Below are 55828 nucleotides of genomic sequence, written 5' to 3'. Positions count from 1 at the left end.
AGATGAATATACTCAGTATTTTTACAAACCCATATTTGTGGGCATCAACCATTGCGATGTCGGTACCGCTTGCACTTCCAGCAATTGGTGGTACTTTTTCTGAACGATCTGGCGTTGTCAATATTTCTATGGAAGGAATAATGCTAATTTCGGCATTTGTTTCAGTTGCGTTTTCGGCATACTTTCACAATGCATGGCTTGGACTTTTAGCAGGAGTAATCTCAGGTATTTTGGTAGCATATGTATTTGCATGGGCAGCTGCAAAGATGTATGCAAACCAGATAGTCCTTGGTATGGCTTTTAACATATTTGCATCTGGTATTACAGCTTACCTTTTCAATGCTATATATGGCCCGGAAGGGACACCTTTTGACACCCCTAAACTTCCTGATGTTAGGATACCTGTGATAGATAGAATTCCTGTAATTGGACAGATTTTAAGTGGTCAAAATGTAATGGTTTATATAATGTTTGTTTTGATAATGCTTAGCCAGTGGTTTTTATTCTATACAACCATAGGTTTGAGGCTAAGAGCAGTTGGCGAAAATCCAGAAGCTGCTGAGACAGCTGGTATCGATGTTGTTAAGATGAAATACTTGGGTGTTATACTGGGTGGAGCATTTTCTGCTCTTGGTGGTGCTTATCTTTCAATTGGTGTTTTGAACAGTTTTTCCCCAGAGATGTCGTCAGGAAGAGGTTATATAGCTTTAGCTGCCATGATTTTTGGTAAATGGACACCGGTTGGCTCATTCTTAGCATCACTTTTGTTTGGTTTTGCAACAGCACTTAGCTATACATTACAAGAATCTTCAATTTCAAAAAACATTATTATGATGTTACCTTATGTAGTTACAATATTAGCATTAATTGGTATTGGCGGTAAGAGTGTTGCACCTGCTGCCGACGGTATTCCTTACAGGCCCAAAAAATAAGAAGGAAGGGCGGGTGCGAGTTGTGGAAAGTTTTGAATCAGTAGGATATCCCCAAAGGTATGAGCTTGTATTAAGAAAATTAAAGCAACTCATTGAAGAGAAATTTAAAGAGGGGGACAAACTTCCATCCGAATTGGAACTGGCGAAGCTTTTTGGTGTGAGCAGAGCGACGCTCAGAGAAGCTTTAAGAATATTAGAAGAAGAAGGATATGTTGTAAGAAAACATGGTGTTGGGACTTTTGTCTCATCACGACCAATTTTACAATCTGGAATGGAAGAGCTTCAGAGTATAACGAAGTTAATGGAAAAACAGGGATACAAGCCGCACACGAAAGATATTATTGTTACCAAAACCTATCCAAACGCAAAAGAGGCTCATATGCTCAGAATATCATCAACTGAAGAGATTATCAAGATAGAAAGAGTACGACTTGCTGAGAGTATTCCCGTTGTATATTGTGTTGATAGACTTCCTGCAAAGCTCTTTTCATCTGAGTTTAAATTTGTAGGAGAGTCGTTATTTGACTATTTAAATGATAAACTGGGAGTATATATTGCATATGCAATCTCTGATATTATCCCAATGCTTGCTGAAAAAAATAATGTTTATAAAAAGCTTAACCTTGAAAAGAACGATGTTGTTCTTTTGCTTGACCAGGTTCATTTTGACCAAAATGACATTCCAATTTTGTATTCTTCAAATTATTTTTCACCCAAAAAATTCAGATTCTATATTGTAAGAAAGAGGGTATAAAAAATGAAATATTTGGACAGAGTTGATGAACAAACTGCGTATTTTTTGAACTTGGCCAAAGAAGCTCAAGAGAAGGCATATGCACCATATTCACGTTTCAGGGTGGGTGCGGCGATTGTTGGTAGCAGTGGTAAAGTGTACACAGGGTGCAACATAGAAAATGCTTCGTATCCCCTTTCTATGTGTGCAGAAAGGGTTGCACTTTTTAAGGCGATATCAGAAGGAGAAACAAAAATAAAAGCTCTTTATATAATCGGTCCTGAAAATGAGCCTATATCACCGTGTGGTGCGTGCAGACAGGTGGTTTTTGAACTTGCAAAAGATAGCACCATTTATCTTTCAAATTGTGATATAACAAAAGTAATAGAAACTAATATCAAAGAACTTTTGCCATATGGATTTGAATTGTAAGAAAGATGAAATTAAGATTAAGACAGGAGGGCGATTGTTCAAGGTGAAAGCAATATTACTTTCTCTTATCACAGGATTTGTTGTGGGTGCTATATTCAGGCTTTTGAAGCTTCCCATTCCTGCACCGAATGCTCTTGCAGGAATAATGGGTATATTTGGAATATTCTTGGGAGCTATTTTTGTTGAGCAAATTCTCAAGTTATTAACAAAGTAAAGCAAGAAGGTGAAAAGGTGTGCTGGTGACAGAGATTATTAGGAAAAAACGTGACGGAGAGATACTGAGCAAAGAAGAGCTTGAATTTATTGTAAACGGATATGTAAAAGGCGAAATTCCAGACTATCAGATGTCTGCTTTCTTGATGGCTATATATTTTAGAGGGATGTCAAAAGATGAGCTTGTAGAACTTACCATGCTCATGGCAAAATCAGGTAAGATGGTAGACCTGAGCAGTATAGAGGGTATCAAGGTTGATAAACACTCAAGTGGTGGTATTGCTGATACAACAACCCTAGTCTTAATACCACTGGCAGCATCTTGCGGTGTAAAGGTTGCAAAGATGTCAGGACGAGGGCTTTCTCACACAGGTGGGACAATTGACAAGTTGGAGTCAATTCCAGGTTTTAAAACAGAGCTTTCAGAAGATGAGTTTATAAAAGCAGTAAATAAAGTTGGTGCGGCAATTGTTGGGCAGTCAGAAAGCCTTGTTCCTGCAGACAAAAAGATATATGCTTTAAGAGATGTCACAGGTACAGTTGAATCTATACCACTTATAGCATCTTCCATCATGAGCAAAAAGATTGCAGCTGGTAGTGATAAGATAATACTTGATGTCAAGTTTGGCAAAGGTGCTTTCATGAAAGAGTATGAAAAGGCAAAAGAGCTTGCTAATACTATGGTTGAGATTGGAACTTTGGCAGGAAGAGAAACAGTGGCATATGTTACAGATATGAATCAGCCACTTGGTCTTATGATTGGCAACGCTCTTGAGGTTATTGAAGCAATAGAGGTCTTAAAAGGAAGAGGACATGAAGATTTGAAGAATCTTTGTATTGAATTTGCATCTGAGATGATGATTATGGCTGGAGTTGAAAAGGAGAAAAAATTAGCACAAGAAAGAGCAATTGAGAGCATTGAAAAAGGGCATGCTCTCAAAAAATTTAGAGAAATTATAAAAAACCAGGGTGGAAATCCTGAAATAGTTGACAATTATTCATTGCTGCCACAAGCCAAATATATTTATGAACTAAAATGCGACGAAGATATGTATATTAAAGATATTGATGCTCTCAAACTTGGGCTTTGCGCACTAAAACTTGGAGCAGGAAGACAAAGAAAAGAAGACAAGATTGACTACGCAGTTGGAATTCAACTTTTTGGTAAAATAGGCGACAAAATAGCCAAGAATATGCCGTTTGCTAAAATCTATGCAAATGATGAAAAAAGGGTTGAAGAAGCCATCTCAGATGTGAAAACTGCATTTGAGTTTTCAAAAGTACCTGTTCCAAAAAGAAAAGTAATATTTGCAAAGATAACAAAAGATAATGTTTTTGAATTTTAAATTACATGGAGGGGAACATGATGACCAGAGAAGAGATTGCAAAGTTTATTGACCATACACTTTTGAAGTCTTCTGCAACACCTGCAGATATAAAAAAGATTTGCGATGAGGCATTAAAATATTCTTTTGCTTCAGTTTGTGTGAATCCTTATTATGTAAAGTTGTGCAAGGAATATTTGAAAGAGTCAAATGTCAAAGTGGCAACTGTAATAGGTTTTCCACTTGGAGCAAACACTCTTAAAACAAAGGTGTTTGAAGCAAAAGAAACTTTTGAAAATGGTGCTGATGAAATAGACATGGTTATAAATATTGGAGCTATGCTAAGTGGTAACACAGATTATGTTTACGAAGAGATCAAGAGCATTGTTGAAGTTGCAAGAGAGTATTCAAATAAAATAGTAAAGGTAATAATCGAAACATCTGAGCTTGACGATGATAAAAAGATAGAAGCATGCAAAATTGCAGCCGCAGCAGGCGCAGATTTTGTAAAAACTTCCACGGGCTTTTCTAAAAGCGGTGCAAAGTATGAGGATATACTTCTTATGAGAAAAGTTGTAGGAGATAAGTTAAAAATCAAGGCTTCAGGTGGAATTAGAACATTTGAAGATGCTCTTTTGATGATACAAGCAGGTGCAAGCAGGATAGGTACAAGCAGTGGTGTAGCAATTGTGGGTAGAGAATAAAAATAACCTCAAGTATTTGTTTTTGGAGGGAAGATTTTTAAATGAGAGTCATATTAATTGTTCTTGACAGCGTGGGTGTTGGAGCGCTTGACGATGCAAATCTTTACGGGGATGAAGGGAGCAATACTCTTTCAAATACTTCATATGCAGTTGGAGGCATTGAACTTAAGAACTTATACAAGCTTGGAATAGGAAACATAACAAGTATAAAAGGTACACCACCGAATCCCAATCCTATTGGAGTTTTTGGGAAAAGCAAGGAAATGTCAAAGGGCAAGGATACTATAACCGGTCACTGGGAGATAGCTGGTGTTGTGTTAGAAGAGTCTTTCAAGACATTTCCAAATGGTTTTCCTGAAGATTTGATTCAGGAATTTGAAAAAAGGATTGGGAGAAAAGTTCTTGGCAACAAAGTTGCATCTGGTACAGAAATAATAAAAGAGCTTGGAGAAGAACATATTAAAACCGGCTATCCAATTGTTTATACTTCTGCTGACTCTGTATTTCAAATTGCTGCTCACGAAGAAGTAATTCCGCTTGAGGAGCTATATAGGATATGCCAAATAGCAAGGCAGCTTCTTGTTGGGAAATATCTTGTTGCAAGGGTAATTGCAAGGCCATTTGTGGGTAAAGATAGGAACAGTTTTGTAAGAACTTATAACAGAAAAGACTTTGCAGTTGAGCCACCTTATAATACGCTGCTTGACAATATTAAAGAAGCAGGTTTTGAATGTGTGGGAATAGGTAAGATAGAGGATATTTTTGCCAAAAGAGGATTGACAAAGAGTATTCACACAGAAGGGAACATGGACGGGATTGACAAAACTTTGAAGGCAATGGATGAAGTTAACAAAGGACTAATTTTTACAAACCTTGTTGACTATGATATGCTGTATGGTCACAGAAATGACCCTCATGGTTATGCAAAGGCTTTAATAGACTTTGACACAAGGCTTCACGAAATCATGGAAAAGCTTAAAAAAGATGATATTCTAATAATTACTGCAGACCATGGTTGTGACCCTACAACACCTTCTACAGACCATTCGCGTGAACATGTGCCAATACTTGTATATGGCCAAAATATCAAAAAAGGATATGACCTTGGAACAAGAAATAGTTTTTCTGATATTGGTCAGACAATAGCAGAGTATTTGAATGTAAAACCTTTAAGATTTGGAGAGAGTTTTTTAAAAGAAATTGTGATAAAATAACTATTGAGGTGATTTTTATGTCGTATTATGAAAGGGTAAAAGAAGCATCAGAGTTTATAAAAAGTAAGATTCCAAACGTGCCAGAGATTGCTATTATTCTGGGCAGTGGACTTGGCAGTTTTGCGGATACAATGGAAGAAAAAATTGAAATCAAATATTCAGAGATACCTCATTTTCCTGTGTCTACTGTCAAGGGACACAAAGGCAACTTGGTTTTTGGAAAAGTAAAAGGAAGAGAGGTTTTGGCTTTTCAGGGAAGATTTCATCTTTATGAAGGGTATAATGCTCAAGAGGTTGTATTTGGTGTGAGGGCAGCAGGACTTTTGGGAGTGAAAAACCTTATTGTTACAAACGCGGCAGGGGGAATTTCGCCTTTGCTTTCTCCTGGAGATTTGATGGTGATAAAAGACCACATAAATCTATCAGGCGAAAACCCAGCAATTGGGTCAGAAGCAGAGAAATTTGGTGAAAGGTTTTTTGATATGACATATGCATATGACAGGGAGATAATTGAAAAATCAAAAGATGTTTACAAGAAAAACGGGGTTGATTATAAAGAAGGTATATACGCATTTTTAAAAGGTCCTTCATATGAAACACCTTCGGAGATAAGGATGCTGAAAATCCTTGGTGCTGATGCGGTTGGTATGTCAACAGTTTTGGAAGTTATTGCAGCGCGGCAGATGAATATCAAAGTTTTTGGAATTTCATGTATTACAAACATGGCAGCAGGAATTCTTGAAAAGAAACTTTCACATGAAGAGGTCATAGAAGTTTCAAAGATGGTTGAGGAAAAGTTTATAAAAATAATTAGTGATTTGATAGAGATTATTTAAAGTGAGAATATTAAATGCTTATATATCCTACACTGCAAAGTTTCTGGGCAGTGTAGGATTTTTGTTTATTATACAGAGAAAGCGGGTAAAAATAAATTTAGAATATTATTTTTCCTGCGGGGAGGGAAAATTGCTATATGAAAAAGGTATTAATAGTAGATGATGCAGCATTTGTGAGATATTCCTTAAGACAAACATTAGAAAAATATGGGTTTGAAGTTGTTGGGGAAGCATGTGATGGGAAAAGCTGTATAAAACTTTTTCAGCAGCTTCGTCCAGATATTGTAACACTTGATATTACAATGCCAGAGATGAACGGTATAGAGGTTTTGAAAAAGATTATGGAAATTGACAGGAATGCAAAAGTTGTCATGATAACTGCCTTAGGGCAAGAAGAAAAGGTAAAAGAGGCAGTATTAAATGGGGCAAAAGGGTTTATTGTAAAGCCATACAAAGAAGAACATCTGGTTAAGGTCTTGTCCTCTTTATAAAAGGATGAGAAGGTGAGACTGTGAATGAAATGCAAAAAGACCCCATGTTTGAAGTATTTATAAGCGAAGCAAAAGAGATAGTAAGTTCGCTTGAGAGGATCTTTATTGAACTCAAAGAAGGAAACAGAAACTTAGATATAGCAGTGGCAGAAGCTTTAAGATTTTTTCATACATTAAAAGGTTCCTCAGCGATGATGGGGTTTGATGACATATCCAAGATTTGTCATAGAGTGGAAGACATATTTGTTTGTATGAGAGATGAAGGTAAACTACCGACAAATCTTGATAACTTTATTTTAAACATGTTAAAGTTAATAGATTTTTTAACCATTCAGATAAATTGTATAGAAAACTCACAGCAGCCTCAAGATGCAGAAAATATAAAAGAGGTTTTAGAGAAAATTGAGACGAGCTTAGCAGAAAATAATAGGGTACAAGCTGAGAGTGAGAAAAAATATCATATAAGGCTGCTTTTTGAAGAAGGCTGGGAAATGGAGAATTTGAGAGCATTTTTAATTGTTCAAAATTTGAAACAATATGTAAATGTTTTAGAATACTTGCCTTCTGATATTGAAAGTAACATGGCATCTTCAGAAAAAATTAAAAAAGATGGTTTTTTTATTTCAATTAAAACTTTACTCAAAAAAGAAGATGTGGTAAAACTTTTTGAAAACTTTGCATGGGTAAAAGACATCAAGATTGAAGAAGTATCAGAAAAAGCTTCTTTAACCAAGGAGATAAGTTCATATCAGAATGTCACACACTCTATCCATAAGCTAATAAACGTTAATATTGAAAAAGTTGATAGACTAATAGACCTCATTGGAGAAGTGGTAATAACCTTTTCAATGATTGTTCAACACAAAGAAGTAAAAACTGATGAGAATAGTAGTTTCAAAAATTTAACACTTCAGATGTCAAAGCTAATAAGAGAACTTCAAGAAGTGGTAATGTCGATGCGTATGCTACCGCTTTCTTCTACATTTCAAAGGTTGAAAAGAACCATTATTGAGATGTCTGCAAAACTTCAAAAACCAGTTAATGTTCATATTACTGGGGAGGAGACAGAACTTGACAAAGTTCTGATAGAACACTTAACAGACCCACTAATTCATTTAGTTAGAAATGCTGTGGACCATGGAATAGAAGACAAAGAAGAAAGATTAAAAAAAGGTAAAGATATGACTGGTAATGTGTATATCAGTGCTAAAAATAGCGGGTCTGAAGTGGTTATTAGCATTGAGGATGATGGCAGAGGTCTTAATAAAGAGAAAATCTTACAAAAAGCTTTTGAAAGAGGCCTTATAACCTCACCTGATGATATTATCGAAGATGAGATTTTTGAGTTAATATTTCAGCCAGGGTTTTCTACAAAAGAAGAGGCGACAGAATACTCAGGAAGAGGTGTGGGGCTTGACATTGTGAAAAATAGCGTTCAAAAAATTGGCGGAAGAATTTTTGTTGAGTCTGAAAAAGACAGAGGCACAAGATTTACAATTAGAATACCTCTCACTTTGGCAATAATTGATGGAATGTTAATTGATGTTGATGGCAATATCTTTGTTGTACCTTTGAGCTCAATAGTTGAGACATTTAAACTTGAAAAACAGCAGATAGTATTGGAAAACGAAATTCCGTTTGTGTACAGAAGAGGCATATGTTTTGGTGTAATTGATTTGAACAAGATGTTTTATGGAAAGGATATTCTTGACAAAGAGAGACCTTTTTATCTGGGTATACTTGTTACAAATGGTGAGAAGAATGGTGTTTTGCTTGTTGACAATATGATTTCCCAGCAGCAGATAGTTATAAAAACTCTGCCTGCTATTTTAAAGCAGGTAAGAGGTATTTCAGGGTGTACACTCATTGGAAGTGGTAATATAGCATTTATTTTAGATATTGATGCTTTGCTTGAAAGGTAGGTGAGAAAAGTGCAGAAAGAATTGCTACATAGCAAAGTGGATGAATTTGAAGAAGCTATGAAAGATATGTACCTTATATTCAAAGTGGATGACCAATTCTATGGGATAGAAATTAAGTATGTTATAGAGATAATTGGTCTTTTGCCAATAACCTATGTGCCAAATCAAGAAGAATATGTTAAAGGAATAATTAATTTGCGGGGTAAAATCATTCCGGTGATTGATGCAAGAATGAGACTTTCAAAGCCTCAAAAGGAGTACAACGAAAGGACTTGTGTAATTGTCACAAGCATAGATGATTTTTTGGCTGGCATTATTGTTGACCATGTGAGCGAGGTTGCTGTGATAAACAAGGACCAAATTAGTCCTTTGCCACAAACATATGAAAAGGTAGATGAAAGATTTTTTAGAGGTGTTGCAAGCTTAAATGAAAGACTTGTATTAATACTTGATTGTGAAACTTTTATCAAGCCTGATAGGATAACTCTCTAAAAAAATAAATGAAATAAATGAAGGGAGATGGGTAGTTTATGAAGCTATTTAAAAATCTCAAAATTTCTGTTAAGATTTTGGCGGGGTTTGGAATTGTTTTGATTTTGATACTCTTCATGGGTACAATAGCTGTTACAAATATCAACAGAATAAACAATGACTATACAGAGGTTTATCAGAGTAATGTTAAAGCATTTATTGCAATTGGCAATGTGCTTGAAGGTTTTGAAAGACAGCGTATTAACTACAGAAATATTTTACTTGCGAGAAATTCTGCAGAGATGAATTCTTATCTTCAGAAGGTCGATGAGATAAATGATTTTTACAAAACAAACCTTGAAGATTTTTCAAAACTGATAAATGAAGAGGACATAAGACAAGAGTATCAAAAGTTGAATTCTTTATTTGATGAATATGATAAGTTAACAAATCAAATAATTGAACTTGCAAAAAGTGACAAAAAAGCAGCAGTTGATCTTTTGTTCAAACAAAGTTCAGCTCAGCTTGTAAGTGATGTTCAAAACTCAATTAAGACTCTCTATGACCTTGAAAAAAAGTACATCGAAAAGTTAAACATTCAAAATAATGCCCTTGCAAAAAGTACAGTAACGTCTATGGTGATAATAGTTATTTTGTGCATAGCAATATCTCTCTTTATAGGTCTGGTTATTTCTTATGCAATTAGCAGACCTATCTCTAAAATGGTTTTAGCTGCCCAGAAGATTGCAGAAGGAGATTTAACAGTTGATGTAAGTGTTGATTCTAAAGATGAGGTTGGAATTTTGTCAGAAGCTTTTTCTAAGATGATAGAATCGCTATCCCAGCTTATCTATTCAGTAAAGTCATCAGCAGAACAGGTTGCGCTTGGTGCAAAACAGCTCGCAGATGCAAGCCAGAGCCTTGCTCAAGGGGCAACTGACCAAGCAAGTTCTATAGAGGAGCTGAATGCTTCAATAGAAGAGGTGTCTGCACAGACGAAACAAAATAGTAAAAACGTAGAAGAAGCAACTAATTTTGCTAATCAAATAAAAGATGATGCAAAATTAGGTATGCAGCAAATGGAAGAAATGATGAAAGCTATGGAAGAAATCAATGCTGCCTCATCCAATATATCAAAAATAATCAAGACGATAGATGAAATTGCTTTTCAGACAAATATATTAGCGCTTAACGCTGCGGTTGAGGCAGCACGGGCAGGAAGCTATGGAAAAGGGTTTGCTGTTGTAGCCGAAGAGGTAAGGAACTTAGCAACAAGGAGTGCAAATGCTGCAAAAGAGACAAGTAGTCTTATTGAATCTACCATCAAAAAGATTGAAGTGGGAGATAGTATTGCAAAACAGACATACACCTCGTTAGATAGGATTACAAAGAATATCGATAAAATGGCCATGATTATGAATGATATAATGTATTCTTCAAAAGAACAGTCTGAAGCAATAGCACAGATTACAGAGGGGATAAACCAAGTTGCCAATGTAGTACAGAGCAATTCAGCAAACTCTCAAGAGACAGCTGCAGCTTCAGAAGAACTTTTCAGCCAGGCAGATGTTCTTAAAAATCTTGTTGAAAGATTTAAGACAAGAAGCTAATGAAAATAGTGAAAAACTAATCGGGCTGGGGAAACCAGCTCCTTTTATTTTTGTATCGATACAGTTTTGGTTTTAAAGATTTGATTTTTGAATCTTTTTGTGTAGAATTAGGCAAGTAGAAATATTATTGAAGAGGTGATTATATGAAAAACGGTGTAAGGTTTTGGGTATTTTCTGGGGTAATAATTGCTCTTGTGTTTGTTTTAACATTTACAATAAAGATACCGCTTATGGCAGGATATTTTAACATTGGCGATGTTGTGATAATGCTTTCTTCTATTTTGTTTGGTAAAAGTATAGGTTTTATGGGTGGAAGTTTTGGTTCTGCCCTTGCGGATATTGTTTCTGGTTATACCATTTATGCTCCTTTTACTTTTGTCATCAAAGGACTTGAAGGTTTTATCTGTGGACTGATTTTCGAGAAAATAGAAGGAAAGAAAAAGTGGGCATCTTTTATTATTTCGACAATGCTAAGTGGCATTCTTATGGCAGTGGGATATTTTTTGTCAGAAGCTTTTGTGTTAAAATATCTATCATCGGCATTAAATATTAATAGAAACTTACAATTTGGGCTTAAAGTTGCTCTTGCAAATTTGCCTTTTAATTTGCTTCAGGGTGTTTTGTCCGCAATAATTTCCATAATATTAGCTGTACCTCTTTATAATAATAAATTTATCAGGAAGATGAGAATTTGAAATACTTAAAATTTCCATATATACCAGAAAGTAAAGCTACACACATTTTGCTTGACAAAAGAGCGTACGATAAGTTTATCTATACGCTAGAAGATTTAGGTATAAAAATAATAATATGTGAAAACTGTGACGATGTTTATCCTGCGATATCTTCTCACCCTGATATATTTTATTTTCACTATGAAGACAATTTAATCTTTGCCGCTCCCAACTCACCAAGAAAAACCACAGAGGAACTGAAAAAACTTGGATTTAATATAATATTTGGAGAGAAAGCTGTTTTGGGAAAATATCCTGAGGATGTAAAGTACAATATCGCAAAAGTTGGCACAAAAGTCTTTCACAATTTTAAATTTACTGATAGAATAGTAGCAAAAAGAATAGAAGATGATAACCTTCAAAGGATTCATATAAAACAAGGGTATAGTAAATGTTCAATCTTGATTGTAAATTCAAATACAATTATTACCTCTGATAAAGGAATTTACAAAAAAGCCTTAGAAAATGGAATAGATAGCTTACTTATATCGCCAGGCTTTATTAAATTAGAAGGACTTAACTATGGTTTTATTGGCGGCTGTGGGGGGTTAATTAGCAAAAATATTATGGCTTTTAATGGTGATATTTCAATGCATCCAGATTATTTGAGTATAAAAAATTTTCTTAAAAAGTATGATATTGAAATCTTGAATGTGGCGGGTTTACAGCTTTCAGATATAGGTTCTATCATTCCTTTGTGTCAGGAGTAGAAAAAAGAGCATATTGAAAAAGAGTATTTGAGGGTATATTTATTATTGTGCTAAAAAGTTAAAGCTTATATTCAGGGATGTGAAGAAAATGCAAATATTGAGTTTGGGAGTGGCAGACGATCCTGTTTTTGTATATGAGAGTTTAAAAAAACAGCTGGATAGGAATGAAAATGTGAAAGGACTTTTTATTGAGCCAAATCAATGTGGTAGTATCACATTTTATGGTATTTTTTTAAGCGATGATGAAATCAAAAAAAACTTTGATTTGAATGCTTATGAGAGAGTAAAATATTTTGTTGCTGATGCAATAGCAAATGTAATAATTGAGTACACCAGAGAAAAATTTCTTTTTAAACTAATAAAACAAGACTATTATTTTTTAGATGAAATAGAAGCAAAGAAAATATATCAAGAAAGTCAAAAAAGATTAAATGAACTGACAAGTGCACAGAGCTTTTCAAGGGTAAAATTCGAAATAATAAAAAAGGTACTTGACTATTTAGACTCTAACTTTGAATTTAATTTTGAAGGTTTTTTGACCTTCAGATTAAAAGAATATATAAAGACAATTCAAAATATTGTGGAAGATGTTACAAATAAATACCTTCTGGAAAGGGAATACTTTCAGTTTATAAACCTTCTAAGATATTTTACAGACATTCAAGAATCAAAGATAGAACATGTAGATGTTATCCCGACTGCTAAAATGTATTTGCTTCTTGACAGAGAAGGAAATGAAATAAAAGATGAGTTTTATGAGCTTTTATCGAAAAATTTTAAGTTAAATCTTTCAAAAGAAGATATACTTCTGAGTAGACTAATTTCACTCTCCCCTCAAAATATTATTTTTCACAAACACCAGGATACAACTATTCCAGCGGATATACTTGAAATTCTCTCTCTTGTATTTGATAAAAAACTTCAATTTTGCACTTCTTGCAAGATAAAATACGTAGATAGTTTTTCGTCCAAGAGTGAGGAATAGTTCCTCACTTTTGTTTTGTCCTGTTTACTTCAATTATTTAAAGTGATATAATCTTAAAGAAGAGAAGTAGTAAGCGGAGTTACAAAGAGGTGTATAAAGCATATGAATGAAAAACTTAAGAATGAGATGACAGACCATCTTTTTGAAGCAATACTTGAACTGAGGACAATAGAGGAATGTTATAATTTTTTTGAAGATTTGTGCACGGTAAGAGAGATTCAGGAGCTTTCTCAAAGATTTGAGGTTGCAAAGCTTCTATTTGAGGGTGCAAAATATAGTGACATTACAAAAAAAACGGGGGCATCTCCTGCTACAATTAGCAGAGTAAACAGGTGTCTAAACTATGGAGCTGACGGCTACAAAACAGTGCTTTTACGACTTAAACAAAAATCAAGATTGGATGATGAAAAGTGATAGAACTTTTTGTTGCCACGCCTTTAGGTACAGAGTCGGTTGCAAAGGAAGAGCTGGTAAGGCTGGGATATAAAAACTTGAAAGTTGAAAATGGAAGGATTTTTGTGTCAGCTGAGCTTGAAGACATACCCAAGCTCAATATAAATTTAAGAACGCCAAACAGAATTTTTGCTATCTTAAATAAGTTCAAGGCTAAGACTTTTGATGAACTATTTGATGGAGTGTACAGCTACTCTTGGCATGAAATACTGCCAAAAGATGCAAAGATTCTGGTAACTGGCAGGACAGAAAAGTCTAAACTGGTTAGTATAAGGGCATGTCAGTCTATAACTAAAAAAGCAATAGTTGAAAAACTAAAATCAAAATACAGTGTAAACTTGCTTGGAGAGACTGGACAGCTTTTCAAGATAGAAATTGCAATGATAAATGACATTGCTTATCTGCTTTTTGACACAACAGGCGATTCTCTTCACAAAAGAGGTTATCGGAAGCTTATTTCTAAAGCGCCTTTGAAAGAAAACATAGCAGCAACTTTAATCTTGCTTGCCAAATGGAAAGACGATGAAGAAGTATTCTGGGACCCATTTTGTGGTTCTGGAACCATAGCAATTGAAGCAGCAATGATTGCCAGAAACATAGCTCCTGGTATTAATAGAACCTTTCTGGCTGAAGAAAATGGATTTATTTCACCGCAGATATGGAAAAAATCAAGGCTTGAGGCAATTGAGAGAATTGACTATCAAAAAAAATTTGAAATACTATCTTCAGATATTGACGAGAATATGATACACATTGCAAAGGTAAACGCAAAGGAGATTGGAGTAGATAAAGACATAAGATTTTTCAGGGCAGATGCAAGGAAAATTAAAAAACCTTCAGAAAAAGGTATAATTGTGACAAACCCACCGTATGGAGAGAGGATTGATGATATAAACATATTTGAGCTTTATAGAGATTTTGGTAGATGTCTTAAAACATTTGATAACTGGCACTTTTTTGTGTTATCAGCGTATAGCAAAATTGAAAAAGCATTTGGCAGAAAAGCAGACAAGAATAGGAAGCTTTACAATGGTAAGATAAAAACATATCTTTATTTCTATTTTCAGTTATAATAAAATGAGTTAAAAACAAAAGTAAATAAAAAAGGGCTTGCCGTCCCAAAAAAGCATATGTATTTTGGCAAGCCCTTTATAGTTTTATTCCTCTTTTTTCTTAAATTTTTCCAAATCCTCTTTTACAAATTTTATATTCAGCTTTGAAAATTCAATCTTGTCTATCTTTATGCTTTTCACAAAGTTCTCAAAGTCAGAAACTGTATAGCTATTATAATACAAAACAGGAATTGACAGGTCGATGGTGTAATAATATTGATTGTATTTTATCATATAAATAATTCTATTCTGAAGATTCATGAAATTAAAGTCTCTATTTGGATTTCCCTTTGCGAGTTCTGAAAGCTTAGAAATGTTATAAACATAAGTAAACTTATAAATAGAAAGATTTTTATCAATATACTTCAAACAGCTCATATTTACAGTTTTGCTCTTGTATTCATTGCTTTCAACCCATGCTTGCATAGTGTTTTTTATAATTTTTTCGGCAGGGTCTACGTTTATTCCACCATTTATTGTCAAGATTGAGTATGGAGTATTGTAAAGCATCACTGTTTCAATGTCTGAAATACCCTGTGCAGATGGAATTAAGGTTCCTATTATCTGACTAAAGTAACTATAGTAGTAATATGGCATATTTGTTTTGTAATCCTTTGAAATCTTCATTTCAAATGGAGCTTTGTTAAGTTTTATGGTTTTCAAACTGCTTTGTGGTTTCAAATCTCCAGACCAAAGAATAGAATCAAAGTATCTGCTTTTTGCCGGCAATACTTTGAATGAATTTATTATCCTCTCATATTTTTGCTTATCTTTGTTATATTTTTCTTCTGCAGCGTACAGTCTTACCACATATTTATTATTGTTTGAGTCAACATAAAGTCTTTTTTCAACAAACGTCTTGTTAAGGCTTTTTCTGATTCTGAGTTCATAAATTTTTGCTTTGCTTGTTCCAATATTTAAACTTTTGGATGAGATGACTTTTAAAAGTTCTTTATTGTAAAGCTCAATACTTTTTATTTCCTGAGAAACCCATTTGTCAAAACTGACATTCGAGTTTGTCACAAAACTGACAGAAAGATATTCGTCATATTCCTGCTGACTATCTGAAGGTATTATACTTGAGGTATCCTGCTGTTTTTGGGTTGAGATTCCCATCTCCTCATCTGTATAAAGTGGAGCAAATGATTGTGTTGATGAATTGTACTCAAGATTATAAATGTCTGTAGATTTCCAATAGGGTGGAAGATCAATCTGCCATCCATAACTTGTGTTTTTGTGAACTCTCCACGATGTTACGTTGTCTGCTAAATCTTTTATGTTGGGATTGTTTCTGTCAAAGTTTGTTTCAAAAGAATCAGCAATCTTGTATAAAAGATTTTGGTGTTGTGAATAGAAATTTAAATCCATGCTAATCGTAAGTCTGTAAATGTAGTTGTATTTTTTATTTTTGCTCAAATAAATTCGTATGAGATTGAAAGTACCAGAACTTTCTTCTTCGTCAACAAATACATAAAAAGAGTCGGTATAAACACTTGTGGCTTCGATATATTCTTGGCCTTGCTTGTCTTTTCCTTTTTTAAGCGAATATAGCTTTGAACCCGAATAATAACCTGAAATTAAATCTTGACCATACAGCAAAATCTCATCTAATGATGTGTAGCCTTCTTTGTTTAAAATTGCCTCAACATTAATATTTGCCTTGTAACTATTGCTTGACATTGAAAAATAGCTTCCTTTTGGGTCTTTGTTTATATAGGCATCCTGTGGCATATAGATAGACCAGTTGTAAACACTGTTTCCAACTCTGTTCTTATTGACGTCATCTTTTGAAAAGACTGTATAAAAGTCAATTACGCCACTATCTTCTTGTGCAAGCGCAAAGATAGAAGATGTCAGCACAAAAGCAACTATTGTAAAAATACAAATTACTGTTTTTAACTTTCTGGACATATAACTACCACCCTTTCTATATATTTTTAACTATTTGTTTGTTGGCCACTCTTTCAAAATGACTTCTTTTTCAAGAATTTTGCCGTTTCTTTTGATTTTTATCTTTACCTTATTACCAGGAAGATATTTCATAAGAGTTTGATTGTATTCTGCAATAGAATTGATATGGTAGCTGTCAATTGTAACAAGTATATCATTTTCTTGAGCAAATCCTTTTAAAGGACTATCAGCTTTTACATCAATAATTTTAAGACCGAGGTTAGACGGAAGCCCAACATACGAGAGCCAACTGTCTTCAAACTCAAGACCTAAGTAACATCTTTTGATTCTACCAAACTTTTTGTAGTGGTCAAGGAAATAAAGTATATTCTCTGCAGGAATTGCAAAGTTAATTCCCTGCCAGTAATCAATACCGAGAGTATTTATCCCTACAAGTTTTCCCTGCATATTAACAAGTGGGCCACCGCTGTTACCTGGATTGATGCTTGCATCTGTTTGCAAAAATGTATAGACTTCATCTACAGGTCTATTAAGTCCGCTTATTATTCCCTTTGTGACACTATTTCGCCATCCTAAAAAAAGCGGTGTGCCTATTGCCAAAACTTCCTGACCCACATAAATATTTTTCGGATTTTCAATTTCAATTGGGGTAAGATTGGTTCGGTTAACTCTCAAAATTGCAAGGTCAATTTCTTTGTCACTGTAAAGTACAGTTGCCTTGTAAGCCTTGGCATCGTAGAAGATAACATAAGGCTGTTTTAAATCTTCAACAACATGGTTGTTTGTCAAAATCAGTCCATTTTTATCAATTACAACACCAGATCCGTGAGAAAGTCCAGCTGGGATTTTGCTGTAGTAAAAGTCGTCTGCTTTAATCTTTTTGCTGTCACCGATGATTGCTACAACAGACTTGTTTACCTTGTCAATGACCTCACTTATGGACAGGTCTTTTTTCTGAATTATCAGGCTATTTTGCGTTTTGGTGTAATCAAAGTTTAAAAAGTCTTTCAAAGAGTCAATATCAACATAGGTTTTTCCGTCAATCTCTTTTGGAGTCACGGCAATAGTCTGGGCAAATACAATGTTTGAAAGAATAAATATTACAATAAATCCAGCCAGCCATATCTTTATACTTTTTCTCATTGCAGAACCTCCCATCAAAAGAATTTGTCACCATATAATTATAACGTATTTTAGCCAAAAATGTTATCTATTAAAATAAAAAATTTTAGTTGCAATTTTTATACTTGATTATTTTTATCTTTTGCTTTATAATATAACTTGTGAATGCAATACACCCCCATGGTATAGGGGATAAATTTGTTGGGGAAGGAGAATATACAGAATAATGAGAAAAGCAGTATTGAACAAAAGCATGTGTGATAGGTCTCCTTTTTGTCCTGCTTTGCGTTCGTGCAAGTTTGGTGCAATAAAAAGAAATGTAAGAGGATTTTTTGATGTAGAGATTGAAATTGACAAGGAAAAGTGTACTGGATGCAGTGTATGTGTAAGGTTTTGTCCGCAGGGAGCTATAAAGATGGTTGAAGAGTAGGTGACTCTGAGGTGTCTGAGAATGAAAGGAAAGAAGAGGTTCTTTCAAGACTTAAAAATATCAAAGGTCACATAGAAGGAATTATTAAAATGGTAGAAGAAGAAAAAGAATGTGAAGAGATTATGCTCCAGATAATTGCTGTCAAGAAAGCTTTGGAAAAAGTGGGATATTATATAATAGAAAGTCATGCTGAAAAGTGCTTGTCAGATGATAAGAACAAGGCTCAGGTCCAAAAAATATTGAATATCATGATGAAATTTTTAAGTTGAAAGGTAAAGTTGATATCTATTTTTCTCCTTTTGAATCCTTAAAAGTTTTTGTGTTTAAGAATGTTATTATTTTAACAATCTAATTTTAAAAAAATTTTTTTGCAGAAGTTTGTTAAATAAATCTCATGCAAATGGGGTAACAATATAAAAGGTAAAAATAAAAATTTATGGAGGTGTGTTTAAAATGGCAGAATATTTTATTGATGCAAAAGGGCTTCAGTGTCCAGGACCTATTACCCAGCTTTTTAAACAAATGAAGGAAGCACAAAGTGGAGATGTTGTAACAATTGAAGTGACAGACCCAGCGTTCAAACGTGATGTTGAGAGCTGGTGTAAAAAGACCAAGAATGAGCTTTTGGAGCTCAAAGAAGAAAATGGTGTAATTCAAGCAAAGATTAAAAAGGCTTAAAGGTGGGTGAGAAGATTATGAGAGAAGACAAAAAGACAATCATTGTGTTTTCAAACGATATGGATAAGGTTATGGCAGCATTTGTAATTGCAACTGGTGCTGCTGCAATGGGTGATGAGGTCACAATGTTTTTTACATTCTGGGGTTTGAATGTTCTAAGAGATGCTAAGAAAAAGGTACAGGGAAAATCTTTCTTGGAAAAAATGTTTGGTGCTATGATGCCAAAAGGGGTTGAAAAACTCCCGCTTTCCAAGATGAACTTTTTAGGGATTGGTCCAAAGCTTATGAAATATATGATGAAAAAGAAAAATGTGATGATGTTACCTGAGATGATAAAACAGGCGCAAGAGCTTGGTATAAAGATGGTTGCATGTTCAATGTCTATGGATGTTATGGGAATAAAAAAAGAAGAATTAATTGATGGTGTTGAGATTGGCGGTGTTGCCACATACCTTGGTGAGGCGAGCGAAGCAGGTGTGAATCTGTTTATCTAAGTTAGAGGAATCTTAACTAATAGAGGCAGGAAAAACCCTGCCTTTTTGTTTTTTTGCTCTTTTGAAATCAAAACTGTGATATAATAATGGAGCAATAAAAAGTTTTTCAGTATTAGAAAGGAAAATCGCTATGATACTGCTTGTTGCAATAAACTCAAAGTATGTTCATACAAATTTAGCGGTAAGATACCTTTATCAGCTCTGCAAAGAAAACTATCCATGTGAGTATATTGAGTTTAATATTAATCAGCCTTTGCAGGATGTACTTTATGAAATTTTGAGTAAAAAACCTGAATATGTTGCAATTTCAACATATATCTGGAACAGGAGCTATGTTGAAAAGCTTGTTGAAGGATTAAAAAAGGCGCAAAAAAGCATAAAAATAATTCTTGGCGGGCCAGAGGTGTATTTTGACAGTCTTGAAGAGTGGAAATTTGTAGACTCAATAATCAGAGGAGAAGGAGAGTATCCTTTTTTAGATTTGTGTGAGCATATTGCAGTTGGCAGGCAATATACCCAAAAAGAATATCCTCCATTTGATTTGAGTAAACTTCCTTTTGCATACAAAGATGAAAAATTAGACACCAGCAGAATCTATTATTATGAAAGCAGCAGAGGCTGCCCTTTTAGATGTTCATATTGTCTTTCTTCCATTGAAAAAGGTGTTCGATTTATGCCTCTTGAAAAGGTGTTTGAAGAGCTTGACTATCTTTTTAAAAAACAAGTAAGACTTATAAAGTTTGTTGACAGGACATTTAATGCAAACAAAGAAAGAGCAATAAAAATAATAGAATTTTGCAAACAAAAGTCGCAAACTACCCAAATTCACTTTGAAATAGACCCAACACTTTTAGACAATGACATTATCAGTGCAATAAATAATTCTAAAGATGATCTTTTCAGACTTGAAATAGGTATTCAGAGTTTCAATCCACAAACTCTTGATGCAATAGATAGATTTTATGACATAGATAAAATTGATAAAAACTTGAAAAAACTTATGGAGAACAAAAAAGCCATTGTTCATCTTGACTTAATAGCGGGCCTGCCATATGAAGATTTTTTGAGTTTTAAAAGAAGTCTTGACAAGACTATATTGTATTTTGCCGATGAAGTTCAGCTTGGGTTTTTAAAAATGTTAAAAGGAACAAAGATAAGAAATGAAGCAACTAAATACAATTATGAATTTTTTAAAGACCCGCCGTATGAGGTTATTTCAAATAGCTTTATTAGCTTTGAAGAGATTTATAAGCTTAAAAAGGTAGAAGATTTAATAGACAAAGTTTACAATAGGCAGTACCTCTATTTTACTTTAAGATACATCTTTCAAATAGTCTCTCCATCAGAATTTTTTGAAAAGCTTTCAAGCAAAGTGAATAGCAATTTAAACACAAGGGAGTTTATAAAAGAGCTTTACAGAATCATTAAAGATAATTTTGTTTTAGACACAAGTATATTGAACAGTTTGTTCAGATTTGACATTCTAAGAAGGTTTCCGGAAGAATTTTTGCCTGAGGAATTGGCAATGACAAAAGAGGAAAAAGAAAGAATTAAACAAGCAATATATCAAGCTAAAGAATACCAAGATATCGGAGAACCAAAAGAGATTATAAGAAGCTCAAGAGCTTGCATATTTGAATTTGACATCGAAAGGTTTGTAGAAGATAATAGTATTGAAAAAGGGAATTTTTTATATATCTTTTTTGGAGAAAAAATAAAGAAGATAAAACTTCAGTGAAAAGGAGGAAAGGGTAATATGGAGTGTACACTTTCAAAAAACCTTTCAATCTGCACATGTACTTATGAACCGTGTTCAAGAAAGGGAAGATGCTGCGAGTGTTTGCACTATCACAGGAAAAATGGACAGCTCCCTGCCTGCTATTTTTCAAAAGAAGCAGAAAGAACATATGACCGTTCAATAGAAAACTTTATTCGTGACTATTCTTCAAGGAAATAAAAAGTGAAGTAAAAGTGGGCAGACAACAGATTTTTACTTTCATCTGCCCGCTTTTATTTTTTATAAAGATGTGATGAGCAGAAAAACATCAAGTCCTATTACTAAAGCTGCAACAATCAAAAGAATTATTTTATCTGCTAAAGAGTTTGCGAATTTACCCATAACTTTTTTGGATGACGTCAGGTATATTTGAAGAATGATTGTAATTGGCAGCTGCAAGCTCAAGAGCATCTGTGAGATTATCAGAGCTTTGAAAGGGTTTGAGATAAAAAGTATTATGATAGATGCTAACACCAATGGAATGATAATTCCAACTTTAGTTGGCAGCTCTTCAATATTATAAGGCCTTTTATAAAGTCCTGCCATGATAGTTCCACCTGTATATGCAGCTGTGATGCTTGAGGAGATGCCAGAAAGCAATAAAGCGAATGCAAAAATTGTTGCAGAGAAACTTCCCAAAATGGGTTTTAACATCTGCTGAGCCTGTGGCAGCGATTCAACAGCAATACCTTTTGTGTAAAAGGTTGCATGAGCTATTATAATCATACTGCTGTTAATTAAAAATCCTATAAACATTGAAAAAAGTGTATCAACAAACTCAAATTTGAGCTGATGTTTTATTACCTTTTCGTCTTGAGTGTTCCATTGCCTGCTCTGAATTATTTCAGAGTGCAAAAACAAATTGTGTGGCATGACAACTGCACCAAGGATTGAAAGAACCACAACCAGTGAACCAGAAGGTATGCTTGGAGTTATCCAGCCAAAGACAACATCTTTTACAGGGACCTTCACAAGAAAAAGCTCTATCAAAAAGGAAAGACCTATCAGCGACACAAACGCAATTATCCACCTTTCAACCTTTTTATATGAGTTAGAAAATAAGAAAAATATAGTAAAAGGCAGGATGATTAAACACCCAAACTTAATAGGAATTTTAAAAAGCATCTCAAGGGCAATTGCTGCGCCTAAGATTTCTGCCATAGCAGTTGAAACTGTTGCCAGCATGGCAGATGAAAGCATTACTGTGGCAAGAGATTTATTAAGATAGATTGAAGTTGCTTCAGCCAAGCAAAGACCTGTTGCAATGCCAAGATGAGCTGCGTTGTGCTGAAGCACTATTAAAATTATGGTGGATAGTAAAACTACCCACAAAAGCTTTAAACCAAAGCTACTACCAGCAGCCACGTTTGATGCCCAGTTTCCAGGGTCGATAAATCCCACTGTGACAAGAAGTCCTGGCCCTATGTATTTGAGTATTTCTCTTGCGTTTTTCATTTTGTGCTGCCTTTCACACCTTTCTTCTTAAAGTAATTTTATGAAATATCTTCTAAAGTGGTGAATAGATAAATAGTAAATCTTATTCTTAAACTCTTATATTAAAATTAATACCCAAAAAAAGAGGATTGTGATATCATAGTTTGTGTGAAGCAGAGAAATATTTATTATATAAAACTTTGAATTTTCGACATTAAGACATTGGAGGGTATTAAAATGAACGAAAAGTCTTATGGACAGGAGCTTTATGAAAAATTATCCTACACTTCAAAAAATGCATGGGAAGTTTTAAAAGAAGAAGAAAAGCCTTTTGTTTTTGATTTGGCAGAAAAGTATAAGCACTTTTTGAACTGTGCAAAGACAGAAAGAGAAGTTGTTGAATATTTCATAGAAAGAGCTAAAGAAAAAGGATATAAAGAATTTAACAATAATATCCAAGAATTAAAGCCAGGTGATAAAGTATATTTTGTCAACAATAACAAAAGCATCTTGTTTGCTCATATAGGCAAAAAGCCTTTAAAGGAAGGATTTAATCTGATAGGTAGCCATATAGATTCTCCACGACTTGACTTAAAACCAAAGCCACTATATGAGTCAAGTGAGCTTGCTCTTTTGAAGACACACTACTATGGTGGCATTAAAAAATATCACTGGGTAAATGTACCACTTAGCATCCACGGAGTTGTTGTGAAAAGTGATGGTTCAAAAGTAAAGATTACAATTGGTGAAGACGAAAATGACCCTGTTTTTTATATAACAGACCTTCTTGTTCACTTGTCTTCTGATCAGCTTCAGAAAAAGGCAAGCGAGGCAATTCCCGCTGAAAACTTGAATGTGCTTATAGGAAGTATGCCGTTTAATGATGAGAAGGTGAAAGAAAAAGTAAAACTTAATGTCTTGAAAATTCTAAATGATAAATATGGTATTACAGAAGAGGACCTTATTTCAGCTGACATTGAGGTTGTGCCGGCTGCAAAAGCGCGTGATGTAGGACTTGACAGAAGCTTAATTGGTGCATATGGTCAGGATGACAGAGCGTGCAGTTTTTTAGCAGCAGAAAGCATCTTTTCAATAGATGAAACTCCGGAAAAAACTGCGCTGGTCTATTTGGTTGACAAAGAGGAGATAGGAAGTGTAGGAATATCAAGTGCTGAGGCAAGCTTTTTTGATGTATCAGTTGCAAAGCTAATGAAAGCTTTGGGTGAGTATGAAAGTAGCCTTGATTTGGCTCTTTGCTTTGAAAACTCAGCAGCAATTTCGGGTGATGTTGCAGCAGCACTGGACCCAACATATGAAGGTGCTTATGATAAGCTCAATTCTACGTTAATTGGACATGGTGTTACCATTGAAAAGTATACAGGAGTTAGAGGCAAATACAGTGGTTCTGAAGCAACAGCAGAGTATGTAGGCAAAATCAGAAACTTTTTGAATTCAAATAACATCTGCTGGCAGACAGGTCTTTTAGGTAAAGTTGACCAAGGCGGTGGAGGTACAATTGCTCTGTTTATCGCAAGAAAGATGATAAATGTGATTGACTCAGGCGTTCCAGCTCTGTCTATGCACTCAACATTTGAAATAACAAGCAAGGTCGATGTGTATATGACATATAAGTTTTATAGTGAATTTTTGAGAAAGTTTGAATGAAAATTTTGAGGCTGTCTAAAAACAAAATTTTAAAATTCTTATTTCGCAATATATAGGTAAAACTAAATAAATCAAAAACTATATATTTTAAGAAAGGGGCTATCCAATTATCTTTTTGGACAGCCCCTGTTTAAAAAGATTTATATTATTTTATCTACTGTGCTGAAGTATTTCATGATAGTTTTTTGATAAATTGATAAAATAAACCATTCCTATTAGTGTAATGCTAACTCCGCTGGTTAAAAAGATTGTCTTAACAGATATAGTATTAGATATAATTCCTCCAATTAATAATGAAATAATTGAGGAGATATTTCCCACTATTGAATTAAAGCTAAAAACTCTTCCTAATAGTTTCTTGTTACAGTTTTCTTGGATTATAGTAGTTCGAGCAATAGCATAAAATGAATTACATATTCCATTTACAAAATAGATGATAAGAGCAAATACAAAAATCTTATTTAATGAAAACAAAGCGATAGAAATTCCGAGACCTATTACTCCTGTTAAAAGAAGAGTTTCGTTTTTTATTGTTTTTATATATTTATAAACAAAAAGCGAGGTAATAACCATTGCAATTCCTTTTGATGTCAGAATAAAACCATATCCTTTAGAATCAGTATGTAAATAGTTAATCATATAAACAATTAACAGTCCGTTCAGAATTCCTGCAAATAAACCAATTAAACCATTGAGAATTATTAAACTTTTTATGATAAAGTTAGATTTCAAATATTCTAAGAATTCCAAATATCTTATATTTTCATTTTGGTTCTCCGTACTTTTGTGTTTATGGGATGAAATTTGACAAATAAAAATAGCAGAAACAAGAAAAGTAAATGAATCAATAAAAAAACAATATTTCAAGTTAAGATAAGAAGTTAATAACCCACCTATTAAGGGACCAACAACCATCATAACAGAATTTAATGAGCTACTAAGACTGTTAATTTTACGTATTTCTTCTTTGGTGATTAGTTCTGGAATTATACTATTTCTTGTATTTTCATAAATAGCGGTGATAGAAGATATAATAAACACAATCAAAAACACATAATTGGTGAAATATGGCACTAATATTACTAATAAAGCTCTCGAAATATCTCCAAATACCAAAATTGTTTTTTTGTTTGATAAATCAATTATTTTTCCAAATGGAATACCAAATATAACAGCAGGTAATAATATTAAAATAGAAAGAATGGACATTTGTAAATTTGACTTACTAACACTATACACTAATGTAAGTAAAGCAACCCTATCAATCCAATTTCCAATCTCTGATATAAATTGAGAGCATAACAAGTTAATAGCCTTTCTATTATTTTTCATTCTGTAGTATCTCCCTGAATTAGAATGTTTTTCTCCAATAAAATATTACAAAGTTATCTATTTATATATTAAATAAATGTATTCTTTCAGATTTGGCCCACAAGCTATAAAATTGTATATCTAATACAATTAAACTTATTTATCACTAAATATCGATTATGAATATTTATTATGCCAACATCAGCTGTTTTACTATTTGGTTATTTATTTATCAAATTTCCCTTATTCCTTTTGCTGCAAGGATTAAACATTAATATCTAATAAAACTATATTTTAACATCACAGATTAAAAATAAAAAAGTAAAAAACAGAATACAAAGTACATAATTGACCAATTATTAAATCTTTTTATTTCATTTCCTCTATCATCTTCACAGCCTCATCTAAAAGTCTTTTTACCTCATCTTTGGTAAACTGTTCTGTATAGACCCTCAAAACTGGTTCTGTGCCAGATGCTCTAAAAAGTATCCATGAGTTATCTTCAAAGATATATTTATAGCCGTCTAATGTTTGAATCTCTTTAATCTTTCTGCCTGCAAACTCTGTGTTTTGGGAAATCATCTTCAACGTCTTTTCTTTGATTTCGTTTGGCAAATGCAGGTCAACTCTGTCATAGTAGTGATAACCTATTTCTTTAAAAAGCTCATCAAGTATTTGCCCAATTGGTTTTTGATGGTATGCCATAATTTCAAGGAGTAGCAAGCTACATAAAATTCCATCTCTTTCAGGTATGTGATTTTTAATTCCAATACCTCCGCTTTCCTCGCCACCAATGAGAATGTCTTCTTTTAAGAAAAGTTCGCAGATATATTTAAAACCAATCGGTGTTTCGTAGATTTTGAGCCCGTACTTGTTCGCTAAAATAGGAACCATATTGGTTGTTGAAAATGTTTTTACAACACCACCCTTTAAACCTTTTACTTCAACTAAATGTCTCAGAAGAAGTGCATATATTCTGTGTGAATCAATAAACTCTCCTTTTTCATCAACAGCGCCAACTCTATCTGCATCTCCATCTGTTGCAAGACCGATGTCTGCTTTGTTTTGGACAACAGTATCAATTAATTTTCCAAGATTTTTATAAATAGGTTCGGGATTGACTCCTCCAAAGTACGGGTTCCGCTCATCTCTTATCTGGATGTGTTTGATTCCATATTTATCTAACAAGGTTTTTACATATCCAACTCCTGCACCGTGCATTGGGTCGATTATTGCAAAAGGCTTGGATTTTGCAATGAGATTTAAATCTACAAGCTTTTCAATATGCTCAAAATACTCTTTGTCAGGGTCTATATAAGAAAAGAAATTACTACTTTCAGGCTCAGCAAATTTTGCTTCATTTTTATATAAATGTTTTTCTATTTCGGCAATTATAGAAGGAAGAGCAGATCCACCATAATCACCTTTAAATTTTATACCATTCCACTGTGGTGGGTTGTGGCTTGCTGTAATCATTATAGCTCCTGCTAAATTCATGTTCTTGACAGTAAATGATACAACAGGTGTTGGTGTTGGCTTTTTTGTAAGATATGTCTTTATCCCGTTTGCAACAAGAACCCCTGCGCAAAGACGAGCATACTCTTCTGACATAAACCTTGTGTCATACCCTACCAAAACAGGTCTTTTGTCATCAATTTCTTTGATATAATCAGCAATTGCCTGAGCAACAATCTTTACATTGTCAAAGGTGTAATCTTTGCTAATCACAGCTCTCCAGCCATCTGTGCCAAATTTTATCATTATCCTTCACCTCCTGCAAAGAAATAATGATTGTGCTATAATAAATCTTGAAACCACTATATAGTATACAAGAGTTTCAGAATTTTTTCAAATATTTGAAAGGAATTGTCTAAACTTTTATAAAGAAAGGGAATTTCAAGATGTCTGCGTACACTGTGTATATAGTTGACGACGAAAAGGATATATTAGAGCTTGTATCTGAATATTTGACTCAAAAAGGCTATTCAGTTAAAACCTTTGAGAATGGCGAAAGTTTTTTAAAAGAATTTGAAAAAAGTGAACCTGATATAGTTATACTTGATATTATGCTTCCGGACATTGACGGTTATGAGATTTGTAAAAGAATAAGAAAAAATAGCGAAGTGCCGATTATAATGCTGTCTGCAAAGGGAGAAGAGCTTGACAAAGTTTTGGGGCTTGAACTTGGAAGTGACGATTACATACCAAAGCCGTTTTCTCTTTCAGAACTTGAAGCGAGAATAAAAAAGATTTTACGACGAATAAACAAAAGTCCAATAAAACAGGATAATGTCATAGAAACATTTGGTATAAAGGTTGATTTTAATCAGCGAAATGTTTTTTATAATGGCACACATATAGAACTTTCGCCAAAGGAATTTGAAACATTTGCACTTCTTTTAAAAGAGTCGACCAAGGTTTTAAAGAGAAGTTATATATTAGAAAGAATATGGGGAGACCCAGCTCTTTATGATGAGAGGATGGTTGACGATGTTGTCAAAAGGCTAAGAAAAAAGATTTTGCAATATAATCTGCCTGTTGAGATAAAGACAATGTGGGGTTTAGGATACAAGCTTGAGGAGAAAAAAGATGAGTATAAAGGTTAAGATTTATTTGTCGTACGTGGGTATAATTTTATTCATGTTTATAGTTTTTGTTATCCTTTTTTATGCTTGGTTTGAAAAAAACTTGATTGACCAGATGAAAGAGGATAACCTTCGCTTTGCAAGACTTATAGAATTTGTTGTTACAAGCCAGAACAAGAACACGGTTAATTTGAAACCATTTGAGTCGTATTTTGAAAGTTTAGAGTCAAAAATTTTACAGGACTATATTGTGATTGTAAGCAGTGATGGTGCGATAGAATACTCAAATAAAGAACTGGATGTTGAGTCAAGGGTAAAGATAATGAAGCTTTTTGATGAGAACAAGGATGCTCAATATGGATTTGAGATAGGAAGCATTAGGGAAAAGCCCTGTCTGTTCACCATATACAGTGGAAAATCAAAAAGTGTTTTTGTAATTATTATTACTGATCTTGCAAGGATTTTGAACTTTGAAAGAAGATTTTTCCTTCTCATTTTGCAAACAGCAGGACTCAGCTGTTTATTTGCTGCAACTGTGGCCATTTTTATATCTCGTAGAATGATTGGAGGACTTTTGCGCCTTAAAGAAGCAATAGAACAGGCTTCTCAGATGAGGTTTAACAAAAAGGTTGAAGTAATTTCAAAAGACGAAATTGGCTTAATTGCTACCGAATTTAACAGACTTATCGAAAAGATTGATGAATACAATCAAGCACAGATAAGATTTTTACAAAATATTTCTCATGAACTCAAAACTCCTCTTACTTCAGTGCGTGGATACGCAGAGATGCTAAAAGAGGGAATTTTAGATAAAAGCAAGATGGAATCAGCTGCAGATAAAATAATTTGGCATGTTGACAGATTGAAAAGTTTAATAAACCAGATTATTGACCTCACAAAGATTGAATCTATTGAAAACTATTTTAATTTCGAAAAAAGTATGCTTGAAGAGGTCATTTTTGAAGCTATTTTAGAAAATGAAGGTTATTTGCTTTCAAAGACAGTAGATATTGAATTTGCTCCGCAGACAAGGACGTATGTCCAATGCGACAAACACAGACTAAAAGAAGCTTTTTCAAATATTATCTCAAACTGCATAAAATATGCGAACAATAAGGTTACAATTGAAATAAAATCTGAAAAAGATAAATTTGAGGTAACAATTGAGGATGACGGAGAGGGTTTTGGGCAAGGAGAAATTGATAAAATCTTTGAAAGATTTTATAAAGGGAAAAGGGGCGAAAGTGGACTTGGTCTTTCAATTGCAAAAGCTATATTCGAGAAACATGGGTTTATTATAGAAGCTGAAAACAAAATAACCAAAGGCGCCCGCTTTAAGATAAAAGGAAAAATCTACAAAGAGCAGTAAGTTTTTTAGCTTACTGCTCTTTTTAATAGCAAAAATTCTTCTTCTAAAAATAAACCATTTTTAACCATGTCAGAAATAATGCTCAGTGCTGTAGATTGGGGCAGTCCTCTGCGGTAAGGTCTATCCTCTATTAAAGCCTGATAGACATCACAAATGCCTACTATTCTGTCTAAAAGTGAGAGATCATCTTTTCCAAGTCTTTCTGGATATCCACTTGAGTCTGCTCTCTCGTGGTGATTTCCTGCCCAGTTAGCTATGTCATCTTTGAAGGCAGTAATTTGAGAAAGAATCAATTTTGTATAATAAGGATGGGATTTTATAATATAAAACTCCTCTTTCGTAAGCTTTCCTTCTTTGTTGAGAATTTCATTTGGAACAACCATTTTGCCAATATCATGAAGGTAACCTGCGATTTTAAGTTTATTTGACATCTCGCTATCCAGTTCCATTGTTTTAGCAATTGTATAAACCGTTTGTGAAACTCCTTGGGAGTGAATATGAGTAAAAGGACTTTTGTTGTCAATAAGCAAAGATATTGCTTCAGAGAACTTTAGCATCTGCTCTATATCAAAATAAACCTCGTCTTCAGGTGATAAAGCCATGACAATGTGCCTCAAGTGAGGGTTATAAAGGTCCAACCAGAATTTATCTGTTTGAGCAAGTTCCAAAAAAACTTCAGCAATAATAGGATTAAAAAGCACACCTTTCTTTTTCAACACCCAATTTGTTATCTCCTCAATCTGTTGATAATATGGTTTTGAAAAATCTAAGGTGATATCAATCTGGTCAGCAAGATTTATAATCTGAGAAGCAAATGGTGTGACCAAGTGGTCATATCCAAATGCACCAGAGCCGTTATAAAACTCATGATGATATTTTACAAACTCTGCAATATCTTTATCTAAAGGAAGTTTTTGCAATAATTCATAGCCAAGTAGACAGTGGTTTTTGGCAAGATTTGGGTCAATATGGGATGTAATGAATTTTTTATCCGCAACTGTTATTCCTATGTCGTGAAAAAAAGCTGCATAGTATATCTTCTTTTTTTCAACAGGTTTAAGTCCTAAAAGGTTTGAAAGCTGCAAAGAGATATATGTAACTTTTGGCGCATGTTCTCTTCTTCCTTGAGCTATATCGATAAGATGTGAAATAGCTGAAAGAAGATTTCCAACACTAATCTTCATAGGAAAAACCAACCACCTTTTTAAAAAGCACTGTCTTTCGTAAGCTTATTATAACTCAAAAGCTAAAAAATTTTTTGACAAAGTTTTTTAAATCTCCACTTCATTTTTTATATAAGACTTTGCACAACTGAAAAGTAATTTGGGTAGCAAAAATCTCTTTGAACAATATAATGTATTAAAAGCACAAACTGGGGTTATAAAGGAGGGAAGAAAGTTAAAATGGACTTAACAAAATTTGCATATGATGCGCCTTATCCAGAACCTAAGGTAGAAGAGCCCAACAGACACTATGCAGAGATTCTGCTTGATGACTATGCAGGATACGCAAGTGAGTTTACCGCAATCGCTCTATATTCATATCAGCATTTTATAAGCGACGTAAAACACAGAGATTTTGCAGACCTCATAATTGGTATTGCCCAGGTTGAAATGAAACACTTGGACCTTCTTGGCACCACAATTTATCTGCTCGGTGCACTGCCAAAGTACAGAGGCTCTTACACAACCTATGGCCAGTACTGGAACGGATACTTTGTAAACTACGATAAAGATTTAAAAGATATGATAAAGATTGATATCCAATCCGAGAAAGAGGCTATCAAGAATTACAAGAGACACATTGAAATGATAGATGACAGGTACATCAAAAAGCTGCTTGAAAGGATAATTTTGGATGAGGAGAAACACATAAAATTGTTAAAAGATTATCTTGATAGAAAGTTTTGATTTGTGGGTATTAAATAAATAACAAGAGAAGTACAATATACTGAGGAGGGAAATTTAATATGCAAGAAAAATATGTGTGCGGTATTTGCGGCTATGAGATTGTAGATTTAAATTCCCCGTGTCCATACTGTGGTGCTGAACCAAACCATTTTGTTAGGGCGGATGAAGTTGATGTTGAGCTAATAAAAAAAATCTATCAAGAAGGCGGGGCAACTTATTAAAATTTCTCTTGCAAACCGCCTTTTTTTATTATAAAATTATAAAGTCGTTGTGTGGGTGAAAAATAATGTTCATATGTTGCGATGAGGCAAAAGGTTGCTGCAAGGTGCAAAACCACTTTGCAGGGAATTTTTGCTGAGTATGTCTTGTCCTTTGAGACGGGCGACACGGGGAAGGTGTGAAAGAATATTTCATGCCCGGTGTTTTCATGCCCGAAAAGGAAAAACTCCGGGTATTTTTATATAATGGTTGTTGACACACACGGCTAAGTTGCAAAGTTCCCCTGTCGCAAATAGCTTGAAAGATCTTAGAATCACATTATTTTAGAGGAGGGGAATGTATGTCAAAAGCACAGAGAATGCGAATTAAGCTGAAATCATTTGATTACAAGCTGTTAGAACAGTCAGCAAAAAAGATAGTTGAGACAGCTAAAAACACAGGGGCAGAGGTATCGGGTCCAGTTCCGCTGCCGACAGACAGAGAGGTAATTACAATTATCAGAGCTCCGCACAAGTACAAAGATTCACGTGAACAGTTTGAGATCAAAACTCACAAAAGACTTATTGATATAATCAAGCCCACGCAAAAAACTGTAGATGCACTAATGCGTGTTGAACTTCCAGCAGGTGTAGACATCGAAATCAAGCTGAAGGAGGTGTAAATGTAAATGACAAAAGGGATACTTGGTAAGAAAATAGGTATGACCCAGATATTTGATGAAGCAGGAAGAGCAATACCTGTTACTGTGATTGAGGCAGGGCCATGTGTTGTTGTTCAGAAAAAAACTGTTGAAAAAGATGGTTATTCTGCAATTCAAGTTGGTTTTGAGGATATAAAAGAAAGCAAGCTCAATAAACCATTAAGAGGTCATTTTGCAAAGCATGGAGTAAAACCAAAAAGATTTTTGAGAGAACTGAGACTTAAAGACGCAGACAAGTATGAAGTTGGTCAGGAGATAAGAGTTGATATTTTCCAGCCGGGCGAAAAAGTAGATGTTACAGGTATTTCAAAGGCAAAAGGGTTCCAGGGCGTTATCAAAAGACATGGTCAGCAAAGAGGTCCAATGAGCCATGGTTCCATGTATCACAGAAGAGTTGGTTCAATGGGTTCGAATACATTCCCAGCAAGAACATTCCCTGGTAAGAAAATGCCTGGTAGAATGGGCGGTGAAAGGGTTACCGTTTTGAATTTGCAGGTTGTAAAGGTTGACCCAGACAGAAACTTGCTTCTTGTTAAAGGAAGTGTTCCAGGAAATAAGAATTCGCTTTTAATCATCAGAGATTCTGTCAAAAGCAAATAAGCTTTAAGTTTTAGGAAGGAGGAAACAGAATGGCAAAGGTGCCGGTTTACAATATAGAAGGACAGCAGATTGGAGAGATTGAGCTAAATGACTCAATCTTCAATGTGCCGATAAATACTCATGTTTTGCACCAAGCTGTTGTTGCACACTTGGCGAACAGGCGTCAAGGAACATTTGCTGCAAAGACAAGAGCTGAGGTTCGCGGTGGTGGAAGAAAACCTTGGAGACAAAAAGGAACAGGTAGGGCAAGACAAGGATCTATCAGAGCTCCAACATGGAGAAAAGGTGGCGTTGTATTTGCTAAAAAGCCAAGAGATTTCTCAATAGACTTGCCAAAGAAGGTAAAAAGACTTGCTCTCAAGTGTGCGCTGTCGTCAAAGGTAAAAGAAAACAATCTTATTGTGCTTGACAGATGGGATATGAACCAGTACAAGACAAAAGAGGTTTTAAGAGTTTTGAAGAACTTAGGGCTTGAAAACCAAAAAGCGCTAATTGTCATTCCAGAGAAGAATGAGTATTTGCAAAAATCAACAAAGAATATTCCTGAGGTAAAAACTTTGCAGGTTGGCAACTTAAATGTATTTGACATACTCAAATATGACAAGTTTGTCATCCTCCAGGATGCTGTGAAGAAAGTTGAGGAGGTGTACGCATAACATGTTGCCAGAAGAAATAATCAAAAGACCTATAATTACAGAAAAGAGTATGAGCATGATTCCACAGAAAAAATACACATTTGAGGTTGACAGAAGGGCAAACAAGATTGAGATAAAGAAAGCTGTTGAACAGCTATTTGGTGTTGAGGTTGAAAAAGTATGGACTATGAATGTAAAACCAAAGAGAAAAAGAGTTGGAAGATTTGAAGGAAGAACAAAGGCATGGAAAAAAGCGATTGTAAAGTTAACAGATAGAAGCAAAACAATAGAGTTTTTCGACAGCTTAATCTAACACTAATATAAATGCTGAGTTTAAGGAGGGAAACAAAGGTGGGTATAATAGTCTATAAACCTACATCTCCAGGACGAAGAAATGCATCGGTTCTAAACTACAAAGAAATTATTACCAAAACCGAACCTGAAAAATCATTGGTGTTTACAGAAAAGAAATGGGCAGGTAGAAACAACCAAGGTAGAATAACTGTTCGTCACAGAGGTGGCGGTCATAAAAAGAAAATAAGAATTGTAGACTTCAAAAGAGATAAAGATGGAATCCCTGCGAAGGTTGAGGCAATTGAATATGATCCAAACAGAACAGCTTTTCTGGCACTTTTGTGCTATGCTGATGGTGAAAGAAGATATATCATAGCACCTGAAGGTTTAAAAGTTGGCGACACTGTTATGTCTGGACCAGATGCGGATATTAAGGTGGGAAATGCACTACCGCTTAAAAACATTCCTGTTGGTACAATGATACACAACATAGAGCTTATGCCGGGAAAAGGAGGACAGCTTTGCCGTTCAGCAGGTAGTGTTGCTCAGCTCATGGCAAAAGAAGGGAAATATGCGCTGATAAAACTTCCGTCCGGTGAGCTAAGGTATGTCAGCCAAGAATGCAGAGCTACAATTGGTCAAGTTGGTAACTTGGACCATGAAAATGTCAGAATAGGAAAAGCAGGCCGCAAAAGATGGATGGGTATCAGACCAACTGTTAGAGGTTCTGCAATGAACCCAGTTGACCATCCGCATGGTGGTGGTGAGGGTAAAGCACCGATTGGTCATCCAGGACCACTAACACCATGGGGTAAACCAACACTTGGTTACAAGACCAGAAAGAAAAACAAACCTTCAGACAAGTTTATTGTCAAGAGAAGAAAATAAGATGTGTGCTTGATTCTAAATATATAAAGATTGCTTGAGGAGGGATTGAGTGTGGGAAGGTCTTTGAAGAAAGGTCCATACTGTGACCCAAAACTCTTAAAGAAAATTGAAAAGATGAACCAAAACAACGAAAAAAAGGTTATTAAAACATGGTCAAGAAGGTCAACAATATTACCACAGATGGTTGGTCATACAATAGCTGTATATGATGGCAGAAAGCATGTTCCTGTATATATCACAGAAGAGATGGTTGGACACAAACTTGGTGAGTTTGCTCCGACAAGAACATTCAAAGGTCATGGTCATCATACTGAGAGGTCAACAGCTTTGAAATAAAGCTTGAAAAGCTTATGTAAAACTCAGTTTAATTGTGATTTAGAAGGGAGGAGAAGCTATTGGAAAAGGCTACAAATACAGAAGTAAAGAAGGCAACGGCAACATTGAGGTATGCTATGATATCGCCAAGAAAGGTTAGAGTTGTAATTGATCTTATCAGAAACAAACCTGTAAATGAGGCTTTGAACATCTTAAAATTTTTACCTAAAAGGGCTGCAAGAATAGTAGAAAAGCTTGTAAAGAGCGCAATTGCAAATGCAGAGAATAATCACAATATGAACGTTGATAAGCTCTATATAGCAGAAATTTATGCAAATGGTGGGCCAATGTTAAAAAGAATTAGACCAAGAGCACAGGGAAGAGCGTTTTTGATAAGAAAAAGAACAAGCCATATTACAGTTGTTCTCAAAGAAAGAGAGTAACTTTTAAAAAGGAGGGAAATAAATGGGTCAAAAGGTTCATCCAAAGGGGTTCAGGCTTGGAATTATAAGAGACTGGGATTCAAGATGGTTTGCAAATGATAAGGATTTTGAGAAGTACGTCCTTGAAGATTACAAAATCAGACGTCACATAAAAGAAAAACTTTACAATGCAGGTATTTCGAGAATTGAGATAGAAAGAGCAGCAAAGAGAGTAAAAGTTATCATCCACACGGCAAAACCAGGTATCGTTATTGGAAGAGCAGGTTCTGGTGTTGAAGCTCTCAGAAAAGAGCTTGAAAAATTAACAGGTGGAAAGACAATATCACTTGATATAAAAGAGATAAAAGTTCCTGAACTTGACGCTCAACTTGTTGCTGAAAACATTGCTGCTCAGCTTGAAAAGAGAGTTTCATTCAGAAAAGCTATGAAACAGGCAATGGCAAGGGCTTTAAGGAGCGGAGCAAAAGGTATCAAAACAATGGTATCTGGACGACTTGGCGGTGCTGACATTGCAAGAACTGAATGGTACAAGGAAGGAAGGATTCCTCTTCAAACTCTCAGAGCAGATATCGACTACGGTTTTGCAGAAGCTCATACAACATATGGTAGAATTGGTGTAAAGACATGGATATACAAAGGTGATATTCTTCCGCAGAAAGCAGCAGCTTCTGAAAAAGGAGGAGATAAGTAATGCTTATGCCAAAGCGTGTTAAGTGGAGAAAACAGCAAAGAGGTAGAATGAAAGGGAAAGCTACAAGAGGTAACTTTGTTGCGTATGGTGATTTTGGTATTATGGCACTTGAACCGGGCTGGATTACAAGCAACCAGATTGAGGCAGCCAGAGTTGCAATAGCAAGGCACATCAAAAGAGGCGGAAAAGTGTGGATAAAGATATTCCCTGATAAGCCTGTTACAAGAAAACCCGCAGAAACTCGTATGGGTTCTGGTAAAGGTTCGCCTGAGTATTGGGTTGCAGTTGTAAAGCCTGGCAGAGTGATGTTTGAAGTTGGCGGTGTTGATGAAGAGGTTGCAAAAGAGGCTTTGAGGCTTGCAATACACAAACTGCCTATCAAATGCAAGATTGTTTCAAGAGAAGAAGCTAAAGTGGGTGGTGAGGCAAATGAAGGCGTCTAAGATTAGAGAGATGACAACACAAGAACTTCATAATGAACTTAAGAAGTTAAAGAGGGAACTTTTCAATTTGAGGTTCCAGCTTGCAACAAATCAACTTGAAAACCCAATGAGAATTCGAGAGGTAAAAAGAACAATTGCAAGAATAAAAACAATAATGAGAGAAAGAGAACTTGAACAAGAAAGAGCAAATAAAAATGTAAAATAAGGCAGAATTAAGTAGGGAGGGAATGTAAGTGGAGCAAAAAAGAGGAATGAGAAAAACAAGAGTTGGTGTTGTTGTAAGTGACAAAATGGATAAAACAGTAGTAGTTGCAGTTGAAAGGCATGTTCAACATCCTCTTTATAAAAAGACTATAAAGAGAACAACAAAGTTCAAAGCTCATGATGAGAACAATGAGTGCAGAGTTGGAGATAAGGTTTTGATTATGGAGACAAGACCACTTTCTAAAGAAAAAAGATGGAGAGTTGTTCAAATCTTGGAAAGGGCAAAATAATTAAATACAGCTTAGCTTTTTAAAGGAGGGGAAATGAAAAATGATCCAACCACAGTCAAGGCTGAAGGTTGCTGACAACACAGGTGCGAAGGAAGTAATGTGTATAAGAGTTTTAGGTGGTTCTAATAGAAAGTTTGCAAATATAGGAGATGTAATAGTTTGTTCTGTCAAAGATGCAACACCAGGTGGCGTTGTAAAGAAAGGTGACGTTGTAAAAGCAGTTATTGTAAGGACACGCAAAGGTGTAAGAAGAGAGGATGGGACATATATAAGATTTGATGATAATGCTGCAGTGTTAATAAGAGAAGATGGAACTCCAAGAGGAACACGTATTTTTGGACCTGTTGCGAGAGAGCTTCGTGACAAGGATTTTATGAAGATAGTATCTCTTGCACCGGAAGTTCTATAAGCTATTTTGAGGAGGGAAGGTTATGCCAAACAAGGTTCATGTAAAAAAAGGGGATACTGTTGTAGTTATCTCAGGCAAATATAAAGGCAAACAAGGAAAGGTACTTACAGTATTGCCAAAAGATAAAAAAGTTGTAGTTGAAGGTGTTAACATAGTTAAAAAGCATGTAAGGCCAAATCCAAAAATGCCACAGGGTGGTATAATAACTCAAGAAGCGCCTATTTGGGCGTGCAAGGTAATGCTTGTATGTCCAAAGTGTGGCAAACCAACAAGGATTGGTCACAGGTTTATCCAAGAAGGTGAAGAGGAAAGAAAAGTCAGAGCATGTAAAAAATGCGGTGAGATAATTGACTAATTGGCAAAGTGAAGGGAGGTAAATTGTTTATGGCACCAAGACTCAAAGAAAAGTATTTTCAAGAAGTTGTTCCTGCTATGATGCAAAAGTTCGGATACAAAAATGTTATGCAAGTTCCAAGACTTGCAAAGATTGTTGTAAATATTGGACTTGGAGAAGGGAAAGACAATCCTAAGGCAATGGAAGCTGCGGTAAATGATTTGATGGCAATTACTGGGCAAAAACCAGTGGTCACACGTGCTAAAAAGTCTATAGCAAACTTTAAGCTCAGAAAAGGAATGCCAATAGGTTGCATGGTAACGTTAAGAGGCGATAGAATGTATGAATTTTTAGATAAGATGATAAATCTTGCTCTCCCAAGAGTGAGGGACTTTAGAGGTGTGTCAGATAAATCTTTCGATGGTCGAGGAAATTATTCAATAGGATTTAAAGAACAGCTTGTTTTTCCTGAGATTGATTATGACAAGGTAGATAAGATAAGAGGACTTGAAGTTACTATTGTAACCTCAGCAAAGACTGACGAAGAAGCTAAAGAGCTTTTGAGACTTTTAGGAATGCCATTTGCAAGTTAAGAAATGAAAGAGGAGGTATATTAATGGCAAGGAAAGCTCTTATTATAAAACAGCAAAGACCTCAAAAGTTCTCCACAAGGTATTACAATAGGTGTAAGATATGCGGAAGACCAAGAGCGTATTTAAGAAAGTTTGGGGTTTGCAGACTGTGCTTTAGAAAGCTTGCTCATAATGGAGAGATACCGGGTGTTAAGAAAGCGAGCTGGTAATTTTTTAATTCGGAAGGAGGTAATAAGATGTACGTAATAGACCCGATTGCAGATATGCTTACACGTATAAGAAATGCAAACAATGCTCGCCATGAAATAGTAGACATTCCAGCATCCAAAATGAAAAAAGCAATTGCCCAAATTCTGTTAGAAGAAGGGTTTATAAAAGATTATGAGATAATTGATGATGGCAAAAATGGTATTATAAGAATTAGGTTAAAATATGGTCCTAATAAAGAAAGAGCAATAACAGGGCTGAAGAGAATATCAAAGCCTGGAAGAAGAGTATATGCTGGCAAAGATGAGCTTCCAAGAGTGTTAGGTGGACTTGGTATTGCAATCATTTCTACATCAAAAGGAATAATGACAGATAAAAAGGCAAGAAAAGAAGGAGTTGGCGGAGAGGTTCTCTGCTATGTGTGGTAATAACACTTTATTTTTGTTGGAGGTGAAATGATGTCAAGAATAGGTAGAAAACCTATTGATATACCCAGCGGTGTTGATGTCAAGATAGATGGAAATGTCATCACAGTAAAAGGACCAAAAGGAACACTTACAAGAGAAATACATCCTGAAATGATTGTTAAGATAGAAAACAATCAGATAATTGTTCAAAGACCTTCTGATGAGAGGTTCCACAAAGCTCTGCATGGTCTTACTCGCACACTTATTGCAAACATGGTAGAAGGAGTAACAAAAGGTTATGAAAAAGTATTAGAAGTTGTCGGAATAGGTTACAGAGCTCAAAAACAGGGCAAGAAACTTGTACTCAATGTTGGATATTCACACCCTGTTGAGATTGAAGAGCCTGCTGGCATTACTATTGAAGTTCCTGACCAGAACAGGATAGTAGTCAAAGGAATTGACAAGCAACAGGTTGGCAACTTTGCTGCAAATATAAGAAAAGTAAGAGAACCTGATCCATATCTTGGGAAAGGCATTAAATATGCTGATGAAGTTTTGAGACTCAAAGAAGGAAAAGCCGGCAAAGGCGGTAAGAAATAGAGGGGAGTGATTGGGCTTGTATAAAAAGGTGAATAGAAATGAAAAGAGGCTTATAAGACACAAAAGAATTAGAAAAAAGGTTTTTGGTACAAGTGAAAGGCCTCGTCTTTGTGTTTACAAGAGCTTGAAATATATTTATGCTCAGATAATTGACGATGAAAAAGGTCACACACTTGTTGCTGCATCATCGCTTGAGCCTGAAATCAAGTCAAGACTATCTTCAACAAAATCTATCGAGGCAGCTGAGTATGTAGGTAAAGTAATAGCTGAAAGGGCAAAAGAAAAGGGAATTACAAAGGTTGTGTTTGATAGAGGTGGTTATCCATATCATGGAAGAGTAAAAGCGCTTGCTGAAGCGGCAAGGCAAGGCGGTCTTGAGTTCTAATTTTAAAGGAGGGATATAGCTTGGCGCAAAAGAGAATTGATCCAAAGGGATTAGATTTAAAAGAAAGAGTTGTAAACATCAACAGAGTTGCAAAGGTTGTAAAGGGTGGAAAGAGATTGAAGTTTTCTGCTATTGTAGTTGTTGGTGATGAAAATGGTCATGTTGGTGCAGGACATGGAAAAGCTGCGGAAATTCCAGATGCTATCAGAAAAGCTATTGAGGATGCAAAGAAGCATCTGATTGAGGTGCCAATAGTTGGAACTACAATTCCGCACGAAGCAATAGGTGATTTTGGAGCGTCAAAGGTTCTGATTAAGCCTGCTCCAGAGGGTACTGGTGTTATTGCAGGTGGTGCTGTGAGAGCTGTATGTGAGCTTGCTGGAATAAAAGATATAAGAACAAAGAGCCTTGGTTCTAACAACCCTGCGAACGTTGTTCATGCAACAATTGAGGCTTTAAAACAGCTCAGACGTCCGGAAGAGGTTGCAAGAATTAGAGGAAAGACATTAGAAGAGATACTCAAGTAAAAAGGAGGGAACTTTTTGCTATGAAACTTTATGAACTAAAACCCGCGCCAGGTTCTAAGAAAAACAGAAAAAGAGTAGGCCGTGGAGAGAGCTCTGGTCACGGCAAGACCTCGACAAGAGGTCACAAAGGCCAGTGGGCACGTTCTGGCGGTGGCGTTCGACCTGGTTTTGAAGGCGGGCAGATGCCACTTACCAGAAGAATTCCTAAGAGGGGCTTTAAAAATATCAATAAAAAGGTGTATACTGAAGTTAATGTAGAAAAGCTTGAGAGGTTTGACAATGACACTGTAATCACACCTGAGCTTCTTCTGAAGGAAAGGGTTATAAGCAAGATAGAGAAAGACGGCGTGAAGATTCTGGGAAGAGGAGAGCTGACAAAGAGGTTGATAGTGAGAGTGCAGAAAGTTTCAGAAGGTGCAAGGAAGAAGATAGAAGCTTCCGGAGGAAAGGTAGAGGTGATTTAAAGTGTTTGAAACTATAAAGAACGCGTGGAGGCTGCCCGACCTTCGAAGAAAGATTCTGTTTACACTTTTTATGATTTTAGTGTTCAGACTGGGGGCGTTCATCCCAGTCCCCTATATTGATAGGGATGCTTTGGCAAAGGTTATAAACGACCTTACAATGCTTGGCTTTTTTGATGTTGTTGCAGGTGGAACATTTAAAAATATGAGTATATTTGCAATGAGCGTAACTCCATACATTAACTCTTCCATCATTATGCAGCTTTTGACAATTGCTATACCTGCACTTGAAGAGCTTGCAAAACAGGGTGAAGAAGGTAGAAAAAAACTTGCTGAGTGGACACGATATGGAACTGCTATCTTGGCGTTTATTCAGGCGGTTGGTATCTATTTTGGGCTTAAAAATGCAAGTGGGCTTACTGGCGGTGTTCCTGTTATTACAGCTCAAGGTCAGGGATTTTTAGGTTTTATCACCATAACTATTGCTCTTACTGCTGGAACTGTATTTTTGATGTGGATTGGTGAACAGATAACAGAAAATGGTATAGGAAATGGTATTTCGCTTTTGATATTTGCAGGTATTATTTCAAGAATTCCAAACGGAGCAGTATCTCTTTGGAACTATGTTGCAAAGCTAAATGAGTTTTCGCTCACAAGTATTATTGGCGTAATTCTGTTTATAGTAATGGCACTTGCAATTATTGTGTTCATCATTGTTATTCAGGAAGGTGAAAGAAGAATACCTGTACAATATGCAAAGAGAGTAGTTGGACGAAGAGTTTACGGTGGGCAGAGTACACATATTCCTATAAAGGTCAATATTGCTGGTGTTATTCCTATAATCTTTGCAATTTCGCTTGTGATGCTTCCAACAACAATTGCTCAATTTTTCCCAAATTCAGGGTTTTATAAATTTGTAAAAGCATATTTTTCATCAGGTTCGTTCTGGTATACATTCTTCTATGCACTGTTCATAATAGGGTTTACTTATTTTTACACAGCAATTGTATTCAATCCTGTTGAGATTGCTAACAATTTGAAAAACAACGGAGGGTTCATCCCAGGTATCAGACCTGGCAAACCAACTGTAGATTTTATAACAAGAGTGCTTTCAAAAGTTACGTTTGCTGGTGCGCTGTTTTTAGCATTCATTGCCATTTTGCCAACCTTGGTTGGAATCATGTTCAAACACCAGCTTAACATCTATTTTGGTGGAACAAGCTTGCTGATTGTTGTGGGTGTTGCGCTTGAGACAATAAGGCAGATGGAAGCTCAAATGCTAATGCGTCACTACAAAGGTTTCTTGAGCTAAAAAGAGTAGATTATTGTTAGTGTGGAGGTATAGTAAACATGAGACTTATACTTTTAGGTGCACCGGGTGCTGGAAAGGGTACTCAGGCAGAATATTTGAGCAAGAGATTCTCAATACCTCATATCTCAACAGGTGACATTTTAAGAGAAAATGTAAAGAATGAAACAGAGCTTGGGAAAAAAGCAAAAGAATATATGGACAAAGGCCTTTTGGTTCCAGACGAGATAGTGATTGAGATTGTTAAGGACAGACTTTCAAAAGAAGACTGCAAAAATGGATTTTTGCTTGATGGTTTTCCACGCACTATTGCCCAGGCAGAGGCCCTTGATAAGGTATTAGAGGAGCTTGGACAGAAGATTGACAAGGTTTTGAACATTGAAGTTCCAGACGAAAAGATTTTAGAGAGAATGTCTGGGCGAAGAATTTGTAAAAACTGTGGTGCAAGCTTTCATGTCATTTACAGGCCACCACAAAAAGAAGGTGTTTGTGATGTATGTGGTGGAGAGCTTTATCAAAGAGAAGATGATAAAGAAGAAACTGTCAAAAAGAGACTGGAAGTTTATCATGCACAGACACAGCCACTGATTGATTATTATAAAGCAAAGGGCTTACTTGTTGTGGCTTACGGGCAGGAAGAAATAGCCGATACAACAAAAGAGGTTTTAAAAGCGCTTGGCATAGAATAAGGAGCAAAGACCGGAAATGATTACAATAAAATCAGAAGCTGAGCTTGACTCAATGAGAGCAGCTGGCAGAATTGTTGCTATGGTTTTAAAAGAATTAGAAAAATTAATACAACCAGGTATTACTACAAAAGAACTTGATGAATTTGCTGAAGAGTATATAATTAAAAATGGCGGGATACCATCATTTAAGGGACTGTATGGGTATCCTGCCTCCATATGTACCTCAGTCAACGACGAGGTAGTTCATGGAATTCCAGGTATGAGAAGGCTGGAAGATGGAGATATTATCAGTATAGACGTAGGAGTTTGTGTTGACGGACTTCATGCTGATGCTGCAAGGACCTTTGCTGTTGGAAAAATTTCTAACACAGCAAGGTTTTTGATAAAGGTTACAGAAGAAAGCTTTTTTGAAGGTATTAAAAACGCGGTTGCTGGCAAGAGAGTAGGAGATATTTCAAATAGTATACAAAGATATGTTGAAAGCCGTGGCTTCAGTGTTGTGAGGGATTTGGTGGGGCATGGAATAGGTAGAAAATTTCATGAGTCACCTCAGGTCCCTAACTTTGGCAAGGCTGGAGTTGGGATAAGGCTTATCAAGAACATGACCTTGGCGGTTGAACCTATGGTAAATGAGGGAAGTTACAAGGTGTATACTGACAAGGACGGTTGGACTGTAAAGACGCTCGATGGTAAGCTCTCTGCTCATTATGAAAATACCATAATCGTAACTGAGGGCTTGCCAGAGATAATTACATTATGAGGTGTTAATAAAAATGGATCTTCAAATAGGGCAGATTGTTCTGTCCAAAATGGGAAGAGATAAAAATAGATTCTTTGTAATTTTTGATATAACCGACGACGGGTATGTTTACCTTGTTGACGGGAAACTGCGGAAGATCAAAAAGCCCAAGAAGAAAAAGATAAAACACATAGCACCCACAAAGTTTGTCTCAGAAGAGATAAAAGAAAAGATACTCAAGAAAAAACTTACTGATGCAGAGGTTGCAAAAGTGATAGAGGAATTTGAAAATAGAAAAGAGTAGGGGGTTGATAAGCCTTGTCCAAGGAGGATGTAATTGAATTAGAAGGGACTGTGGTTGAGGCACTGCCAAACGCAATGTTTCAGGTCCAGCTTGACAATGGGCACAAAGTCCTGGCCCATGTGTCAGGAAAACTTAGAATGAACTTTATAAGAATACTTCCGGGTGATAGGGTAGTTGTTCAACTATCACCGTATGATTTGACACGAGGTAGAATTGTGTGGAGGTCAAAATAAATTCTCTTTGAAAAAGGAGGAATAGAATAGAAATGAAGGTCAGACCATCTGTGAAACCAATATGTGAAAAGTGCAAGGTTATCAGAAGAAAAGGTAAGATAAGAATAATCTGCGAAAATCCAAAGCACAAACAAAGACAAGGTTAATTTATTGGAGGTGAATTTTTAGAATGGCACGAATTGCAGGTGTAGATTTACCAAGAGAAAAGAGAGTGGAGATAGCTCTGACATATATATTCGGGATTGGTCTTTCAAGGTCAAAACAGATTTTAAGGGATACTGGTGTTGATCCAAACAAAAGAGTAAAAGACCTCACTGACGATGAGGTAGCTAAAATCAGAGACTATATAGACAAAAATTTCAAGGTTGAAGGTGAACTGAGGGCTGAAATTGCAAGAAACATAAAGAGATTAATTGATATAAGATGTTACAGAGGTTTGAGACACTTAAGAGGTCTTCCTGTTCGTGGTCAGAGGACAAGAACAAATGCAAGAACAAGAAAAGGTCCAAGAAAAACTGTTGGTGTCATGAGAAAGAAATCATAAGAAGGAGGAGTAAGTTGATATGGCAAGACCAGCGAGAAGAACTGTCAGACGTTCAGAGAGAAAGAATGTTGAAAAAGGTATTGCACACATTCATTCAACATTCAATAATACAATTGTTACAATTACTGATCCATCGGGCAATGCAATTGCATGGGCAAGTGCAGGAACATGTGGCTTTTCAGGAACTAAAAAGGGCACACCGTTTGCTGCTCAGCTTGCGGCTGAAAAGGCAGCAAAGATGGCAATGGACCACGGTATGAGAACTGTTGAAGTTTATGTAAAAGGACCAGGTGCAGGAAGAGAAGCTGCAATACGAGCTCTTCAGGCAGCAGGGCTTGAAGTAACACTTATAAAGGATGTTACTCCAATTCCGCACAACGGTTGCAGACCGCCAAAGAGAAGAAGAGTATAAAATTTTAGAGGAGGTGCTTTGTCTTGTCAAAATACATTGGACCCGACTGCAGACTGTGCAGAAGAGAAGGAATGAAATTATTCTTAAAAGGTGATAGATGTTATACCGAAAAGTGTGCGTTTGCAAGAAGACCATACCCACCAGGTCAGCATGGTCAGGAGAGAAAGAAACTTTCTGAATACGGTATGCAGCTGAGAGAAAAACAGAAAGTAAAAAGAATTTATGGTGTTTTAGAGACACAGTTCAGAAGATATTTTGAAATGGCTGAAAAGATGAAAGGTATCGCAGGTGAAAATCTTTTGTCTTTACTTGAAAGAAGACTTGATAATGTTGTTTACAGACTTGGATTTGCTTCTTCACGTGGCGAGGCAAGACTTTTAGTATCACATGCTCATTTTAAGGTAAATGGGAGAACTGTGAATATTCCATCTTATCTTGTAAAGGTTGGAGATGTAATAGAGGTTGACGAGAGAAGCAAATCTAAGACAAGATTTGTTGAGATAAAAGAAAAGTATGCAAAAAAGCCTTCTCCAAAGTGGCTTGAAAAGGACGCTGAGAACCTTGTAGGAAAGGTAATAGCTCTTCCAACAAGAGAAGATATTGATATGCCAATTAGAGAGCACCTGATAGTAGAGCTTTATTCCAAGTAATAAATGCCCTCACAAGATGCGTGTATGGTGTATTATTTTTAAGGAGGGTATATCAAGTTGATAGAATTTCAAAAACCAACAATAAGGTGTGAAGAGCTGAGCCCAGACAATAAATACGGGCGATATGTTATTGAGCCTCTGGAGAGAGGTTATGGTATAACGGTTGGTAATGCACTTAGAAGGACACTTTTGTCGTCGCTACCTGGTGCAGCAGTCACAGCAGTTAAGATTGATGGGGTATTACATGAGTTTTCAACAATTCCAGGGGTCTTAGAAGATGTACCAGAGATAATACTCAATTTAAAAGGCTTGGCTATCAAGATGTCATCCCCAGGGCCAAAGGTAATGTACATTGAGGCTCAGGGTGAGTGTGAAGTAAAAGCAAAAGATATAAAAGCAGATGCTGATATAGAGATTTGCAATCCAGACCATCATATTGCGACACTTAACCAAGATGCAAGACTTTTTATGGAGATAACAGTAAATCAAGGCAAAGGTTATGTGCTGGCTGAAAGAAACAAACAGCCAAACCAACCAATAGGTGTTATCCCTGTTGATTCTATTTATACGCCTGTTGTAAAAGTCAACTATAAGGTTGAAAATACAAGAGTTGGTCAGGTAACCGACTATGATAAGTTGACTATGGAGATATGGACAAACGGAACTATTCGTCCAGATGAAGCGCTAACTGTTGCTGCAAAGATTTTAATAGAACATTTTAACCTGTTTACTGATCTTTCTAATATTCCTACAAAGATTGAGACAGTTGTAAAACAAGAGCCGCCGAAGAGAAATAAACTTTTAGATATGACCATAGAAGAGCTTGAGCTTTCAGTAAGGTCATACAACTGTCTTAAAAGAGCGGGGATAAACACAGTTGAGGACCTTGTCAACAAGACTGAAGAAGAGATGATGAAGGTAAGGAACTTGGGCAAAAAATCCTTAGAAGAGGTTATCCAAAAACTTCACAGTTTGGGACTTAGCCTCAAAAAGAGTGATAGCACGCCGAAGGAGGAGGAAGAAGAGAAATGAACAAACTAAGAAAACTCAAACGCGATACAGACCACAGACAGGCACTTATGAGAAACTTGGCAACATCTTTGTTCAAACATGGCAGAATAATGACAACAGAAGCAAAGGCAAAGGATTTAAGAAGAATAGCAGAAAAGCTTATAACTATTGCTAAAAAAGGTGATCTTGCATCATATAGAAGAGTGTTAGGATATTTATACGAAGAAGATGTTGCATATGACTTATTCCAAAAGATAGCTCCAAGATATCAAGGGAGAAATGGTGGTTATACGAGAATAATTAAGGTTGGTCCACGTAAAGGCGACGGTGCTATGATGGTTTATATAGAGCTTGTGTAAGGTCAAAGAGGTATTTTCCTCTTTGGCCTTTTTGCTTTTGAGTTTGCATCTCTGCTTGCGAACAAAAATTTGCTATTTACAAAAACAGAAGTGTGTGCTATGATAATTAATGCTTTTTGATTGTTGCAAAAATGCTGCGGGATGGTGTAATGGTAGCACAGCTGACTCTGGATCAGCTTGTCTAGGTTCGAGTCCTAGTCCCGCAGCCAAAAAAGTGGCCCTATCGTCTAGAGGCCCAGGACACCGCCCTCTCACGGCGGAGACAGGGGTTCGAATCCCCTTAGGGCTACCAATTAAATAAAAAGCAATTCGTCTGCTCTCAAAATTTCGAGGACAAAAGAGGGCAGACGATTTTATTATACTTATAAAATGAAAAATATAAACAATGGTGTGATGAGACATGGATAATTTGTTGAGAAAGAAAATAAAGAAACTTATAAATAGTTAAATTATGATGTAGCATGGGCAGAATATGAATGGAACGAAAAGGGTTTACCTGAGTGTAAAAAAGTAAAGTTTATTAGTGAAATGAGATTGTTAATTAAAGAAGCATAAAACATGCTGTTTCTCATACGAAAATAGAGAGACAGCTTTTTTTTATATCCCTTGACAAGAGTACCTTAAAAGTGTTATCATAATAAAAAACCGAGTATACAAGTCGGAATTGGAGAGATATAAGATGTTCAGGTTATCTACAAAGGGAAGATATGGTGTCAGAGCAATGTTTGATTTAGCACTTCACTATGATGAAGGGCTTGTGTCACTCAAGAGCATAGCAGAGCGTCAGGAGATTTCAGAGCATTATTTAGAGCAGCTCATTGCTGCCTTGAAAAAAGCAGGACTTGTCAAGAGTATAAGAGGTGCTCAGGGTGGCTATATGCTTTCAAGAGATCCTTCCAAAATTACTATAGGTGAGATATTAAGAGCTCTTGAAGGTTCACTTTCGCCTTCTGAATGTATAGATGATTTAGACAGAGTTGACTGTCCAAGAGCAGAGTTTTGTGTGACAAGAAAAGTTTGGGAAAAGGTAAAAGAAGCAATAGAAAAGGTTGTGGACTCTGTGACACTCCAGGATTTGGTTGATGATTATAAAAAGATGACCGCAGATGAGTCATACATGTTTTATATCTAAAAAATGGGGTATAATAGTTATAGAAACCCTACTAAAATGATAAAAATAATGGGAGATGATATATATGGAAGGAAAGATTATTTATTTTGACCATGCAGCCACAACCCCTCTTAAAAAGGAAGTATTAGATGAAATGATGCCGTATTTGACAGATCAGTACGGCAATCCTTCAACAATTTACAAGCTTGGAAGAGAAGCAAAAAAAGCCATTGAACTTGCAAGAGAAAGGGTCGCAAAGGCCTTAAATGCTGATATTCAAGAAATTTACTTTACTTCCGGTGGAACAGAATCAGATAACTGGGCATTAAAAGGAGTTGCTTTTGCAAATAAAGATAAAGGCAAGCATATTATAACAACAACAATCGAGCACCATGCGGTTTTGCATCCTCTAAAATATCTTGAAGGTTTAGGATTTGAAGTAACATATGTTCCTGTTGAGCCAAATGGTATTGTAGACCCTCAAAAAGTCAAAGAGGCAATAAAAAATGGCACTATTTTGATTTCTGTCATGCTTGCAAATAACGAAATTGGGACAATCCAGCCTGTCAAAGAGATAGCAAAGATAGCAAAGGAAAAGGGAATAATCGTTCATACTGATGCTGTTCAAGCAGTTGGGCAAATTCCTGTTGATGTAAAAGATTTGGGTGTCGACCTTTTATCACTTTCTGCTCATAAATTCTATGGGCCAAAAGGTGTTGGTGCACTTTATATCAGAAAAGGGACAAAGATTCATCCATTTTCGCATGGAGGTGCACAGGAGAAAAATAGGCGTGCTGGAACAGAGAATGTAGCAGGGATTGTTGGACTTGGCAAGGCTATAGAGCTTGCAACTCAGAATCTTTCTGAGTATGCTGCAAAGCTTCAAAAACTGAGAGATAAGCTCATTGACGGGGTTTTAAGCAAAATTGATTATGTTCGACTAAATGGTGATAGACATCAGAGACTTCCTAACAATGCAAACTTCTCATTTGAGTTTATTGAAGGTGAAAGCCTGCTTTTGATGCTTGACATGAAAGGAATTGCAGCATCAAGCGGGTCAGCATGTACATCAGGGTCTTTGGACCCTTCACATGTGCTTCTGGCAATTGGACTTGAACATGAGGTTGCTCATGGATCTTTGAGAATAACACTTGGTGAAGATAACACCGAAGAAGATATAGATTATCTATTAGAAGTTTTGCCTGAAATTGTTTCAAGATTAAGAGAAATGAGTCCACTTTATGAAAGCGTAAAAAAAGGGGGTAATTGAAGATGTATAGCGAAAAGGTTTTAGACCATTTTATGAACCCGCGAAATGTTGGTGAGATTGAGAATGCAGACGGTGTTGCTCAGGTTGGCAATCCGAAGTGTGGGGATATAATGAAGATGTATCTTAAAATAGAAAATGGTATAATAGTTGATGCAAAGTTTAAAACATTTGGCTGCGGTGCTGCTGTTGCAACAAGTTCAATGGCAACAGAGATGGTGAAAGGAAAGACAATAGAAGAAGCTTTGCAGATTACTAACAAAGCTGTTGCAGAAGCTTTAGATGGTCTTCCGGCAAACAAGCTCCACTGTTCGGTTTTAGCCGAAGAGGCAATTAAAGCCGCAATTGAAGACTATCTTAGCAAGCAAAAAAGCAAAAATACCAACTAAACTTATTTTAAAAGGGTGAGATTTTTTGAAGAAAAAAGTCCTGGTTGCTATGAGTGGAGGTGTAGATTCTTCTGTTGCAGCTGCAATCCTGAAAGAAGAAGGGTATGAAGTATATGGAGCAACAATGCAGATTTGGCAAACCGAAACTGAAGATGAGCTAATTCGCGAAAAGAGCTGTTGTTCTCTTACTGCTGTTGACGATGCACGAAGGGTAGCTCATATTCTTGACATACCATATTATGTCTTTAATATGAAAGATGATTTTAAAAAAGAGGTCATAAACTACTTTGTCGACGAATATATAAAAGGCAGAACGCCAAATCCTTGCATTATGTGTAATAGGAAAATCAAGTTTGAGCTTTTTTTAAAAAAGGCAATGGTGCTTGGCATGGATTACATTGCAACAGGTCATTATGCCATAATAGAATACGATAAAAGTCTATATAGATATATCTTGAAAAGGTCAAAAGCAAGAGAAAAAGACCAAACTTATGTGCTTTACAACATGACCCAGGAGATGCTTTCTAAAACAATTTTCCCACTTGGTAGATTTTCCAAAGATGAGGTTAGAAAGCTTGCAGAGAAATTTAAACTTCCTGTTGCAAGAAAACCTGACTCACAGGAGATTTGTTTTATCCCTGACAATGACTATGGAAGTTTTATTGAAAAAGAGACAGGAATAAATGATGAAGGGGTGTATGTTGATACTGAGGGAAATATACTTGGCAAGAGCAAAGCGTATTACAATTACACCATCGGTCAGAGAAAAGGACTTGGCATTTCTACTGGGAAAAGGATGTATGTAGTTGATATAAAACCTGAGGAGAACAAAGTTGTTTTGGGAGAAGAAGACAAAGTATTTTCGGATGGTTTAATTGCTTCTGATTTGAACTTTATACTATTTGATAAATTGGAATCTGAGTTAGAAGTGACAGCAAAGATACGATATACTGCAAAAGAGGCAAAGGCAAAAGTTATACCTGTGCAGAATAATAAAGTCTTGGTTAAGTTTTATGAAAAACAGCGTGCCATAACACCAGGGCAGTCTGTGGTGTTCTATAGCGGCGATATTGTTGTTGGCGGCGGAATAATAGAAAAAGCCCTCTGATGAGGGCTTATATTTTTACAAATATTGGCTCAAGATTTTCAAATTTTGTTAAATATTTAAAACCAATGCTCTTTAGCATGTCAACAGTATAATTGAACATGTATGCAATGTATTCTGTAGAGTGGGCATCTGATCCAAGCGTAATTATTTCTCCACCCAATTCATAAAATCGTTTTATGATTTTATATTCTGGATGTGGCATTCCGAGGCCATATCTAAAACCAGAGGTATTAACTTCAATTCCTTTTCCTTTAAGAATAAGCAATTTTAATATCTCATCTATTAAATCCCAATATTCTTCTTTATCTAAATCTTTGTTCTCATAATCTCCATATCGTTTGATAATGTCAAGATGGCCATATACACAAAATTTGTCAAAGCTTTTAATTAGGTTAAATGTTTCTTCAAAGTATCTTATATAAGCCTGCTGTTTTGTTTTTCCCTGATAGAAAACACCATCTGCCAAATCTTGAAAGTCTACAACATGGGTTGAGGCAATTACAAAGTCAAAGGAATAGCTGTTTAGAATCTCTAAGCTTTTTTCTATAGAATGTGGTTGCAGCCCAACTTCACTGCCAAGTTTTATTTTTATCTTGCTGCTGTATTTTTTTTTGATAGCAAAAAACTCATTCATGTAATCTTCATAGTTAATATCCCAAACAGGATATGAAACTGGCGGGTATAAAAGGTCCATATGGTCTGTAAAAGCTATCTCTTCAAGGTTGAGTTCTATAGCCTTTTTTACAGCGTCTTCCATACTCATATTTGAGTCTGATGAAAAGTTAGAGTGAATGTGGTAGTCAAACATAGCAAGTCATCTCCTTTAAAAAGAGTTTTTTGCACACAATCAAATTGTATGATATTTTATTGACATTAGCAATTGTTAAAAAGGGTGATTTTTATGATTCAGCTCAAAAACGAACCGATGAAGGTAATTAGGACATTAAATCAGCATGGATTTAAAGCATATTTGGTTGGTGGATGTCTGAGAGACTATCTGCTGTCAAAAGAACCTAAGGATTTTGACATTGCAACAGATGCAAAACCTGAAGATGTAATTCATCTTTTTGAAAAGACCATTCCAACAGGTATAAAACATGGAACGGTAACAGTGATTATAAATGGAGTCAAGATAGAAGTGACAACTTTTAGGGTCGAAAAAGAATATGAAAACCACAGATGGCCAAAAGTAGAGTTTACAAACAGTCTTTTTGAAGACCTCAGAAGAAGGGATTTTACAATAAATGCTATGGCATATCATCCGGATGAAGGACTTATAGATTATTTCGGTGGAATTGAGGACTTGAGGAATAAAATTGTTAGATGTGTTGGCAATCCACACGAGAGGTTTTTTGAAGATGCACTGAGAATCTTGAGGTGTATAAGGTTTGCAACGCAGCTAAGTTTTGTCATAGAAAATAAAACTTTTGAGGCACTAAAAAGCCTAAAACATCTTTTAAAAAAAATCTCCAAGGAAAGAATAAATATAGAACTATCAAAGACTCTGGAGAGCAAAAATTCTTCTTACGGGCTTGAACTTCTTTATGAAAGCAGTGTGGGAAGTATTATAATTCCTGAGTATTCGCAAATATACCTGTATTTGAGCCAAGTAGACTTTGATTTTATTCCTACAAAATTCAAAGTTCCTGCCTTTTTTGCCTGCTTGAAAGATGGGATATTAGTGGAAAAACTGATGAGAGATTTAAAGTTTGAAAAAAAGAAAATTAATGCTGCTGTAAAACTTAGCAATTATTTAACAATAGAATGCTCTCACGATAAACTTGTCAAAAAGATTTTTTTCGAGGAGGAAAAAGAAGCTGAAGAAATTCTGACAACCATTTCTATTTTAAAATCAGACCATAGAATTTTACAAATATTCAATGATTTGAAAAGAGAAAATAAGCTCATCCACAAAAAAGATGTTCAACTCAGTGGAGAAGATTTATTGGTTTTAGGTTTAAGGGGAGAAATGATAGGAAAGGTTTTAAACAGTGTATATGAATATATCTTAGAAAATCCTGAGAAAAATAATAAAGACGACATATTAAACTATGTTAATTTATATCTTCAAGGGGGTAAAAATTAATAAACAAAATTTTTGAACGAGGAGATGAACAATGTTACCTATTACCAACGAGCTTGGATATTACGAAATCCGACTTGAAAGTATTGGCGGACTTGGTGCAAATGTTGCGGGCAAAATTTTGGCTGAGGCAGGTGTTGTTGGAAGTGGACTGAATGCCTTAAATTTTGCAAGTTATGGCTCTGAAAAGAAGGGTTCACCTGTAAAGTCGTATATAAGATTTGCTCCTAAGGAAAAAAGAATAAGAATTAATTCGCCTGTTGTTCAGCCTCATTTGGTTGCTATATTTCACGAGAATATGGTAAATACAAACCCTGTCACACAAGGACTTAGAAAAGATGGAATAGTTATCCTGAACACAAGCAAGAGCGTGGATGAGGCTCGTGACTTTTTAAAACTTGCAAGTGGCAAGGTGGCAACAGTGGATGCGATAAGGATTGCTCTTGAAGTTAAAACAAGGATTAACATGGTTATGCTTGGGGCAATTGTAAGAATGCTTGGGTTTATTAGCTTAGATAGTGTAAAAGAGATTGTTAAACAAACTTTTGAGAAAAAATATCCGCAGACAATTGCGTCCAACATGGCAGGTCTTGAAGCTGGATATAACTATGTAGAATCTAAGTTTTTTGAATATGATGGTAAATACCAATACGTAGAGTACCAAGAAGAAAGAAGACCTATGGGATATAAAAACGCTCCGATTGGAGGAACTATTGTAGAGTATGGAAACACAATAACAAAAAACAATATAACCAGCAGAATTGGGAAAATTCCTGTGTTTATAAAAGAAAAATGCATCAACTGTGGGCTTTGTGAAACTACGTGTCCTGATTATGTCTTTGTTTGGGATAGAAAGGCAGAAAATGGCAAGTTAAAAATGTTTAATTTAGGGCCTGATTATCAGTATTGTAAAGGGTGTCTTAGATGTGTTGACATTTGTCCTACAGGTGCACTTGTTGAAGGTATTGAAAGGGAATATGATATAGGAAAAATCTCTGCAAAACATGATTTTGATATATACGTAAAATGGTATGAGGATGGTGAGAAGAGATGATAAAACCACAAGAGACAATCTTTGAAAGTGGGAATGAAATGGCGGCTTTGGCTGCATCACAAATAAATTATCATATTATGGGATACTATCCCATAACACCTTCTACCCAGATTGCTGAAGAACTTGACCAGATGCGAGCAGATGGACTTCATGATATTTTACTGATTGCGGCAGATGGTGAACATGGTGCAGCAGGCATATGTTACGGTGCTTCTTTGGGCGGTGGCAGAGTTTTTAATGCAACAAGTGCAAATGGACTTATGTATGCTTTAGAGCAGCTTCCCGTTCAATCTGGAACAAGATTTCCAATGGTATTAAATCTTGTTACACGTTCAATTTCTGGACCTCTTGACATAAAAGGTGACCATAGCGATTTGATGTTCACACTAAATACCGGCTGGATAATACTTCTTGCCAAAGACCCGCAAAGAGTCTATGACATGAATATAATGGCAGTAAAGATAGGTGAACATCCTGATGTAAATCTTCCTGTAATTGTTGCATATGATGGATTTTTTACAAGCCATCAAAAGAGAGTTGTGAGCTATTTTAAGAATAAAGAAGATGTTCAGGAGTTTGTTGGTAAGCTCCCGCCAAAGCGAGTAGTTGCAATAGATCCTGAGAACCCTGTTACAATTGGACCTTATATGAACGAACCCGACCTTATAAACAACAAATATCAACTCAGCAAGGCAATGGATAAAGCGTATGAGATAATTCCACAAGTATTCGAGGAATTTTATAAGATTAGCGGTAGAAAATATGAGCTGGTTGAAGGATATAGAATGGAAGATGCACAGATAGCTATATTTGCCTTGAATTCCACTTATGATACTGTATGTGAAGCTGTTGACATTTTAAGACAGAAAGGTATAAAAGTTGGCGTTGCAACAACAAACGTATTGCGACCATGGCCAAAAAGAGAAATCCAGGAGCTTTTGAAAAATGTAAAGCTTCTTGCAGTGTTAGATAGGCAAGAAAGCTACGGTGCAAAAGGTGGCAATATGACAATTGAAATCAAAGCAACACTTCAAGAACTTGAAAAAGGTCCAAAAGTAATCAGCAGAATCTATGGGCTTGGTGGCAAGGACTTTTTCCTGGAAGATGCTCTGACTCTCTTTGAAGATATGAACCTTGTACTTGAAGGCAAAAAAGAAATACCAGATTTTGATTATATCGGAGCATACCCGGGAGATGAAAATTATGTTCCTAAAAGGTATATGAAACCTATAAAAGCAGAATGGACCAAGAACATTCAACTGAACACGCGTGATTTGACAGCAATGCCAAAACGAATTGTTCCTGGCCATGGTGCATGTCCTGGCTGTGGTATATTCCCTAACTTGAATCTTCTTTTG

General features: G+C 35.7%; 74 protein-coding genes and 2 tRNA genes (2 of these 76 only partly in view). 69 read left to right on the top strand and 7 right to left on the bottom strand.

From position 1 onward, the window contains the following. The 18 genes from ATHE_RS08950 to ATHE_RS08865 form a co-directional block, all read left to right on the top strand. Window position 1, top strand: partial view of an ABC transporter permease gene (locus ATHE_RS08950; protein ID WP_015908175.1) — a 1-nt sliver only. It extends 1073 nt beyond the left edge of the window; only 1 of the gene's 1074 nt is visible here; the start codon falls outside the window, past its left edge; only part of the stop codon is in view: it crosses the left edge, with 1 base visible at window position 1. 1 nt (window position 2) lies between these two features. Continuing rightward, window positions 3-932: an ABC transporter permease gene (locus tag ATHE_RS08945; RefSeq protein WP_015908174.1), complete on the top strand. Its 930-nt coding sequence runs from the start codon at window positions 3-5 to the stop codon at window positions 930-932. 22 nt (window positions 933-954) lie between these two features. Beyond that, complete coding sequence (locus ATHE_RS08940; protein ID WP_041727395.1) at window positions 955-1686, top strand: GntR family transcriptional regulator; 732 nt, start codon at window positions 955-957, stop codon at window positions 1684-1686. 3 nt (window positions 1687-1689) lie between these two features. Further along, window positions 1690-2097, top strand: coding sequence for a cytidine deaminase (locus tag ATHE_RS08935; RefSeq protein ID WP_015908172.1), 408 nt, complete (start codon window positions 1690-1692; stop codon window positions 2095-2097). Between the two features lie 43 nt (window positions 2098-2140). Beyond that, a complete protein-coding gene (locus tag ATHE_RS08930; RefSeq protein ID WP_041727166.1) occupies window positions 2141-2311 on the top strand; it encodes a XapX domain-containing protein in 171 nt (56 codons plus the stop codon). A gap of 19 nt (window positions 2312-2330) precedes the next feature. Next, on the top strand, window positions 2331-3656 hold the full coding sequence (locus tag ATHE_RS08925) for a pyrimidine-nucleoside phosphorylase (protein WP_015908170.1): 1326 nt from the start codon (window positions 2331-2333) through the stop codon (window positions 3654-3656). 20 nt (window positions 3657-3676) lie between these two features. Continuing rightward, complete coding sequence (gene deoC / locus ATHE_RS08920) at window positions 3677-4339, top strand: deoxyribose-phosphate aldolase (protein ID WP_041727165.1); 663 nt, start codon at window positions 3677-3679, stop codon at window positions 4337-4339. 41 nt (window positions 4340-4380) lie between these two features. Next, a complete protein-coding gene (locus tag ATHE_RS08915) occupies window positions 4381-5553 on the top strand; it encodes a phosphopentomutase (RefSeq protein WP_015908168.1) in 1173 nt (390 codons plus the stop codon). Window positions 5554-5570: 17 nt separating this feature from the next. Then, entirely contained in the window at window positions 5571-6389 is an 819-nt protein-coding gene (locus ATHE_RS08910) for a purine-nucleoside phosphorylase (RefSeq protein WP_015908167.1), read from the top strand. Between the two features lie 137 nt (window positions 6390-6526). Beyond that, window positions 6527-6880 (top strand): response regulator, encoded by a 354-nt coding sequence (locus ATHE_RS08905; RefSeq protein ID WP_015908166.1) that lies wholly within the window; start codon window positions 6527-6529, stop codon window positions 6878-6880. 29 nt (window positions 6881-6909) lie between these two features. Beyond that, on the top strand, window positions 6910-8802 hold the full coding sequence (locus ATHE_RS08900) for a chemotaxis protein CheA (RefSeq protein ID WP_231503430.1): 1893 nt from the start codon (window positions 6910-6912) through the stop codon (window positions 8800-8802). Window positions 8803-8811: 9 nt separating this feature from the next. Continuing rightward, window positions 8812-9294 (top strand): chemotaxis protein CheW, encoded by a 483-nt coding sequence (locus ATHE_RS08895; protein WP_015908164.1) that lies wholly within the window; start codon window positions 8812-8814, stop codon window positions 9292-9294. A 38-nt stretch (window positions 9295-9332) separates the two neighbouring features. Beyond that, window positions 9333-10883: a methyl-accepting chemotaxis protein gene (locus tag ATHE_RS08890; protein WP_015908163.1), complete on the top strand. Its 1551-nt coding sequence runs from the start codon at window positions 9333-9335 to the stop codon at window positions 10881-10883. Window positions 10884-11026: 143 nt separating this feature from the next. Further along, a complete protein-coding gene (locus tag ATHE_RS08885; protein ID WP_015908162.1) occupies window positions 11027-11578 on the top strand; it encodes an ECF transporter S component in 552 nt (183 codons plus the stop codon). Continuing rightward, a complete protein-coding gene (locus ATHE_RS08880) occupies window positions 11575-12327 on the top strand; it encodes a DUF6873 family GME fold protein (protein WP_015908161.1) in 753 nt (250 codons plus the stop codon). Before ATHE_RS08885 ends, ATHE_RS08880 begins: the two co-directional genes overlap by 4 nt. An 88-nt stretch (window positions 12328-12415) precedes the next feature. Next, entirely contained in the window at window positions 12416-13312 is an 897-nt protein-coding gene (gene ytxC, locus ATHE_RS08875; protein WP_015908160.1) for a putative sporulation protein YtxC, read from the top strand. A gap of 102 nt (window positions 13313-13414) precedes the next feature. Further along, a complete protein-coding gene (locus tag ATHE_RS08870) occupies window positions 13415-13726 on the top strand; it encodes a YerC/YecD family TrpR-related protein (protein ID WP_015908159.1) in 312 nt (103 codons plus the stop codon). After that, on the top strand, window positions 13723-14838 hold the full coding sequence (locus ATHE_RS08865) for a THUMP domain-containing class I SAM-dependent RNA methyltransferase (protein ID WP_015908158.1): 1116 nt from the start codon (window positions 13723-13725) through the stop codon (window positions 14836-14838). The genes ATHE_RS08870 and ATHE_RS08865 overlap by 4 nt, the downstream gene beginning before the upstream one ends. 84 nt (window positions 14839-14922) lie before the next feature. Here the strand turns inward: ATHE_RS08865 and ATHE_RS08860 are convergent, their stop codons facing one another. Then, on the bottom strand, window positions 14923-16788 hold the full coding sequence (locus ATHE_RS08860; RefSeq protein WP_015908157.1) for a hypothetical protein: 1866 nt from the start codon (window positions 16786-16788) through the stop codon (window positions 14923-14925). Window positions 16789-16818: 30 nt separating this feature from the next. Beyond that, window positions 16819-17931, bottom strand: a complete 1113-nt coding sequence (locus ATHE_RS08855; protein WP_015908156.1) for a S1C family serine protease — start codon at window positions 17929-17931, stop codon at window positions 16819-16821. A 205-nt stretch (window positions 17932-18136) separates the two neighbouring features. On the opposite strand from ATHE_RS08855, the gene ATHE_RS08850 reads away from it, so the two are divergent. The 6 genes from ATHE_RS08850 (at window position 18137) to ATHE_RS08825 (ending at window position 21469) form a co-directional block, all read left to right on the top strand. After that, a complete protein-coding gene (locus tag ATHE_RS08850; RefSeq protein ID WP_015908155.1) occupies window positions 18137-18340 on the top strand; it encodes a 4Fe-4S binding protein in 204 nt (67 codons plus the stop codon). A gap of 11 nt (window positions 18341-18351) precedes the next feature. Next, on the top strand, window positions 18352-18609 hold the full coding sequence (locus tag ATHE_RS08845) for a metal-sensitive transcriptional regulator (RefSeq protein ID WP_013429960.1): 258 nt from the start codon (window positions 18352-18354) through the stop codon (window positions 18607-18609). Between the two features lie 184 nt (window positions 18610-18793). Next, entirely contained in the window at window positions 18794-19018 is a 225-nt protein-coding gene (locus ATHE_RS08840; protein ID WP_013432999.1) for a sulfurtransferase TusA family protein, read from the top strand. A 17-nt stretch (window positions 19019-19035) separates the two neighbouring features. Further along, window positions 19036-19512: a DsrE/DsrF/DrsH-like family protein gene (locus tag ATHE_RS08835; RefSeq protein ID WP_041727164.1), complete on the top strand. Its 477-nt coding sequence runs from the start codon at window positions 19036-19038 to the stop codon at window positions 19510-19512. Between the two features lie 130 nt (window positions 19513-19642). Then, window positions 19643-21250, top strand: a complete 1608-nt coding sequence (locus ATHE_RS08830; RefSeq protein WP_015908154.1) for a B12-binding domain-containing radical SAM protein — start codon at window positions 19643-19645, stop codon at window positions 21248-21250. A gap of 18 nt (window positions 21251-21268) precedes the next feature. Then, the gene (locus tag ATHE_RS08825) at window positions 21269-21469 is read left to right on the top strand and encodes a DUF6485 family protein (RefSeq protein ID WP_013290141.1); all 201 of its coding nucleotides are present in this window, start codon (window positions 21269-21271) and stop codon (window positions 21467-21469) included. Window positions 21470-21529: 60 nt separating this feature from the next. On the opposite strand, the gene ATHE_RS08820 is transcribed toward ATHE_RS08825, so the two are convergent. After that, window positions 21530-22744: an Nramp family divalent metal transporter gene (locus ATHE_RS08820; protein WP_015908153.1), complete on the bottom strand. Its 1215-nt coding sequence runs from the start codon at window positions 22742-22744 to the stop codon at window positions 21530-21532. A 216-nt stretch (window positions 22745-22960) separates the two neighbouring features. On the opposite strand from ATHE_RS08820, the gene ATHE_RS08815 reads away from it, so the two are divergent. Next, entirely contained in the window at window positions 22961-24388 is a 1428-nt protein-coding gene (locus ATHE_RS08815) for an aminopeptidase (protein WP_015908152.1), read from the top strand. Window positions 24389-24538: 150 nt separating this feature from the next. Here the strand turns inward: ATHE_RS08815 and ATHE_RS08810 are convergent, their stop codons facing one another. Beyond that, complete coding sequence (locus ATHE_RS08810; protein ID WP_015908151.1) at window positions 24539-25720, bottom strand: MFS transporter; 1182 nt, start codon at window positions 25718-25720, stop codon at window positions 24539-24541. 348 nt (window positions 25721-26068) lie between these two features. Continuing rightward, the gene (locus tag ATHE_RS08805; protein ID WP_015908150.1) at window positions 26069-27460 is read right to left on the bottom strand and encodes a phosphoglucomutase/phosphomannomutase family protein; all 1392 of its coding nucleotides are present in this window, start codon (window positions 27458-27460) and stop codon (window positions 26069-26071) included. Between the two features lie 140 nt (window positions 27461-27600). Here ATHE_RS08805 and ATHE_RS08800 point away from each other — a divergent pair, with 140 nt between their 5' ends. Further along, a complete protein-coding gene (locus ATHE_RS08800) occupies window positions 27601-28305 on the top strand; it encodes a response regulator transcription factor (protein ID WP_015908149.1) in 705 nt (234 codons plus the stop codon). After that, window positions 28289-29653, top strand: coding sequence for a sensor histidine kinase (locus tag ATHE_RS08795; protein ID WP_015908148.1), 1365 nt, complete (start codon window positions 28289-28291; stop codon window positions 29651-29653). Before ATHE_RS08800 ends, ATHE_RS08795 begins: the two co-directional genes overlap by 17 nt. Before the next feature lie 5 nt (window positions 29654-29658). Here ATHE_RS08795 and ATHE_RS08790 read toward each other — a convergent pair whose 3' ends face one another. Continuing rightward, on the bottom strand, window positions 29659-30837 hold the full coding sequence (locus ATHE_RS08790; protein WP_015908147.1) for an HD-GYP domain-containing protein: 1179 nt from the start codon (window positions 30835-30837) through the stop codon (window positions 29659-29661). Between the two features lie 219 nt (window positions 30838-31056). Here ATHE_RS08790 and ATHE_RS08785 point away from each other — a divergent pair, with 219 nt between their 5' ends. The 39 genes from ATHE_RS08785 (at window position 31057) to mnmA (ending at window position 51333) form a co-directional block, all read left to right on the top strand. Next, window positions 31057-31563 (top strand): ferritin-like domain-containing protein, encoded by a 507-nt coding sequence (locus ATHE_RS08785; protein ID WP_013429968.1) that lies wholly within the window; start codon window positions 31057-31059, stop codon window positions 31561-31563. Window positions 31564-31622: 59 nt separating this feature from the next. Next, window positions 31623-31784, top strand: a complete 162-nt coding sequence (locus tag ATHE_RS14790; RefSeq protein ID WP_013402921.1) for a hypothetical protein — start codon at window positions 31623-31625, stop codon at window positions 31782-31784. A 338-nt stretch (window positions 31785-32122) separates the two neighbouring features. Next, complete coding sequence (gene rpsJ / locus ATHE_RS08780) at window positions 32123-32443, top strand: 30S ribosomal protein S10 (RefSeq protein WP_013290149.1); 321 nt, start codon at window positions 32123-32125, stop codon at window positions 32441-32443. A gap of 6 nt (window positions 32444-32449) precedes the next feature. Next, window positions 32450-33082, top strand: coding sequence for a 50S ribosomal protein L3 (gene rplC / locus ATHE_RS08775; RefSeq protein WP_015908146.1), 633 nt, complete (start codon window positions 32450-32452; stop codon window positions 33080-33082). 29 nt (window positions 33083-33111) lie between these two features. Then, window positions 33112-33738 carry a 50S ribosomal protein L4 gene (gene rplD / locus ATHE_RS08770; protein WP_015908145.1) on the top strand — a complete coding sequence of 209 codons (627 nt, stop codon included), beginning with the start codon at window positions 33112-33114 and terminating at the stop codon, window positions 33736-33738. A 1-nt stretch (window position 33739) separates the two neighbouring features. Next, window positions 33740-34030 (top strand): 50S ribosomal protein L23, encoded by a 291-nt coding sequence (gene rplW / locus ATHE_RS08765; RefSeq protein ID WP_013402924.1) that lies wholly within the window; start codon window positions 33740-33742, stop codon window positions 34028-34030. Window positions 34031-34068: 38 nt separating this feature from the next. After that, a complete protein-coding gene (rplB, locus tag ATHE_RS08760) occupies window positions 34069-34899 on the top strand; it encodes a 50S ribosomal protein L2 (RefSeq protein ID WP_013402925.1) in 831 nt (276 codons plus the stop codon). Between the two features lie 51 nt (window positions 34900-34950). Further along, window positions 34951-35235 (top strand): 30S ribosomal protein S19, encoded by a 285-nt coding sequence (gene rpsS / locus ATHE_RS08755; RefSeq protein WP_013290154.1) that lies wholly within the window; start codon window positions 34951-34953, stop codon window positions 35233-35235. A 59-nt stretch (window positions 35236-35294) separates the two neighbouring features. After that, on the top strand, window positions 35295-35657 hold the full coding sequence (rplV, locus tag ATHE_RS08750) for a 50S ribosomal protein L22 (protein ID WP_013290155.1): 363 nt from the start codon (window positions 35295-35297) through the stop codon (window positions 35655-35657). Window positions 35658-35679: 22 nt separating this feature from the next. Continuing rightward, window positions 35680-36348 carry a 30S ribosomal protein S3 gene (gene rpsC, locus ATHE_RS08745; protein WP_015908144.1) on the top strand — a complete coding sequence of 223 codons (669 nt, stop codon included), beginning with the start codon at window positions 35680-35682 and terminating at the stop codon, window positions 36346-36348. Then, window positions 36348-36791 carry a 50S ribosomal protein L16 gene (gene rplP, locus ATHE_RS08740; protein WP_013402927.1) on the top strand — a complete coding sequence of 148 codons (444 nt, stop codon included), beginning with the start codon at window positions 36348-36350 and terminating at the stop codon, window positions 36789-36791. The genes rpsC and rplP overlap by 1 nt, the downstream gene beginning before the upstream one ends. Then, window positions 36778-36996, top strand: coding sequence for a 50S ribosomal protein L29 (gene rpmC, locus ATHE_RS08735; RefSeq protein WP_013429973.1), 219 nt, complete (start codon window positions 36778-36780; stop codon window positions 36994-36996). The genes rplP and rpmC overlap by 14 nt, the downstream gene beginning before the upstream one ends. Window positions 36997-37024: 28 nt before the next feature. Then, window positions 37025-37285 carry a 30S ribosomal protein S17 gene (gene rpsQ / locus ATHE_RS08730; protein WP_013429974.1) on the top strand — a complete coding sequence of 87 codons (261 nt, stop codon included), beginning with the start codon at window positions 37025-37027 and terminating at the stop codon, window positions 37283-37285. Between the two features lie 40 nt (window positions 37286-37325). Then, the gene (gene rplN, locus ATHE_RS08725) at window positions 37326-37694 is read left to right on the top strand and encodes a 50S ribosomal protein L14 (protein WP_013290160.1); all 369 of its coding nucleotides are present in this window, start codon (window positions 37326-37328) and stop codon (window positions 37692-37694) included. 22 nt (window positions 37695-37716) lie between these two features. Beyond that, window positions 37717-38049: a 50S ribosomal protein L24 gene (gene rplX / locus ATHE_RS08720; protein ID WP_015908143.1), complete on the top strand. Its 333-nt coding sequence runs from the start codon at window positions 37717-37719 to the stop codon at window positions 38047-38049. Between the two features lie 29 nt (window positions 38050-38078). Continuing rightward, window positions 38079-38621 carry a 50S ribosomal protein L5 gene (gene rplE / locus ATHE_RS08715; RefSeq protein ID WP_015908142.1) on the top strand — a complete coding sequence of 181 codons (543 nt, stop codon included), beginning with the start codon at window positions 38079-38081 and terminating at the stop codon, window positions 38619-38621. A gap of 23 nt (window positions 38622-38644) precedes the next feature. Continuing rightward, window positions 38645-38830, top strand: coding sequence for a type Z 30S ribosomal protein S14 (locus tag ATHE_RS08710; RefSeq protein ID WP_011917778.1), 186 nt, complete (start codon window positions 38645-38647; stop codon window positions 38828-38830). Window positions 38831-38857: 27 nt separating this feature from the next. Continuing rightward, complete coding sequence (gene rpsH, locus ATHE_RS08705) at window positions 38858-39256, top strand: 30S ribosomal protein S8 (protein ID WP_013429976.1); 399 nt, start codon at window positions 38858-38860, stop codon at window positions 39254-39256. Between the two features lie 30 nt (window positions 39257-39286). Continuing rightward, the gene (rplF, locus tag ATHE_RS08700) at window positions 39287-39835 is read left to right on the top strand and encodes a 50S ribosomal protein L6 (RefSeq protein WP_015908141.1); all 549 of its coding nucleotides are present in this window, start codon (window positions 39287-39289) and stop codon (window positions 39833-39835) included. A 16-nt stretch (window positions 39836-39851) separates the two neighbouring features. Then, a complete protein-coding gene (rplR, locus tag ATHE_RS08695; RefSeq protein ID WP_041727162.1) occupies window positions 39852-40220 on the top strand; it encodes a 50S ribosomal protein L18 in 369 nt (122 codons plus the stop codon). Between the two features lie 20 nt (window positions 40221-40240). Next, on the top strand, window positions 40241-40747 hold the full coding sequence (rpsE, locus tag ATHE_RS08690; protein ID WP_013402934.1) for a 30S ribosomal protein S5: 507 nt from the start codon (window positions 40241-40243) through the stop codon (window positions 40745-40747). Window positions 40748-40767: 20 nt separating this feature from the next. After that, window positions 40768-41211 carry a 50S ribosomal protein L15 gene (gene rplO, locus ATHE_RS08685; RefSeq protein ID WP_015908140.1) on the top strand — a complete coding sequence of 148 codons (444 nt, stop codon included), beginning with the start codon at window positions 40768-40770 and terminating at the stop codon, window positions 41209-41211. Between the two features lies 1 nt (window position 41212). Next, window positions 41213-42520, top strand: coding sequence for a preprotein translocase subunit SecY (gene secY, locus ATHE_RS08680; protein ID WP_013429980.1), 1308 nt, complete (start codon window positions 41213-41215; stop codon window positions 42518-42520). A gap of 38 nt (window positions 42521-42558) precedes the next feature. Further along, window positions 42559-43206: an adenylate kinase gene (locus ATHE_RS08675; protein ID WP_013429981.1), complete on the top strand. Its 648-nt coding sequence runs from the start codon at window positions 42559-42561 to the stop codon at window positions 43204-43206. A gap of 16 nt (window positions 43207-43222) precedes the next feature. Continuing rightward, window positions 43223-43966: a type I methionyl aminopeptidase gene (gene map / locus ATHE_RS08670; RefSeq protein WP_015908139.1), complete on the top strand. Its 744-nt coding sequence runs from the start codon at window positions 43223-43225 to the stop codon at window positions 43964-43966. A 13-nt stretch (window positions 43967-43979) separates the two neighbouring features. Beyond that, a complete protein-coding gene (locus ATHE_RS08665) occupies window positions 43980-44249 on the top strand; it encodes a KOW domain-containing RNA-binding protein (protein ID WP_013412367.1) in 270 nt (89 codons plus the stop codon). A gap of 14 nt (window positions 44250-44263) precedes the next feature. Further along, window positions 44264-44482, top strand: coding sequence for a translation initiation factor IF-1 (infA, locus tag ATHE_RS08660; RefSeq protein ID WP_013290172.1), 219 nt, complete (start codon window positions 44264-44266; stop codon window positions 44480-44482). Window positions 44483-44514: 32 nt separating this feature from the next. Continuing rightward, window positions 44515-44628 carry a 50S ribosomal protein L36 gene (gene rpmJ / locus ATHE_RS08655; protein WP_011917767.1) on the top strand — a complete coding sequence of 38 codons (114 nt, stop codon included), beginning with the start codon at window positions 44515-44517 and terminating at the stop codon, window positions 44626-44628. A gap of 23 nt (window positions 44629-44651) precedes the next feature. After that, complete coding sequence (gene rpsM / locus ATHE_RS08650; RefSeq protein ID WP_013290174.1) at window positions 44652-45026, top strand: 30S ribosomal protein S13; 375 nt, start codon at window positions 44652-44654, stop codon at window positions 45024-45026. Window positions 45027-45045: 19 nt separating this feature from the next. Beyond that, window positions 45046-45438: a 30S ribosomal protein S11 gene (gene rpsK / locus ATHE_RS08645; RefSeq protein WP_011917765.1), complete on the top strand. Its 393-nt coding sequence runs from the start codon at window positions 45046-45048 to the stop codon at window positions 45436-45438. 23 nt (window positions 45439-45461) lie between these two features. Then, window positions 45462-46088, top strand: coding sequence for a 30S ribosomal protein S4 (gene rpsD, locus ATHE_RS08640; protein WP_015908138.1), 627 nt, complete (start codon window positions 45462-45464; stop codon window positions 46086-46088). 57 nt (window positions 46089-46145) lie between these two features. Beyond that, entirely contained in the window at window positions 46146-47120 is a 975-nt protein-coding gene (locus ATHE_RS08635) for a DNA-directed RNA polymerase subunit alpha (protein ID WP_015908137.1), read from the top strand. Continuing rightward, entirely contained in the window at window positions 47117-47458 is a 342-nt protein-coding gene (gene rplQ, locus ATHE_RS08630; RefSeq protein WP_013402941.1) for a 50S ribosomal protein L17, read from the top strand. Before ATHE_RS08635 ends, rplQ begins: the two co-directional genes overlap by 4 nt. 135 nt (window positions 47459-47593) lie before the next feature. Beyond that, window positions 47594-47667, top strand: a tRNA-Gln gene (locus ATHE_RS08625). A gap of 7 nt (window positions 47668-47674) precedes the next feature. Next, window positions 47675-47750 (top strand) — tRNA-Glu (locus ATHE_RS08620). A gap of 387 nt (window positions 47751-48137) precedes the next feature. Then, a complete protein-coding gene (locus ATHE_RS08615; protein WP_013429990.1) occupies window positions 48138-48590 on the top strand; it encodes an RrF2 family transcriptional regulator in 453 nt (150 codons plus the stop codon). Window positions 48591-48654: 64 nt separating this feature from the next. Beyond that, entirely contained in the window at window positions 48655-49839 is a 1185-nt protein-coding gene (gene nifS / locus ATHE_RS08610) for a cysteine desulfurase NifS (RefSeq protein ID WP_015908136.1), read from the top strand. Window positions 49840-49841: 2 nt separating this feature from the next. Continuing rightward, window positions 49842-50225, top strand: coding sequence for a Fe-S cluster assembly scaffold protein NifU (gene nifU, locus ATHE_RS08605; protein WP_013402945.1), 384 nt, complete (start codon window positions 49842-49844; stop codon window positions 50223-50225). A 25-nt stretch (window positions 50226-50250) separates the two neighbouring features. Further along, window positions 50251-51333 carry a tRNA 2-thiouridine(34) synthase MnmA gene (gene mnmA, locus ATHE_RS08600; protein ID WP_015908135.1) on the top strand — a complete coding sequence of 361 codons (1083 nt, stop codon included), beginning with the start codon at window positions 50251-50253 and terminating at the stop codon, window positions 51331-51333. Between the two features lie 7 nt (window positions 51334-51340). On the opposite strand, the gene ATHE_RS08595 is transcribed toward mnmA, so the two are convergent. Beyond that, window positions 51341-52141 carry a histidinol-phosphatase HisJ family protein gene (locus ATHE_RS08595; RefSeq protein WP_015908134.1) on the bottom strand — a complete coding sequence of 267 codons (801 nt, stop codon included), beginning with the start codon at window positions 52139-52141 and terminating at the stop codon, window positions 51341-51343. A gap of 93 nt (window positions 52142-52234) precedes the next feature. Between ATHE_RS08595 and ATHE_RS08590 the strand changes: the two genes are divergently transcribed. The 3 genes in view from ATHE_RS08590 to ATHE_RS08580 are tightly spaced (at most 31 nt apart) and all read left to right on the top strand, a layout consistent with a single transcriptional unit that may run on beyond the window. Next, the gene (locus tag ATHE_RS08590) at window positions 52235-53419 is read left to right on the top strand and encodes a CCA tRNA nucleotidyltransferase (RefSeq protein WP_015908133.1); all 1185 of its coding nucleotides are present in this window, start codon (window positions 52235-52237) and stop codon (window positions 53417-53419) included. 31 nt (window positions 53420-53450) lie between these two features. Beyond that, window positions 53451-54470, top strand: coding sequence for a 2-oxoacid:acceptor oxidoreductase family protein (locus ATHE_RS08585; RefSeq protein ID WP_015908132.1), 1020 nt, complete (start codon window positions 53451-53453; stop codon window positions 54468-54470). Further along, window positions 54467-55828: the 5' portion of a thiamine pyrophosphate-dependent enzyme gene (locus tag ATHE_RS08580; protein WP_015908131.1), read on the top strand. 846 nt of this gene lie beyond the right edge of the window; only the first 1362 of its 2208 coding nucleotides appear in the window; the start codon lies at window positions 54467-54469; the stop codon falls past the right edge of the window. Before ATHE_RS08585 ends, ATHE_RS08580 begins: the two co-directional genes overlap by 4 nt.

Origin of the sequence: Caldicellulosiruptor bescii DSM 6725, assembly GCF_000022325.1 — a bacterium.
In the GTDB taxonomy this organism is placed as follows: domain Bacteria; phylum Bacillota; class Thermoanaerobacteria; order Caldicellulosiruptorales; family Caldicellulosiruptoraceae; genus Caldicellulosiruptor; species Caldicellulosiruptor bescii.
This window is presented reverse-complemented; position numbering and strand designations above follow the sequence as displayed.

Coding starts and splice junctions, on each gene's coding strand:
- ATHE_RS08945 (WP_015908174.1), top strand. CDS start 3: ATGAATATACTCAGTATTTTTACAAACCCATATTTGTGGGCATCAACC.
- ATHE_RS08935 (WP_015908172.1), top strand. CDS start 1,690: ATGAAATATTTGGACAGAGTTGATGAACAAACTGCGTATTTTTTGAAC.
- deoC (WP_041727165.1), top strand. CDS start 3,677: ATGACCAGAGAAGAGATTGCAAAGTTTATTGACCATACACTTTTGAAG.
- ATHE_RS08915 (WP_015908168.1), top strand. CDS start 4,381: ATGAGAGTCATATTAATTGTTCTTGACAGCGTGGGTGTTGGAGCGCTT.
- ATHE_RS08910 (WP_015908167.1), top strand. CDS start 5,571: ATGTCGTATTATGAAAGGGTAAAAGAAGCATCAGAGTTTATAAAAAGT.
- ATHE_RS08905 (WP_015908166.1), top strand. CDS start 6,527: ATGAAAAAGGTATTAATAGTAGATGATGCAGCATTTGTGAGATATTCC.
- ATHE_RS08900 (WP_231503430.1), top strand. CDS start 6,910: ATGCAAAAAGACCCCATGTTTGAAGTATTTATAAGCGAAGCAAAAGAG.
- ATHE_RS08890 (WP_015908163.1), top strand. CDS start 9,333: ATGAAGCTATTTAAAAATCTCAAAATTTCTGTTAAGATTTTGGCGGGG.
- ATHE_RS08885 (WP_015908162.1), top strand. CDS start 11,027: ATGAAAAACGGTGTAAGGTTTTGGGTATTTTCTGGGGTAATAATTGCT.
- ytxC (WP_015908160.1), top strand. CDS start 12,416: ATGCAAATATTGAGTTTGGGAGTGGCAGACGATCCTGTTTTTGTATAT.
- ATHE_RS08870 (WP_015908159.1), top strand. CDS start 13,415: ATGAATGAAAAACTTAAGAATGAGATGACAGACCATCTTTTTGAAGCA.
- ATHE_RS08860 (WP_015908157.1), bottom strand. CDS start 16,788: ATGTCCAGAAAGTTAAAAACAGTAATTTGTATTTTTACAATAGTTGCT.
- ATHE_RS08855 (WP_015908156.1), bottom strand. CDS start 17,931: ATGAGAAAAAGTATAAAGATATGGCTGGCTGGATTTATTGTAATATTT.
- ATHE_RS08850 (WP_015908155.1), top strand. CDS start 18,137: ATGAGAAAAGCAGTATTGAACAAAAGCATGTGTGATAGGTCTCCTTTT.
- ATHE_RS08840 (WP_013432999.1), top strand. CDS start 18,794: ATGGCAGAATATTTTATTGATGCAAAAGGGCTTCAGTGTCCAGGACCT.
- ATHE_RS08835 (WP_041727164.1), top strand. CDS start 19,036: ATGAGAGAAGACAAAAAGACAATCATTGTGTTTTCAAACGATATGGAT.
- ATHE_RS08830 (WP_015908154.1), top strand. CDS start 19,643: ATGATACTGCTTGTTGCAATAAACTCAAAGTATGTTCATACAAATTTA.
- ATHE_RS08825 (WP_013290141.1), top strand. CDS start 21,269: ATGGAGTGTACACTTTCAAAAAACCTTTCAATCTGCACATGTACTTAT.
- ATHE_RS08820 (WP_015908153.1), bottom strand. CDS start 22,744: ATGAAAAACGCAAGAGAAATACTCAAATACATAGGGCCAGGACTTCTT.
- ATHE_RS08815 (WP_015908152.1), top strand. CDS start 22,961: ATGAACGAAAAGTCTTATGGACAGGAGCTTTATGAAAAATTATCCTAC.
- ATHE_RS08810 (WP_015908151.1), bottom strand. CDS start 25,720: ATGAAAAATAATAGAAAGGCTATTAACTTGTTATGCTCTCAATTTATA.
- ATHE_RS08805 (WP_015908150.1), bottom strand. CDS start 27,460: ATGATAAAATTTGGCACAGATGGCTGGAGAGCTGTGATTAGCAAAGAT.
- ATHE_RS08800 (WP_015908149.1), top strand. CDS start 27,601: ATGTCTGCGTACACTGTGTATATAGTTGACGACGAAAAGGATATATTA.
- ATHE_RS08795 (WP_015908148.1), top strand. CDS start 28,289: ATGAGTATAAAGGTTAAGATTTATTTGTCGTACGTGGGTATAATTTTA.
- ATHE_RS08790 (WP_015908147.1), bottom strand. CDS start 30,837: ATGAAGATTAGTGTTGGAAATCTTCTTTCAGCTATTTCACATCTTATC.
- ATHE_RS08785 (WP_013429968.1), top strand. CDS start 31,057: ATGGACTTAACAAAATTTGCATATGATGCGCCTTATCCAGAACCTAAG.
- ATHE_RS14790 (WP_013402921.1), top strand. CDS start 31,623: ATGCAAGAAAAATATGTGTGCGGTATTTGCGGCTATGAGATTGTAGAT.
- rpsJ (WP_013290149.1), top strand. CDS start 32,123: ATGTCAAAAGCACAGAGAATGCGAATTAAGCTGAAATCATTTGATTAC.
- rplC (WP_015908146.1), top strand. CDS start 32,450: ATGACAAAAGGGATACTTGGTAAGAAAATAGGTATGACCCAGATATTT.
- rplD (WP_015908145.1), top strand. CDS start 33,112: ATGGCAAAGGTGCCGGTTTACAATATAGAAGGACAGCAGATTGGAGAG.
- rplW (WP_013402924.1), top strand. CDS start 33,740: ATGTTGCCAGAAGAAATAATCAAAAGACCTATAATTACAGAAAAGAGT.
- rpsC (WP_015908144.1), top strand. CDS start 35,680: ATGGGTCAAAAGGTTCATCCAAAGGGGTTCAGGCTTGGAATTATAAGA.
- rplP (WP_013402927.1), top strand. CDS start 36,348: ATGCTTATGCCAAAGCGTGTTAAGTGGAGAAAACAGCAAAGAGGTAGA.
- rpmC (WP_013429973.1), top strand. CDS start 36,778: ATGAAGGCGTCTAAGATTAGAGAGATGACAACACAAGAACTTCATAAT.
- rplN (WP_013290160.1), top strand. CDS start 37,326: ATGATCCAACCACAGTCAAGGCTGAAGGTTGCTGACAACACAGGTGCG.
- rplX (WP_015908143.1), top strand. CDS start 37,717: ATGCCAAACAAGGTTCATGTAAAAAAAGGGGATACTGTTGTAGTTATC.
- rplE (WP_015908142.1), top strand. CDS start 38,079: ATGGCACCAAGACTCAAAGAAAAGTATTTTCAAGAAGTTGTTCCTGCT.
- ATHE_RS08710 (WP_011917778.1), top strand. CDS start 38,645: ATGGCAAGGAAAGCTCTTATTATAAAACAGCAAAGACCTCAAAAGTTC.
- rpsH (WP_013429976.1), top strand. CDS start 38,858: ATGTACGTAATAGACCCGATTGCAGATATGCTTACACGTATAAGAAAT.
- rplF (WP_015908141.1), top strand. CDS start 39,287: ATGTCAAGAATAGGTAGAAAACCTATTGATATACCCAGCGGTGTTGAT.
- rplO (WP_015908140.1), top strand. CDS start 40,768: ATGAAACTTTATGAACTAAAACCCGCGCCAGGTTCTAAGAAAAACAGA.
- ATHE_RS08675 (WP_013429981.1), top strand. CDS start 42,559: ATGAGACTTATACTTTTAGGTGCACCGGGTGCTGGAAAGGGTACTCAG.
- map (WP_015908139.1), top strand. CDS start 43,223: ATGATTACAATAAAATCAGAAGCTGAGCTTGACTCAATGAGAGCAGCT.
- ATHE_RS08665 (WP_013412367.1), top strand. CDS start 43,980: ATGGATCTTCAAATAGGGCAGATTGTTCTGTCCAAAATGGGAAGAGAT.
- rpmJ (WP_011917767.1), top strand. CDS start 44,515: ATGAAGGTCAGACCATCTGTGAAACCAATATGTGAAAAGTGCAAGGTT.
- rpsM (WP_013290174.1), top strand. CDS start 44,652: ATGGCACGAATTGCAGGTGTAGATTTACCAAGAGAAAAGAGAGTGGAG.
- rpsK (WP_011917765.1), top strand. CDS start 45,046: ATGGCAAGACCAGCGAGAAGAACTGTCAGACGTTCAGAGAGAAAGAAT.
- rplQ (WP_013402941.1), top strand. CDS start 47,117: ATGAACAAACTAAGAAAACTCAAACGCGATACAGACCACAGACAGGCA.
- ATHE_RS08615 (WP_013429990.1), top strand. CDS start 48,138: ATGTTCAGGTTATCTACAAAGGGAAGATATGGTGTCAGAGCAATGTTT.
- nifS (WP_015908136.1), top strand. CDS start 48,655: ATGGAAGGAAAGATTATTTATTTTGACCATGCAGCCACAACCCCTCTT.
- nifU (WP_013402945.1), top strand. CDS start 49,842: ATGTATAGCGAAAAGGTTTTAGACCATTTTATGAACCCGCGAAATGTT.
- ATHE_RS08595 (WP_015908134.1), bottom strand. CDS start 52,141: ATGTTTGACTACCACATTCACTCTAACTTTTCATCAGACTCAAATATG.
- ATHE_RS08590 (WP_015908133.1), top strand. CDS start 52,235: ATGATTCAGCTCAAAAACGAACCGATGAAGGTAATTAGGACATTAAAT.
- ATHE_RS08585 (WP_015908132.1), top strand. CDS start 53,451: ATGTTACCTATTACCAACGAGCTTGGATATTACGAAATCCGACTTGAA.